The 55873-nt window shown below is 61.4% G+C and carries 56 protein-coding genes and 3 pseudogenes; 27 read left to right on the forward strand and 32 right to left on the reverse strand.

Features of this window, described 5'->3' with window-relative positions; genetic code table 11:
* Positions 1–436: 436 nt before the first annotated feature.
* Complete coding sequence (locus tag J3474_RS07365) at positions 437–1423, reverse strand: SIS domain-containing protein (protein WP_207093616.1); 987 nt, start codon at positions 1421–1423, stop codon at positions 437–439.
* Positions 1424–1853: 430 nt separating this feature from the next.
* On the opposite strand from J3474_RS07365, the gene J3474_RS22970 reads away from it, so the two are divergent.
* The 19 genes from J3474_RS22970 to J3474_RS07460 all read left to right on the forward strand — a co-directional run bounded on the left by J3474_RS22970 (position 1854) and on the right by J3474_RS07460 (position 16339).
* Complete coding sequence (locus J3474_RS22970) at positions 1854–2138, forward strand: hypothetical protein (RefSeq protein WP_308632764.1); 285 nt, start codon at positions 1854–1856, stop codon at positions 2136–2138.
* 120 nt (positions 2139–2258) lie between these two features.
* Positions 2259–2876 carry a sterol desaturase family protein gene (locus J3474_RS07375; RefSeq protein ID WP_207093617.1) on the forward strand — a complete coding sequence of 206 codons (618 nt, stop codon included), beginning with the start codon at positions 2259–2261 and terminating at the stop codon, positions 2874–2876.
* Positions 2877–3044: 168 nt separating this feature from the next.
* Positions 3045–3302, forward strand: a complete 258-nt coding sequence (locus J3474_RS07380) for a recombinase family protein (protein WP_256437831.1) — start codon at positions 3045–3047, stop codon at positions 3300–3302.
* On the forward strand, positions 3239–3514 hold the full coding sequence (locus J3474_RS07385; RefSeq protein WP_207093747.1) for a hypothetical protein: 276 nt from the start codon (positions 3239–3241) through the stop codon (positions 3512–3514). Before J3474_RS07380 ends, J3474_RS07385 begins: the two co-directional genes overlap by 64 nt.
* Positions 3511–3684: a hypothetical protein gene (locus tag J3474_RS07390; protein WP_207093618.1), complete on the forward strand. Its 174-nt coding sequence runs from the start codon at positions 3511–3513 to the stop codon at positions 3682–3684. Before J3474_RS07385 ends, J3474_RS07390 begins: the two co-directional genes overlap by 4 nt.
* A 213-nt stretch (positions 3685–3897) precedes the next feature.
* Positions 3898–4860 (forward strand): P-type conjugative transfer ATPase TrbB, encoded by a 963-nt coding sequence (gene trbB, locus J3474_RS07395; protein WP_207093619.1) that lies wholly within the window; start codon positions 3898–3900, stop codon positions 4858–4860.
* 20 nt (positions 4861–4880) lie between these two features.
* Positions 4881–5213, forward strand: a complete 333-nt coding sequence (locus tag J3474_RS07400) for a TrbC/VirB2 family protein (RefSeq protein ID WP_207093620.1) — start codon at positions 4881–4883, stop codon at positions 5211–5213.
* Positions 5213–5485: a VirB3 family type IV secretion system protein gene (locus tag J3474_RS07405; protein WP_013831312.1), complete on the forward strand. Its 273-nt coding sequence runs from the start codon at positions 5213–5215 to the stop codon at positions 5483–5485. The genes J3474_RS07400 and J3474_RS07405 overlap by 1 nt, the downstream gene beginning before the upstream one ends.
* Entirely contained in the window at positions 5482–7908 is a 2427-nt protein-coding gene (gene trbE / locus J3474_RS07410) for a conjugal transfer protein TrbE (protein WP_207093621.1), read from the forward strand. The genes J3474_RS07405 and trbE overlap by 4 nt, the downstream gene beginning before the upstream one ends.
* Positions 7909–7914: 6 nt before the next feature.
* Positions 7915–8637, forward strand: coding sequence for a P-type conjugative transfer protein TrbJ (gene trbJ, locus J3474_RS07415; protein ID WP_207093622.1), 723 nt, complete (start codon positions 7915–7917; stop codon positions 8635–8637).
* Position 8638: 1 nt separating this feature from the next.
* A complete protein-coding gene (gene trbK-alt / locus J3474_RS23000; RefSeq protein WP_207093623.1) occupies positions 8639–8896 on the forward strand; it encodes a putative entry exclusion protein TrbK-alt in 258 nt (85 codons plus the stop codon).
* Positions 8893–10176, forward strand: a complete 1284-nt coding sequence (trbL, locus tag J3474_RS07425; RefSeq protein WP_207093624.1) for a P-type conjugative transfer protein TrbL — start codon at positions 8893–8895, stop codon at positions 10174–10176. Before trbK-alt ends, trbL begins: the two co-directional genes overlap by 4 nt.
* Positions 10177–10179: 3 nt before the next feature.
* Positions 10180–10863: a conjugal transfer protein TrbF gene (gene trbF, locus J3474_RS07430; RefSeq protein ID WP_207093625.1), complete on the forward strand. Its 684-nt coding sequence runs from the start codon at positions 10180–10182 to the stop codon at positions 10861–10863.
* Positions 10860–11876 carry a P-type conjugative transfer protein TrbG gene (gene trbG / locus J3474_RS07435; protein WP_207093626.1) on the forward strand — a complete coding sequence of 339 codons (1017 nt, stop codon included), beginning with the start codon at positions 10860–10862 and terminating at the stop codon, positions 11874–11876. The genes trbF and trbG overlap by 4 nt, the downstream gene beginning before the upstream one ends.
* Complete coding sequence (locus tag J3474_RS07440) at positions 11873–13213, forward strand: TrbI/VirB10 family protein (protein ID WP_207093627.1); 1341 nt, start codon at positions 11873–11875, stop codon at positions 13211–13213. The genes trbG and J3474_RS07440 overlap by 4 nt, the downstream gene beginning before the upstream one ends.
* Positions 13210–13437 carry a DUF2274 domain-containing protein gene (locus tag J3474_RS07445; RefSeq protein WP_207093628.1) on the forward strand — a complete coding sequence of 76 codons (228 nt, stop codon included), beginning with the start codon at positions 13210–13212 and terminating at the stop codon, positions 13435–13437. The genes J3474_RS07440 and J3474_RS07445 overlap by 4 nt, the downstream gene beginning before the upstream one ends.
* 294 nt (positions 13438–13731) lie before the next feature.
* Positions 13732–13869, forward strand: coding sequence for a benenodin family lasso peptide (locus J3474_RS07450; RefSeq protein ID WP_207093629.1), 138 nt, complete (start codon positions 13732–13734; stop codon positions 13867–13869).
* A 50-nt stretch (positions 13870–13919) separates the two neighbouring features.
* Positions 13920–14588 carry a lasso peptide biosynthesis B2 protein gene (locus J3474_RS07455; RefSeq protein ID WP_207093630.1) on the forward strand — a complete coding sequence of 223 codons (669 nt, stop codon included), beginning with the start codon at positions 13920–13922 and terminating at the stop codon, positions 14586–14588.
* Positions 14585–16339 carry an asparagine synthase-related protein gene (locus tag J3474_RS07460; RefSeq protein WP_207093631.1) on the forward strand — a complete coding sequence of 585 codons (1755 nt, stop codon included), beginning with the start codon at positions 14585–14587 and terminating at the stop codon, positions 16337–16339. The genes J3474_RS07455 and J3474_RS07460 overlap by 4 nt, the downstream gene beginning before the upstream one ends.
* Positions 16340–16393: 54 nt before the next feature.
* Here the strand turns inward: J3474_RS07460 and J3474_RS07465 are convergent, their stop codons facing one another.
* The 23 genes from J3474_RS07465 to J3474_RS07575 all read right to left on the reverse strand — a co-directional run bounded on the left by J3474_RS07465 (position 16394) and on the right by J3474_RS07575 (position 38012).
* Entirely contained in the window at positions 16394–18544 is a 2151-nt protein-coding gene (locus tag J3474_RS07465; protein WP_207093632.1) for an Atxe2 family lasso peptide isopeptidase, read from the reverse strand.
* Entirely contained in the window at positions 18544–21129 is a 2586-nt protein-coding gene (locus J3474_RS07470; protein WP_207093633.1) for a TonB-dependent receptor domain-containing protein, read from the reverse strand. Before J3474_RS07470 ends, J3474_RS07465 begins: the two co-directional genes overlap by 1 nt.
* A 115-nt stretch (positions 21130–21244) precedes the next feature.
* The gene (locus J3474_RS07475; protein WP_207093634.1) at positions 21245–22255 is read right to left on the reverse strand and encodes a FecR domain-containing protein; all 1011 of its coding nucleotides are present in this window, start codon (positions 22253–22255) and stop codon (positions 21245–21247) included.
* Complete coding sequence (locus tag J3474_RS07480; RefSeq protein WP_242528262.1) at positions 22252–22821, reverse strand: RNA polymerase sigma factor; 570 nt, start codon at positions 22819–22821, stop codon at positions 22252–22254. The genes J3474_RS07475 and J3474_RS07480 overlap by 4 nt, the downstream gene beginning before the upstream one ends.
* A 247-nt stretch (positions 22822–23068) precedes the next feature.
* Positions 23069–24001, reverse strand: a complete 933-nt coding sequence (locus tag J3474_RS07485; protein WP_207093635.1) for a nucleotidyltransferase and HEPN domain-containing protein — start codon at positions 23999–24001, stop codon at positions 23069–23071.
* 284 nt (positions 24002–24285) lie between these two features.
* A complete protein-coding gene (locus J3474_RS07490; protein ID WP_207093636.1) occupies positions 24286–24885 on the reverse strand; it encodes a GntR family transcriptional regulator in 600 nt (199 codons plus the stop codon).
* Positions 24882–25739: a phytanoyl-CoA dioxygenase family protein gene (locus tag J3474_RS07495; protein ID WP_207093637.1), complete on the reverse strand. Its 858-nt coding sequence runs from the start codon at positions 25737–25739 to the stop codon at positions 24882–24884. The genes J3474_RS07490 and J3474_RS07495 overlap by 4 nt, the downstream gene beginning before the upstream one ends.
* On the reverse strand, positions 25729–26094 hold the full coding sequence (locus tag J3474_RS07500) for a hypothetical protein (protein ID WP_207093638.1): 366 nt from the start codon (positions 26092–26094) through the stop codon (positions 25729–25731). Before J3474_RS07500 ends, J3474_RS07495 begins: the two co-directional genes overlap by 11 nt.
* 94 nt (positions 26095–26188) lie before the next feature.
* The gene (locus J3474_RS07505) at positions 26189–26962 is read right to left on the reverse strand and encodes a LuxR family transcriptional regulator (RefSeq protein ID WP_207093639.1); all 774 of its coding nucleotides are present in this window, start codon (positions 26960–26962) and stop codon (positions 26189–26191) included.
* Between the two features lie 254 nt (positions 26963–27216).
* Positions 27217–27630 (reverse strand): CopG family transcriptional regulator, encoded by a 414-nt coding sequence (locus tag J3474_RS07510; RefSeq protein WP_207093640.1) that lies wholly within the window; start codon positions 27628–27630, stop codon positions 27217–27219.
* A complete protein-coding gene (locus J3474_RS07515) occupies positions 27627–29720 on the reverse strand; it encodes a conjugal transfer protein TraG (RefSeq protein WP_207093641.1) in 2094 nt (697 codons plus the stop codon). Before J3474_RS07515 ends, J3474_RS07510 begins: the two co-directional genes overlap by 4 nt.
* A 28-nt stretch (positions 29721–29748) precedes the next feature.
* Entirely contained in the window at positions 29749–31494 is a 1746-nt protein-coding gene (locus J3474_RS07520; RefSeq protein ID WP_207093642.1) for a DUF3363 domain-containing protein, read from the reverse strand.
* Between the two features lie 232 nt (positions 31495–31726).
* On the reverse strand, positions 31727–32452 hold the full coding sequence (locus tag J3474_RS07525) for a lytic transglycosylase domain-containing protein (RefSeq protein ID WP_305798459.1): 726 nt from the start codon (positions 32450–32452) through the stop codon (positions 31727–31729).
* 4 nt (positions 32453–32456) lie between these two features.
* Positions 32457–32789: a DUF736 domain-containing protein gene (locus J3474_RS07530; protein WP_207093643.1), complete on the reverse strand. Its 333-nt coding sequence runs from the start codon at positions 32787–32789 to the stop codon at positions 32457–32459.
* Complete coding sequence (gene traF / locus J3474_RS07535; protein WP_207093644.1) at positions 32780–33379, reverse strand: conjugative transfer signal peptidase TraF; 600 nt, start codon at positions 33377–33379, stop codon at positions 32780–32782. The genes J3474_RS07530 and traF overlap by 10 nt, the downstream gene beginning before the upstream one ends.
* Entirely contained in the window at positions 33376–33897 is a 522-nt protein-coding gene (locus tag J3474_RS07540; protein WP_207093645.1) for a DUF2840 domain-containing protein, read from the reverse strand. Before J3474_RS07540 ends, traF begins: the two co-directional genes overlap by 4 nt.
* Positions 33898–34117: 220 nt before the next feature.
* Positions 34118–34963, reverse strand: coding sequence for a replication initiator protein A (locus J3474_RS07545; protein ID WP_207093739.1), 846 nt, complete (start codon positions 34961–34963; stop codon positions 34118–34120).
* Between the two features lie 41 nt (positions 34964–35004).
* Positions 35005–35262 (reverse strand): AlpA family transcriptional regulator, encoded by a 258-nt coding sequence (locus tag J3474_RS07550; protein ID WP_207093646.1) that lies wholly within the window; start codon positions 35260–35262, stop codon positions 35005–35007.
* A 91-nt stretch (positions 35263–35353) separates the two neighbouring features.
* A complete protein-coding gene (locus J3474_RS07555; protein WP_376706518.1) occupies positions 35354–35971 on the reverse strand; it encodes a DUF2285 domain-containing protein in 618 nt (205 codons plus the stop codon).
* Positions 35958–36167: a transcriptional regulator domain-containing protein gene (locus tag J3474_RS07560; RefSeq protein ID WP_242528241.1), complete on the reverse strand. Its 210-nt coding sequence runs from the start codon at positions 36165–36167 to the stop codon at positions 35958–35960. Before J3474_RS07560 ends, J3474_RS07555 begins: the two co-directional genes overlap by 14 nt.
* A gap of 192 nt (positions 36168–36359) precedes the next feature.
* Positions 36360–36686 (reverse strand): DUF736 domain-containing protein, encoded by a 327-nt coding sequence (locus tag J3474_RS07565; RefSeq protein WP_207093649.1) that lies wholly within the window; start codon positions 36684–36686, stop codon positions 36360–36362.
* A 577-nt stretch (positions 36687–37263) separates the two neighbouring features.
* Positions 37264–37707: a hypothetical protein gene (locus J3474_RS07570; RefSeq protein ID WP_207093650.1), complete on the reverse strand. Its 444-nt coding sequence runs from the start codon at positions 37705–37707 to the stop codon at positions 37264–37266.
* 140 nt (positions 37708–37847) lie between these two features.
* Positions 37848–38012, reverse strand: a complete 165-nt coding sequence (locus tag J3474_RS07575) for a hypothetical protein (protein WP_013831279.1) — start codon at positions 38010–38012, stop codon at positions 37848–37850.
* Positions 38013–38877: 865 nt separating this feature from the next.
* Here J3474_RS07575 and J3474_RS07580 point away from each other — a divergent pair.
* A complete protein-coding gene (locus tag J3474_RS07580) occupies positions 38878–39615 on the forward strand; it encodes a CDP-alcohol phosphatidyltransferase family protein (RefSeq protein WP_376706519.1) in 738 nt (245 codons plus the stop codon).
* Positions 39616–39731: 116 nt separating this feature from the next.
* On the opposite strand, the gene J3474_RS07585 is transcribed toward J3474_RS07580, so the two are convergent.
* Together J3474_RS07585 and J3474_RS07590 are read right to left on the reverse strand one after the other, a co-directional pair.
* Positions 39732–40121: a type II toxin-antitoxin system death-on-curing family toxin gene (locus J3474_RS07585; protein ID WP_207093652.1), complete on the reverse strand. Its 390-nt coding sequence runs from the start codon at positions 40119–40121 to the stop codon at positions 39732–39734.
* A 1-nt stretch (position 40122) separates the two neighbouring features.
* Positions 40123–40350 (reverse strand): AbrB/MazE/SpoVT family DNA-binding domain-containing protein, encoded by a 228-nt coding sequence (locus J3474_RS07590; protein WP_207093653.1) that lies wholly within the window; start codon positions 40348–40350, stop codon positions 40123–40125.
* A gap of 421 nt (positions 40351–40771) precedes the next feature.
* On the opposite strand from J3474_RS07590, the pseudogene J3474_RS22605 reads away from it, so the two are divergent.
* From J3474_RS22605 to J3474_RS07610, 3 genes and pseudogenes are all read left to right on the forward strand, one after another.
* A pseudogene (locus J3474_RS22605) lies at positions 40772–41629 on the forward strand (Abi family protein).
* A gap of 297 nt (positions 41630–41926) precedes the next feature.
* Complete coding sequence (locus J3474_RS07605) at positions 41927–42208, forward strand: type II toxin-antitoxin system RelE/ParE family toxin (protein WP_207093656.1); 282 nt, start codon at positions 41927–41929, stop codon at positions 42206–42208.
* A gap of 11 nt (positions 42209–42219) precedes the next feature.
* On the forward strand, positions 42220–42507 hold the full coding sequence (locus J3474_RS07610) for a HigA family addiction module antitoxin (RefSeq protein ID WP_039286522.1): 288 nt from the start codon (positions 42220–42222) through the stop codon (positions 42505–42507).
* Positions 42508–42998: 491 nt separating this feature from the next.
* On the opposite strand, the gene J3474_RS07615 is transcribed toward J3474_RS07610, so the two are convergent.
* The 4 genes and pseudogenes from J3474_RS07615 to J3474_RS07630 form a co-directional block, all read right to left on the reverse strand.
* A complete protein-coding gene (locus J3474_RS07615; RefSeq protein ID WP_207093657.1) occupies positions 42999–43922 on the reverse strand; it encodes a DUF2493 domain-containing protein in 924 nt (307 codons plus the stop codon).
* 317 nt (positions 43923–44239) lie between these two features.
* Positions 44240–45292 carry a toprim domain-containing protein gene (locus J3474_RS07620; RefSeq protein ID WP_207093658.1) on the reverse strand — a complete coding sequence of 351 codons (1053 nt, stop codon included), beginning with the start codon at positions 45290–45292 and terminating at the stop codon, positions 44240–44242.
* A 101-nt stretch (positions 45293–45393) separates the two neighbouring features.
* Positions 45394–47493: a ParB/RepB/Spo0J family partition protein gene (locus J3474_RS07625; protein ID WP_242528242.1), complete on the reverse strand. Its 2100-nt coding sequence runs from the start codon at positions 47491–47493 to the stop codon at positions 45394–45396.
* Between the two features lie 175 nt (positions 47494–47668).
* Positions 47669–48397: pseudogene (locus J3474_RS07630) on the reverse strand (DUF932 domain-containing protein); the annotation flags it as partial.
* Positions 48398–48489: 92 nt separating this feature from the next.
* On the opposite strand from J3474_RS07630, the gene J3474_RS07635 reads away from it, so the two are divergent.
* The 4 genes from J3474_RS07635 to J3474_RS07650 are packed head-to-tail and all read left to right on the forward strand — an operon-like array spanning position 48490 to position 54222.
* A complete protein-coding gene (locus tag J3474_RS07635; protein ID WP_207093661.1) occupies positions 48490–49989 on the forward strand; it encodes a site-specific integrase in 1500 nt (499 codons plus the stop codon).
* A complete protein-coding gene (locus J3474_RS07640; RefSeq protein WP_242528243.1) occupies positions 49986–51758 on the forward strand; it encodes a hypothetical protein in 1773 nt (590 codons plus the stop codon). The genes J3474_RS07635 and J3474_RS07640 overlap by 4 nt, the downstream gene beginning before the upstream one ends.
* The gene (locus tag J3474_RS07645) at positions 51755–53890 is read left to right on the forward strand and encodes a hypothetical protein (RefSeq protein WP_207093662.1); all 2136 of its coding nucleotides are present in this window, start codon (positions 51755–51757) and stop codon (positions 53888–53890) included. The genes J3474_RS07640 and J3474_RS07645 overlap by 4 nt, the downstream gene beginning before the upstream one ends.
* A complete protein-coding gene (locus J3474_RS07650) occupies positions 53869–54222 on the forward strand; it encodes an HTH domain-containing protein (RefSeq protein WP_242528244.1) in 354 nt (117 codons plus the stop codon). The genes J3474_RS07645 and J3474_RS07650 overlap by 22 nt, the downstream gene beginning before the upstream one ends.
* Here the strand turns inward: J3474_RS07650 and J3474_RS07655 are convergent.
* Positions 54157–55125, reverse strand: a complete 969-nt coding sequence (locus tag J3474_RS07655; RefSeq protein WP_207093663.1) for an ArdC family protein — start codon at positions 55123–55125, stop codon at positions 54157–54159. The genes J3474_RS07650 and J3474_RS07655 overlap by 66 nt on opposite strands.
* A 101-nt stretch (positions 55126–55226) precedes the next feature.
* Positions 55227–55730, reverse strand: a pseudogene (locus J3474_RS07660) (hypothetical protein); the annotation flags it as partial.
* Positions 55731–55873: the final 143 nt, after the last annotated feature.

A 55873-nucleotide genomic window follows, 5' to 3' on the forward strand; every position in this document is an offset into this window, starting at 1 on the left:
TCAATGCACCTTGGTATAAGCTTTGTGGTAATCCACGCTGATGTGATAATCGTAAGACATGGGTGCATCTCCATTGCCGAGGAGGTTCGGCAATCCTTCATAGGCTCGTGACGCCACGAGGGGATGCACTCTTGTCTCAAGGGTGATTATCTCACCGCTCCATTCCGTCATTGAAGTAAGGCACTTTCATACCGGCTCCTGTATGGATCGCTCCAGACCCACCTTGGCAAATCAAGGCCGTCGGGGGGCGGTCACATCATCAAAGTCCCTTGCCGGTATTGATCAGATGGTGCAGGCGAGACCTGCAGGTACACTGCGCCGCCTCCACTGCTCATGCCTTAGCTCGTAAATCAGGGTGTCGCTTGATAGCTGATCGGCAGCGCCCGGATCGGCGCTATCGGCCAAGGAATGATAATCGCGCGGCGTCGGCCCGGCTTCAGGCAATGCCGACACCCACGATGTCATGCATGTGAACGACCCCGACGAGCTTGCCGGCCTCGACAACGAACAGCACCGAGACCGAATTGTCGTTCATGATGCGCAGCGCTTCGGGCAGCAGAACATTACCGGGGACGGCGACCGGATCGGTGGACATGTGATTGCCGATGGTATCCGCCAGATTGTTGACGACGATGCAGCGGCGCAGGTCGCCATCGGTAAAGACGCCGATCAGCATGTCGTTCTCGTCGACCACTGCCGTGCAGCCGTAGCGCTTGCGGCTCATTTCCAGTGTTGCGTTGACCAGCGTCGCATTGCGATGAACGCGCGGGATGGCATCGCCGATGCCCATGATTTCCGTCACGGTGGCAAGCTGTGCGCCAAGACGCCCACCGGGATGGAAGACGCGGAAATCCGAAGGCGTGAAACCGCGCGCCTCGATCAGGGCCACGGCCAGGGCGTCGCCCAGGACAAGCTGCAGCGTGGTCGATGACGTGGGCGCCAGTTCGTTCGGGCAGGCTTCGCGCACGACAGGCAGCTGCAGGCAGATATCGGCGGCGCGGCCCGCGGTGCTGTCGGGGTGCGCGGTCGCGACGATCAGTTCCACGCCGTAGTGCCGGCAATAGTGGAAGATGTCGTTCAGTTCCTTGGTCTCGCCAGACCAGGTGATGGCCAGCACAACGTCGTCGCGGCCGATGACGCCGAGGTCGCCGTGGCTGGCTTCACCGGGGTGAAGGAACAGGGCGGAGGTTCCCGTGGAGCGCATGGTCGCGGCGATCTTGCGCGCGATGTGGCCGCTCTTGCCCATGCCTGTAACGACGATGCGGCCGCGGGTATTGGCAAAGACATTGATCGCCTTTTCAACGGCATCGCTTAGGACTTGGCTTTGCAGCGCAGCACGCAAGGTCGCGAGCGCCTGCATCTCGATATCCAGAGTCTTGAGCGCAGATGCAGTATGGCGCGTCTGCAAAGTTTCGATTTTCATAGGCCCCCAAAAAACGCAACTATTACATGTAGATAACAAATTATGATCAATGCAAAGTCAATTTATTTGGCGCCCCTGTTGAAGAGGGATTTATATTTGAAGCCGCTGAGGATTGCCAGCGATTTTAAGTCAAGCCAAGGGTCGTCTACACAGCTAATGTCGCGATGCAGCATATACGTGAAAATTGCTGCGTTCCAGATGTTGCAGCAATTTAAGGTATAACGACATGATCCTGTGCAGACCGGAGATTGAGATGAGCCGCCCTATGTTCACGATAGCCGTGCCTTGCGTCATCGAAAGCGAATCGTTGGCTCTTTGCCTCGCCGAACAACTCGGCGAGTTTGCGCGCAGACTAGACCTCCTGCTCATTTTCAAGAGCTGATTCGACAAGGCTAATCGAAGCTCAGGCTGGTCCATTCGTGGAGTTGGCATGCACGAGCGTCTGCGCATCCTCGAGAAAGTGCGCAGCGAAACCAGCGTTCCCGTACTGACCGACGTGCATGAGCCGGCGCAGGACGTGCCAGTCGCCGAAGTGGTCGCCGTGCTGCAGACCTCTGCGTTTTTGGTGCGTCAGACCGATTTCATCGCCGCCGTTGCCGGGTCGGGCGAGCCGGCCAACATCAAGAAAGCCGAATTCATAGCCTTGAGGCCATTTCGGCAGTATGCCGGGGAATGCCACGGTCATATCTCTTGTTCGGCAAGCATAGGAATTTAAGGGTTCTTTTCCGAGTTATGCCAGCCTCATTTTTCACGTTGCAGATTAATCAAGAATTATGCCGCATTGCAGCATATTGTGTTGACAACGTAGAGCCACTGCTGTCGAGAAAGTCTTCTGATGCGTGATCCTCGAACCAGTCCCCAGCGCGTTCAGCTGTTCGAGAACCGGCAGCTCGAGAAGCTCACTCTCATCTCGCCGCGCGGGTTCGTCCTGGTCTGGAGCATCGCGCTCCCCTTCATTGCATGGACGGGTTGGGGCGCGGCAGGCGCAGCCTACGGGGCGTTCCTCTTTGCGCTCGGCCTGCTGGTCTGGTCACTGTTCGAGTATGCGATGCACCGGTTCCTGTTCCACTGGGATTCCGATGCCGCGCCGATCAAATGGCTGGTCTTTGCCGTCCACGGCAATCACCACACCACTCCGAACGATCCGCTGCGCAACCTGATGCCGCCGCTCGTCAGCCTGCCCATCAGCGCTGCCGTGTGGGCAACCTGCGTGGCCCTGATCGGCATGGCGGGCACCTGGCTCTTCCTGGGCTTCATCATCGGCTACGTCGGATACGACGTGGTCCACTACGCCTGCCACCAATGGCCCATGCGCGGCCGCATCGGCAAGGCGATCAAGCGCCACCATATGCGTCACCACCACGTTGACGAAGAAGGAAACTACGCGATCACAGCGATCTTCTGGGACCGCATGTTCGGAAGTAGCGTGCGCGAGATAAAGAAGGCCCAGTAAGTTCCCTGCTTCCCGGATTTGCCGGTATGGCTTGCTAGGGTCCGCTTTTGCCGAAGCGCGGACGGCACTAGCACGTCGCTTGAGCGCCGGGCGAGGACAAACACGATTTCCCGATAGTTCGACGCCATGAAATTGGGCTACGTGCGCACAAGCACAAGGTAAGCAAGCCTGACTGCCCAACTCCAGGCCAATCGTGCGGCCGCCGCCGCAAGGATCTCGGAGGGGCACGGAATATCGGATTCCGCCGTCCTCAAGCCCGCCTACTCAGAAATGTGCAAGCACGCCCGCCCCGGCGACGATTTCATTGTTTGGCGCCTCGGCCGCCTGTCCCGCTCGCACATCACTCTTATTGAGCTTGGAGGATGCAGTTCAGCTTGGGGAGTTTCCCGGAAAGCTTTGCGGCAGTCAGTGGTCACCGTCTTCTGAATGTTTCCATTTCTCCGATTGAACGGCGCGTTGCCGTCCGCCGGTGCCCTCGCGGCACGCTCTTTATCGAGACGGACATTCATCTTCGTGCTCAGTGTGCGTTGCGCCGATCGTTTGGTCAGCTCCGCAAGGATACCGCGACCAAGCTGGTGGTATGGCGCGCTGAGAAGGTCCCGGAAGGCCTCGCCATACTCACCCTGCCCGAGCATTGACGCCGACGGTTGCCTGCATCGAAACCGATGGAACGCGCCGTCCAGCAGGAGGTGAAACGGCGCACGGTAAAGGTCTTTCCAGCGGAGGCGCGCAGCTGCGGCTCGTTAGCGCCATTCGCGCCGAGATCGACGAACAATGGACCTCCTACATCAAGGCCCATTTCAAGTGAGAATGCCATAATGTCCGGCCTGCTCACAAATGAAATTCCAGATAATAGATTGCTCAGTGGATCAGAATCCTGGGCTGACCTACGCCATTGGCTGTTTCTGTTCGCTAGAGTACGCCGGCCGCTTATCCTTGTTGAACTTACTGAATTTCTGCGCCTTTTAGTCATCCCGATCGAAGATCAGGCCCTTTGCCTGACACCTGGATGGGAATTGCTATGGCTGGACAGCAAATCCGAAAAGGAGCTGGATCGCGCAGTGCGCGCATGCTGCGCACGGCGATGGGCGATGCGATTGCGGGATGGCTCGGCGATCCCGCAATCATCGAAATCATGCTCAATCCGGACGGCCGCCTCTGGGTCGAGCGTTTGGGCAAAGGCGTCAGCGATAGCGGCCTGTCACTAGCTCCTTCCGATGGCGAGCGGATCATTCGCCTTGTTGCCCATCATGTCGGCGTGGATGTGCACGACCGACGCCCCCGGGTTTCCGCCGAACTTCCCGAAACCGGCGAACGTTTCGAAGGCTTGCTGCCGCCCGTAGTCATCGCGCCGATCTTTGCTATCCGCAAACCCGCCGTCATCGTCTTCACGCTCGGCGACTATTGCGATGCAGCCATCATGACCCGGGACCAGGCCGAGACGATGAGGCGAGCCGTCGCCGATCGGTGCAACATCCTGGTCGCTGGCGGAACGGGCACTGGCAAGACCACGCTTGCCAACGCCCTGCTCACAGAAGTGGCAAATGCAGCAGACCGCGTGGTCCTGATCGAGGACACGCGCGAGCTTCAATGCACTGCGCCAAACATGGTCTCCCTGCGCACCAAGGATGGGGTTGCTTCGCTAGCAGATCTCGTGCGTTCCAGTCTGCGCCTGCGGCCCGATCGCATCCCGATCGGGGAAGTGCGCGGCCCCGAGGCGCTCGACCTTCTCAAAGCATGGGGCACAGGCCATCCCGGCGGCATCGGCACAATCCATGCGGGAAGCGCTATTGGTGCGCTGCGGCGCATGGAGCAGCTGATCCAGGAAGCTGTCGTCACAGTACCGCGCGCGCTGATCGCAGAGACAATCGACCTGATTGCTGTGCTGGTCCGCGATGGCCACGGCCGGCGCTTGGCCGAACTCGCACGGGTCGATGGGCTTGATCCCGCAACTGGCGACTATCGCCTCACCCTTTATCCCTAACAGACTGATGGAGACCTTCCATGACCCATGCATCCAAGCGCGGTACCCGGCACACCGCACTTCTTGCAACCACCGGACTTGTCACGTTCACCCTGTCCACGCCCGCTTTCGCATCCGGCTCATCAATGCCGTGGGAAGCGCCCCTTGAGTCCATCCTCCAAAGCATTGAAGGCCCGGTCGCCAAGATCGTCGCGGTGATCATCATCATCGTCACCGGTCTCAGCCTCGCTTTCGGCGATACTTCGGGCGGATTTCGCAGGTTGATCCAGATTATTTTCGGTCTTTCGATCGCGTTTGCGGCGAGTTCCTTCTTCCTCTCCTTCTTCAGCTTCGGCGGCGGAGCCCTCGTATAATGGCCGAACCTGCCGAGCCGATCCCGGGCTACTTCGCCCCGGTTCACAGAGCACTCACCGAGCCGATCCTGCTAGGCGGCGCGCCGCGCTCGCTTGCCATCGTCAATGGAACCCTCGCTGGCGCTATTGGGCTTGGCCTGCGCCTGTGGATCGCGGGCCTGGCGCTTTGGGTCATCGGCCATGCCCTGTCGGTCTGGGCAGCGCGGCACGATCCCCAGTTCGCCGAAGTCGCCCGCCGGCACCTTCGCTATCCGGCATGGATGCGGCCATGATGAATCTAGCCGAATATCGCAGGCGCTGTGATTGCCTAGCCGATTTCCTGCCCTGGGCTGCATTGGTGGCGCCGGGCGTGGTGCTCAACAAGGACGGTTCGTTTCAGCGCACGCTGCGCTTTCGCGGCCCAGATCTCGACAGTTCGACACCGGCCGAACTCGTCGCCGTCACGGCGCGGCTCAACAATGTGCTGCGCCGCCTCGGAACAGGTTGGGCGATTTTCGTCGAGGCACAGCGCATTCCGGCACTGGCCTATCCCGACTGTGACTTCCCCGATCCTGTTTCCGCGCTGGTCGACCAGGAGCGTTGCGAACAATTCCGAGAAGATGGGCGACACTTCGAGAGCTGCTATTATTTGACCCTGCTTTGGATGCCGCCCGCCGAAGATGCGGCTCGCGCGGAAAGCTGGCTCTACGAAGGACGGACAAGCAAGGGCGTTGATCCCGGCGAACTGCTCAAGGGCTATACCGACCGCACGAACCGGTTGGTTCAGTTGATCGAAGGCTTTGTGTCACAAGTCGCCTGGCTCGACGACGAAGGCACCCTCACCTACCTCCATTCCACGATTTCCACCAAACGCCAGTGCGTGCGCGTCCCGGAAACTCCGATGCATCTGGACGCCTTGCTCGCCGACGAGCCGCTCACTGGCGGCCTCGAGCCCAAGCTAGGCGATCATCACTTGCGGACATTGACGGTGACGGGATTTCCGAGCGTCACCTTTCCGGGCCTGCTCGATGAACTCGATGCGCAAGGGTTCGAATACCGCTGGTCAACGCGGGCGATCATGCTCGACAAGGCCGATGCGACCAAGGCTATCACGAAGATCCGCCGGCAGTGGTTTGCCAAACGCAAGTCGGTTGCAGCCATCCTCAAGGAGGTGATGACCAACGAGGCATCAGTCCTCCTCGACAACGATGCATCGAACAAGGCGGCCGACGCCGATCTCGCGCTCCAGGAACTGGGTGCCGACCATGCCGGCATGGCTTATGTCACGGCCACGGTTACGGTCTGGGACCATGACCCGGCAGTAGCGGCAGAAAAACTTCGCCTTGCCGAGAAGGTCATCCAGTCCCGCGACTTCACTGTCATTACCGAGACCGTGAACGCCCTCGAAGCCTGGTTCGGAAGTGTTCCGGGTCATGTCTACGCCAATGTCCGAACACCTCCCATTTCCACTCTCAACCTCGCCCACCTGATCCCCCTGTCAGCGATTTGGGCGGGGCCGGAACGGGACGAACATTTCAATGCGCCTCCCTTGCTTTACGGCAAAGCCGAAGGTTCCACCCCGTTCCGGTTTTCCCTTCATGCAGGCGATGTCGGTCATACGCTGATCGTCGGGCCAACGGGCGCGGGCAAGTCAGTGCTTCTCGCCCTCATGGCGCTGCAGTTTCGCCGATATGCGAACAGCCAGATTTTCGCCTTCGACTTTGGCGGATCGATCCGCGCTGCAGCCCTCGCCATGGGCGGTGACTGGCAGGATCTGGGCGGCACCTCGCAGCACGATGGCACGCAAGGCGTGGACCTGCAGCCCCTGGCGCGGATCGACGATGCACAGGAACGGGCGTGGGCGGCCGACTGGCTCGCTGCGATCCTGACTGGCGAGAGCGTGCAGATCGATCCGCATGCCCGCGAGCATATCTGGAGCGCGCTCACCTCACTGGCCTGCGCGCCCCGAGAAGAGCGGACAATGACCGGCCTTGCAGTGCTCCTGCAATCGCAGGCGCTCAAGGCGGCTCTGGCGCCCTGGTGCCTTGGCGGTGCGCGCGGCCATTTGCTCGATGCCGAGAGCGAAGACCTTGGACAAGCCAGTATGCAGGCGTTCGAGACCGAAGGCCTTGTCGGATCCGGGGCGGCAGCCGCGGTCCTCTCCTATCTGTTTCATCGGATCGAAGGCCGGCTCGATGGACGCCCGACCCTCATCGTGATCGATGAAGGCTGGCTGGTTCTGGACAGTCCGGCCTTTGCCGCGCAGCTCAAGCAATGGCTCAAGACCTTGCGCAAGAAGAACGCGAGCGTCGTTTTTGCAACGCAGAGCCTTGCCGACATTGAAGGTTCCGGCATCGCCAGTTCGATTATCGAGAGCTGCCCGACGCGGATTTTCCTTCCCAACGACCGGGCCTGCGAGCCGCAGATAACCAGAATCTACGAGCGTTTCGGGCTCAATGCCCGGCAGATCGAGATCCTGAGCCGGGCCACACCCAAGCGCGACTATTATTGCCAGTCGCAAGGCGGCAATCGCCTGTTTGAACTCGGCCTTGGCGAGATCGCTCTCGCCTTCACAGCCGCCTCCTCGAAATCGGACCAGCTGCGCATCACGCAAATCGTCGAGGCGCATGGTCGCGATGCTTTCGCGCATCAATGGCTGCGTCATCGCGGTCTTGGCTGGGCTGCAGACCTCCTCCCCCCCAAACCAACTGGATGATCCATCATGACCCAAACCCGCCTGCGCCACGCCGTGATGGCCGGAACTTTCGTATCCATGATAACGGCAAGCTGCGTGACTGCCCCGCTAGCCCATGCGCTGTTCGGGTTCGGGGACGTCGTCTACGATCCCACCAATTACGCGCAAAACGTGCTGACGGCCGTGCGCTCGCTTGAGCAGATCAACAACCAGATCCGCCAGATCCAGAACCAGGCAACATCGCTGCTCAACGAAGCGAGAAACCTGGAAAGCCTGCCAACCTCGACACTTTCAACTTTGCAGGCCCAGGTGCAGCAAACCCAGAGCCTGCTTGCCCGGGCCCAGCGCGTTGCCTTCAATGTCGAGACTATCCAGCAGGCCTTTGCCGATCGCTACAAGGGCGATGCGCTAAGCGGCAGTGACACCCAAATGGTCGCCAATGCCGATGCGCGCTGGAACGACAGCGTTGCTGCATTCGAAGATGCGCTGACCGTTCAGGCTGGGATCGTTGGTAACATCGATGGCGCGCGTTCTTCGATCAATACGCTGGTAACCGCAAGCCAGTCGGCGGCAGGCGCGCTGCAGGCGGCCCAGGCGGGCAACCAGCTACTCGCGTTGCAGTCACAGCAGCTTGCCGACCTGTCCGCCGCCGTTGTGGCGCAAGGAAGAGCCCAGACCCTGGAAGCAGCCAACGATGCGGCAACCGAGGCAGAAGGGCGTCAGCGTTTCCGTCGGTTTCGCGGGCAATGACATGAGCCGGATAGGCAAGCTCGCATTGCTGGCCGCTCTTGGCGGTTTGGTGGCGGCGATCGCGATCCTGGGAGCGCGATCGCCCACCGTTGACCGGTACAAAACGGTGGCATCCGATCTTCCCATTTCACAGCTGCCCAAGCAAGCCCCGGCTCGCTGTCGAACGATTACCCAGCCCGATGCCGCATGCTCCGCTGCCTGGGAAGAACGGCGAAACCGCTTCTTTGGAAGCGAGGAAAGAATAGGCCGGCGGCCATGAACGATGCAGGCGTCATCGACAGCTTTCTCGCTGTCTTCACCACCTACATCGACAGCGGATTTGGCCTGCTCGGCGGCGAAGTCGGCTTCCTGTCATCTACCCTCATTGCGATCGATGTGACCCTCGCAGCCCTGTTCTGGGCATGGGGCGGTGATGAGGATGTGCTGCAGCGCCTTATCAAAAAGACGCTTTATATCGGCATGTTCGCCTGGATCGTCGGCAACTTCTCGCATCTCGCAGACATCCTGTTCAAGAGCTTCGCTGCGCTCGGGCTCAAGGCCAGTGGCGGCGGGATGAGCTTAGCTGATTTCATGAAACCCGGCTCCGTTGCCGGCACCGGTCTCGACGCTGCCCAGCCCCTGCTCGATGCGACTGCCGACCTGCTGGGACCGATCGGCCTGTTCACCAACTTCGTGCAGATTGTGATCCTGCTGCTCGCCTGGGTGATCGTCGTCATCGCCTTCTTCATTCTTGCGATCCAGGTGTTCATCACCATCGTCGAGTTCAAGCTGGTTACGCTTGCCGGCTTCGTGCTGGTTCCCTTTGCCTTTTTCGGGCGGACCGCGTTCATGGCCGAACGCGTTCTGGGCCATGTCATTTCCTCAGGGATCAAGCTGATGACGCTGGCCGTCATAACCGGGATCGGTACGACGCTGTTCAACCAGTTCACCAATGCCGGGCTTGGGCCCGAACCAACGGTCGAGCAGGTGATGGCGATAGCCCTTGCCGCGCTGACCCTGCTTGGCCTCGGGATATTTGCGCCCGGAATTGCCAACGGCATCGTTTCGGGTGGACCGCAACTGGGGGCGGGTGCTGCTGCAGGAACCGCCCTTGCCGCAGGCGGCGCCTTGGTGGGCGGCGCGGCAGGAGCAAGGCTTGCCGCCGGCGCAGCTGCAGGGGCTGCTTCAGGCACGGCCATGGGCGGTGCACGCGCGGCAGGCGCCACCTCGGCGGCCTATGCCGGTGGGGCCGCCGGCCGCAGCGGGGCCGGTTCTGTGTCTGGCGGTCTCGCCAATGTCGCAAGGACTGCCGGGCATGCAGCCACGTCGCCGCTGCGCCGCGCTTCGCAGAGTCTGAAGGAGGCCTACGCCAGTGGCCGCGACGGCGTGACCACGCCCGCAGCCAAAGCTTCGGACAACGCTGCAGGTCCGCCCCGCTGGGCCAGGTCGATGCGTCAGCGTCAAGCCATGTCTCAGAGCGCGGCAAGCGCTGCCCACGCCCTGAGATCCGGCGACAGCCATGGCGGCGGTGCAGCCCCCGACATTTCAGAAAAGGACTGACGCATGTTTCGACGACCCTCGATCCGATACGCCAGGAGCCCTGAGGCTGTGACACCCTATCAGCGTGCCAGCCAGGTCTGGGACGATCGCATTGGCTCCGCGCGCGTCCAGGCCCGGAACTGGCGCCTTGCCTTTTTCGGCTGCCTTGCCCTTTCAGGAGGTTTGGCGACCGGCCTTGTCGTGCAGTCGCTGCGGGGCCGGGTTGTGCCGTGGGTCGTAGAAGTCGACAAGCTTGGAGAAGCAAGGGCCATCGCATCTGCTGAAGCAGGATACACGCCGTCCGACCCCCAGATCGCTTTCCAGCTTGCACGTTTTATCGAAGAAGTTCGTTCGATTCCGGCCGACCCGGTCGTGCTGCGCCAGAATTGGCTGCGCGCTTACGACTTTGCCAGCGAGAAGGGCGCGCTTGCGCTCAATGACTATGCCCGGACCAATGACCCATTCGCCCATGTCGGCAAGAAGCAGGTCGCTGTCGATGTGTCGAGCGTGATCCGCGCTTCGCCTGACAGTTTTCGTATCGCATGGACCGAGCGGCGATATGTCGATGGCGCACTGGCAGACACCACGCGCTGGTCGGCGATCGTCACGGTCGTGATGCGCGAGGCACGTAGTGTCGATGCGCTGCGCAAGAACCCGCTTGGCCTTTTCGTCAATGCTTTCAACTGGTCGAAGGAACTCAGCCAATGACCCGAACCTGTCCCCTGGGCCTTCTGGCTCTGCTGGCTCCGGCCCTTGTCATCAGCGGATGCAGTCACGTTCAGGCCAGACCTGCAGATCCGGCACCCGTCCTGCGACCTGCGTTCGAACAGGAAAGGCAAGTCCCGCAGGTCGCGATCGTAAGCGTACCAGCTCCGCTTCCGCTCCCAGGGCAATTAAAGCCCATCCCAAAAGCAGAACCAATTTCGCCGCGTGGGCGGCATCCTGCCGAACCGCACCGCCGCGTGGACAGCGCTAATGATGCTGCCCGCATGCAACCGGAAAAAAGCGGTTGGCTCAATGCCATCCAGCAATACCCCTATGCCGATGGTGCGCTCTACCAAGTCTACGCCGCTCCCGGCCAGGTCACCGATATCGCGCTGCAGGCAGGCGAGGAACTGTCCTCGCAAGGACCTGTTGCTGCCGGCGACACGGTGCGTTGGATCATCGGCGATACGATCAGTGGTATTGGCGCTGCCAAACAGGTCCACATCCTAGTGAAGCCGATACGGCCCGACATCGCCACGAACCTTGTCATCAATACGAACCGGCGCACATACCACATCGAGCTCAAGGCAACGCTGGCGACTTACATGGCAGCCGTTTCCTGGACCTATCCGCAGGACGAGTTGTTCGCCATGCGCAGGGCCCAGGCCCGGCGCATAGAGGCTGCGCCGATCGCATCAGGCATCGATCTTGCCGCGCTCGATTTCCATTACCGGATCGATGGCGACAGGCCCTCGTGGCGCCCCTTGCGCGTCTTCGACGATGGACGGCAGGCCTATATCGAGTTTCCGGCATCGATTTCGACCGACGAGATGCCGCCGCTTTTCGTGAGCGGAGCCGATGGTTCGAGCGAACTCGTCAATTACCGGGTTGAAGGCCGATACATGGTTGTCGACAGGCTCTTTTCCCTAGCCGAGCTCAGGCTCGGCACAAATAAGAGCCAACAGCGCGTCCGGATCGAGCGGCAACGCGCCAAAGCCACGCGCCGGCCCTCATGACCGACAGTGTCGACAAAGCGCCCAATGCCGGTGCGCCGGAAGCAAGTCCCCCTGCCCGACCCCAAACCGCTCAAAAAGCTCCAAGGCAGGACCAGCAAAAGGAGCAGCAGCAGGAAACTCCTACCGACACCAAGCCGCAAGATGCGCTGACATCACCCGAAGTTTTCCGGCTGCGGGCCGATCCACCCAAAGTGATGCGCCTGTCGCGCAAGACATTGGCGATTGCTGGCACGGTAGCCGGCTGCGTGATTGGCGGCGCGCTGATCTACGCGCTGCAACCGATCGACCGCGAACAGGCACCCAACCTTTATGACGGTGCAAGCCAAAATCGCGTCGAGGCGGTGACCTCGGCTCCTGCCGATTATGCCCAAGCGCCCAAGCTTGGCCCGCCTCTCCCCGGAGATCTGGGCCGCCCCATTCTGGCTGCGCGCGAGGCTGGAAAGGACGTTCCTGCCCCAGCCATGGGAGCAGAGGCAAAGCGCAATCCACGGGCCATTGCCGAGCAGCAAGCGCGTGAACGGGAAAGGCAAGAACACGATTCAGCGCGAACAAGCGCTCTGTTTGCCGGTAACCCCCGATCGGGTTCGACGCCGGCCCAATCAGCAATGATGCGCGATGTGAGCGCGTCCATGGGCGAGACAGCCAATTCAAAGCAGCCTTTACCCGCCCCGGCCGCTTCTGACGGACAGGACCGCAAGCGTGCCTTTCTGAAGGCCGACAAGGATCGCAGGTTCGTCAGAACCGAACGGGTCAGCCCGCCCTTCTCGGCATACGTCCTTCAGGCAGGCAGCGTGATTCCTGCCGCCCTGATCACTGCCATTCGCTCGGACTTGCCGGGCACGATCACCGCGCAAGTGACACAGAACGTCTACGACAGCGCAACGGGACGCCTGCTTCTCATTCCCCAGGGTTCGCGACTGATCGGTGAATACGACAGCTCGGTTTCGGCAGGACAGCGCCGGGTCCTTCTGGCCTGGGACCGACTGATCGTGCCAGGTGGCCGCTCGATAGCGCTCGATCGCCAGCCCGGAACTGATCCGGCAGGCGCTGCAGGGCTAGAGGACCGCACCAATCATCATTGGGGTAGCGTGTTCAGGGCCGCGCTCATCTCAACGCTGCTAGGCGTAGGAACAGAGCTGACAACAAACAGCGATGACGAACTGGCGCGGGCGCTTCGCTACGGCACACAGGGCACGATCAACCAGGCCGGACAGCAAATCGTCGGCCGAGAAATCAACATCGCGCCGACCCTCGCGATCCGCCCCGGTTTCCCCTTGCGTGTCCTCGTTACACACGACCTCGTCATTGAACCGGCCCCAGAAAGGGATTTACCATGACCAAACTGCGACTTGGACCGATCGAAGATGACAAACCGGTGAAGGTGACGATTGAGATGCCCGCTCATATTTTGCGTGATCTGGCAGAGTACGCCCGTCTTCATGCAGAAGAAAACAACCAGGGCGAGGCCATGCCCGCCGAGCGGCTGATCGCCCCGATGATCGAGCGTTTCATGGGAACCGATCGAGGTTTTGCCCGCAAGAGAAGATCGCGCGGGAATTAAAACATGTTAAGCGCGGTTATCAGCGCTTGCGATTTATTCTCAAGAAGGCAGCTTGGTCGGGCGTCAGCTCCCAGCAAGGCGCACGACCGGGTCTCGGTACGTATGTCCAGGCCTTGTGCTAAAGGTGCCGTTGTGCGTTTCCAGCACGGATTTTTCCACTGCCCGGTCACTTCATAACTTCGCCCAGTTCACCTCCCAAGCAATTATAATCGCATTATAAAATTCAATTTCGCCAATGGTCTGATCATTCTGCCTGTGCGGCAGATGGAGTCGCGATCTCAAATGGAGAAGATCATGGAAAAGACCATTGATACCCTCGAAGACGAAGTCGTCGATCTCGGCTCGGTGACTGAAGAAACCCGCGGCATCGTGGGTGCACTCGAAGACCAGCAGGGCGGCCAACGTGCTGCTCTTGGCCTCACCGACGACTGATGCGATGGGTGCGCGCGCTATGGCGCGCGCACCTTCTCGGTCTTTGCATCATGGTTATGCCACCCATGTCCTCTGTCCATTTCTGCCTCGTGGGCACCCGCGCTGTGTTTCTCGATATTCGGGCGAACCGGTATTTTGCATTGCCTGAAAAGCTGAACACCTCGTTTATCTCGGCCATCGGCGATTGCGTCATGGGTACTGTCACCCCCGACGAGCTCGCCGCACTCAAAACTGGCATGGATGATCTGTTAGCCTTAAAAGGCATCGTCAGTGTGCAGGAGTTCCAGCCTTTTCCCGCTGCGACATCCGATCACGCACCCGATAGCAATTCGGTTCCCATTCCGGCGCTGTCGCTGCTGCAGGTCGCAATCGCCTGCCTTTCAGCCAAGTTGCTGGTCAGGCTGTGTCCGCTTCACTGGCTTCTTGCGTACATCGGACACAACCACCCCCACAAGCTGCAACCACCGAGCACACAGATGCTCGATCACCTCGCCGGGGCGTTCCAGCGTGTACAGGTCCTCATGGGCAAGGATGGCAATTGCCTCCCACACACGCTCGCCTTCGTCTGGCTGAGCCGCAGGCTGGGATATACGCCACGCCTGGTCATCGGCGTCCGCATAAACCCGTTTGGGGCGCATTGCTGGTGCCAGGACGGGCCGGTGGTCCTCAACGACCATTATGAGAATGTGCGAACCTATCAACCGATCTTCGTCCTGTGAGCGGCCTGGAATTCCTGATCGCGGTATTTCGCGAGCCGGAACTGCTTGATCAGTGGGCTCGCCACATCGCAGAACGTACCGGATGGCAACGCATCACGATTGGCGGGCCCATCGCCATCTTCGTCAGTGATTCCTGTCCGTTCATAGCCGAGAGCACGGCACCCACTCACGCCGTGCTGGGCAGCATATTTGCCCGCCATGGTCCGCCCGAGCGCTGCAACGGACTCGATGCGAAGACCGCACAAGAATTGCGAACCGGTTCGCTTGCAAGGCTCTTGCATGAGTACTGGGGCGCTTATCTTGCCGTGCGCCAGCGCAGCGACGAACTGCTTTTCACGCGTGATCCCAGCGCCGCCATGCCTTGCCTCTATACGCAAACTTCCGGCGGGGTTCTCATGGCCTCGAGCATTGCGGCGATGAAACATGCCAGCATTCCCAGGCCCAGCGTCGCGATGAACAATGTCGCGGACTGTCTCTTCCGCGCAGATCTGCCCTCGCCGCAAACAGCACTGGAGGGGATTGAGGAACTCGCTCCTGGGACGAGCCTTGTCATTGATGCCAACGGTTGCAGGGTGGTGCCGGCCTGGTCCCCCTGGGACCATGTCATGATCAACAGTGCCGTGACGTTTGAAGACCATGTCGAACAACTACGCCGCGCCTTGCAGAATACGGCAGTTGCCTGGGCCAGCGCGGCAGGTCCGGTTCTCCTCGGCGTTTCCGGGGGTCTCGATTCCTCGATCCTCGCCACCTGCTTGCGCCGCTCAACGCCCCCAGCCCTGTGCGCCACGCTTGCAACAAAAGATGCCGAAGGCGACGAGCGACACTTTGCGCGCAAGATTTGTGATCATTTGGGCATGGAACTCGTCGAGGCCCACTACGACCTTGCCGATATCTGTCTTGACCGACCTGCACGCCCTCACATGCCGCGTCCTACCGGCCGCATCATTGCGCAAGGTTACAATGCCGCTATGTCGCGGATAGCCAGCGAACATGGCGTCACCGCATTTATGACCGGCAATGGCGGGGACAACGTTTTCGGCTTCTCGCAATCCGCCGGCGCCATTGCCGACAGGCTGCTGCATGAGGGTCTGTCATCGGCCGTTTGGCGCACGAGCAAGGACGTCTGCCAGCTGACAGGATGCAGCCTTCGCGAGGCCTGGCAGGCAACAATACGAATCCTGTGTCGCCCGCGGGGGTATCGCTGGCGTCCCAACCGGCGGTTCTTGAGCAGGGATGCTCTCGCCCAACTCGACGCGACGGCGCTTACCCATCCCTGGCTCGATGCGCCAGACGGAGCCCTCCCCGGCAAGGCCGCCCATATTGCCTCTCTGCTCAGAATTCAGCGACACCTCGACGGGAGCGGACAACTCGGCGATGTGGCCGTAATCAACCCGCTGATGTCGCAACCGGTCCTTGAGGCCTGCCTTGCGATCCCTTCCTGGATGTGGTGCCGAAACGGCCAGAATCGATCGGTCGCACGCGAAGCCTTCCGAGATCTGATGCCTCCATCGATCACCGATCGCGTCTCGAAAGGCGGGCCCGATGGCTTTGGGACGCAGATCCTGGAGCACTTCCGCGAGACCATGCGCGAACGTCTGCTTGATGGGGCTCTGGCAAGCCATGGCATTGTCGATCGACGCGCACTCGAGCAGCGGCTCAGCGATGCCAAGCCAAATTGGGGCGCTGACCAGGTGCGCATTCTCGAATTACTCGAAGCCGAAGCCTGGATCGGTCATTGGCAATCGCATTAATTGTAGAAGTTTGGACTTAATCTGACATGCGAATGACCGAACCATTCAATAATGTCATTCGGGAGCTCGCTGAGTTGCTTTGCCCTTGCCAGCCTTCTCCCGGCGCAAATCATCCCAGCGTTCCAACTCGTCATCGGGTGCATCGATCGGGCCGTCGCTTCCCAACCAGAACTCAAACCAGGCAAGGCTGCGCCTGTAGATCGCAAGGCGGTGTGCCGGCTGCCATTTGATGTGATACTCCCCTGGATAAACGTACATGTCCGCGGGCTGCTGATGATCGCGAAGCGCGGTGTAGCCAGTCAAGGTGCTCAGCAGTTCCCCATCGGAAATCTGGAACAGCATCGGCACATCGAGGCGCGCAGCATTCCTGGCGATCGAGACCGGATGCCAGACCGGATCGTCATCGCTGAGTACGCTGGGATAGGTATCGGCAAAAGTCGGCATGGCGCCCGGCCCCACGCTGATGGCAAGCGAGGAATCCCAGCAGCACGAACTGAAAGCCGCTGCCTTGAACAGGTCAGAGTTGATGAGGGCAAACTGGCCGGTCGAAGCCCCGTCGCTCAGTCCTGTAATGCCGATACGCGCTGGATCGACAATGCCGCGCTTCACGAGCATCCCAATTCCGGTCTCGAGAGCGGACTGCACGCTTCGCCTGTCGGCAAAATCCTTGTCATTGGCAGCTTGCGCCTCGGACAAGGTCTTTGCACCAACGGTCGTTCCGTAGTCGATCGGACGATCAAAGCTCAACACGGCAAAGCCATGCGCGGCAAAAAGCTGGATCGGGTAATCATCGCCCGTCCCGCCGCGCAGGAACCCGCGCGATTCGTACTGCACCACGACGAGCGGGTATCGCTGACCTTGCTTGTACCCGACGGGAAGGACCAGGTCGCCGAAGACTTCGAACCCGTTGGTATTGCGCCAGTGCAGCCGTTCGACCTTGCCCAGTTGCAGCCTGCGGAATTCAGGATTGGGGTCATAGAGCCGGGTCGACTTGCCCGAGGGTAGCGCGACCCTGGAGATGTAGCGCGGCCGATTGCTCGCCTCGCGCAGACAGATGAGACCCTCATCTACAGGAATGCAACTGGCGAGCAGGTCGTTGGTCAGAAACAGGCGTCGCGGCTCTCCCGCCCCCGGCTGCCATTCATAGATCGCCGTGGCTTCGCGGTCCCAACCCTCGCGCCGCATGAAGCGAAGACCACCTTCACTGCTCCACCAGAACTGCGATACGGACCGATCGCAAGTCGCAGAGGCGCAAGTCATCCTGCGCCCATCGCGCAGCATCGCCGTCAAGGTCAGGCGCGGCGGGAAGTGTTTGCCTTCAACCCTGAGCCAGGCATAATCGCCGCGCCGCGAGACTGCCTGTGCGACAGTTCCCGGCGGCGCGGCTGGGCCCGGTTCAAACAGCGCTCGCTGCTCGCTGCTCGCTTGCCGGCCCCGCGCATCCGGTCCGTCGGCCTGAACCCATGTGCGATAAGGCAGCGGTCCCGGGACAAAAGGACGGTTGCTTGCCATGGGCGCGAAGCGATCATCGTAATGAAACCCTTCCCGCCCTTCTCGCTCGATGGATTTGAGGCCGGCGCGTAGGCCCGGCTGCGTTTTGTAGATGATCGAATGTCCGTCCTCGCCGATGCGAAAGTCGAGAACATCGTCTTGGCTATGGGTAACGGGCCTGCTGCCCGATCCATCGCCGGCCGCGCGCCAGACCTGCGCGACCCCGTCCACCTGCTTGAGGAACAACACCGCTTTTCCGTCAGGCGTCCAGCGCGGGAGGCGGCTCACGGCGATCCCGGTCGGATAGCCTGCCTTCCCCCGAAACTCGCTCTTCAAGCGAATGAGCTCCCCGCCCTCGTCGATCATGATGGGCCTGGTATTGCCGGCCAGATCGAGAACGAAGATGCCAAGGCAGAAATCGTTCGTGTCCGGATTGCCGCGCCTTATCGAAAAGGCGAGTTTCGTGCCGTCCGGAGAAAGCGCGATCGATTGGTTCTCGGCAGGTACCATGCCGGCCCACGGCGGCACCTCGTAGCTCGCACCCATATCGCGCAGGCGCACCAGATCTTCTGCCCGAAGGCTTCGGACTTCAGCGTGACCGTCGCCGGGCAGGAGCGCCGCTGCGCAATGTCCCTGGCCCTGTGCGGCCCGGGCGACTGGGACCAGGCAGAGGCACACCGCCGCGCCTGCGATCATAAATGCCGTGCGCTTCATCACAGCACTTTCGAAACGGCGATAGTGATGACCCGGCCAATCGAGGAGTAATTGGTCGAATCGTACGGCGGATAGACTGGGATCGTGTTCTGGATCGTACCCGGCTTTTCGTTGAACAGGTTCTGGATCGACACTGTCAAATCCACCCCCTGCCCGATGCCACTTTGGGCCTGCGAGCGCAGGTGCCCGACGAGATCGAGCGTCGTGAACGATCTCACATGTTCGACTGGGCTGAAGCGATCGTCGGTAACGCCGCCGATATAGCTGCCGAAGACCGAGAGCGTGACATTGTCCTTGTGCCAGGTCGCGCCAAGCCTGCCGCGCCAGTGCGGCGGACCGAAGATCGTGCCCGCCAGTTCTTCCAACGGATACCCTGCACTCAGGCGCTGATCGCTTTTGAGGTAGCTGGCCGAGCCTTCGAGTTTGACGGTCTCATCCTCGCCCAGTTCGATCCGATAACGCGCTGCAAGGTCCAATCCGCGCAGATGCTGGCGCGCGGCATTCTGGAACGAGGCATCGACCAGAGCGCCGACCGCAGAGGGATCGAAAGGCTCGCCGGTCTGGTTGTTGAGGCCCTGCGGGAGATCCGCGATCGCTGCGAGCACTTGCGCAGTGGACGGATTGAGCGTGACGTAGTCGGCATAGACGGGGTTGGTATAGATGGCGAGGACGCTGGATACGGGCGAGACGACGCGGTCGCGGTAGCGAATGTCAAACCACGTTGCTTCAAGCTCGAAATCATCCAGCGCCTTGGGCGCAAGCTTGAAGCCCAGGTTCCAGGTCGTTGCCTTCTCCGGCTTTAGATTGATGTTCCCGCCGGCAACGAGCAGCACCGGCAGGTTCGTAGGAGAGCCGGGAAAGTAGGCTGCCGGATTGAGCGAACCCTGCCGGTACTGGTACTGTTGGTAGAGCGTTTGTGTCTTGAATGATTTGCCCCAGGCGCCCCGCAGGGTCAGCCCCTCAATCGGCTCGTAGACGACGCCGGCCTTCGGCGTCAGCAGATGCGCGGTTCCCGGATAGTCCTCGTATCGCGCCGCGAGACTGAGCTGCAACCGCTCAATCAGTGGCATGCGGTTGGCCTTGCCAACGAGCGGAAGCGAGAGTTCGCCGTAGCCGAACCAGACCTCGCGCCCGGACCTGATGTCCTTCGTGATGTTCGAAGTCCCGCTCGTTTCCTGACGCACAAAGACATCAAGACCCATGTGGCGATAGCCTGCGCCCAGAGCGAGGCGCGCCTCGCCGCCCGGCAAATCGAGCAAAGCCCCTTCGGCGGCCACTTCGCCGGTCGCGACGTCGTTGTCGTAGTTGAGCCACGTGCGCAGCGTCTCGGCCCCGCCTATGTAGCGATGGGACGTAATGTGATTGTTGCTGAAACCATAGACGCCCGTCACCGACACGGTCCACGAATGCCCCAGGTCCCAGTGCAAGCCCGCCGATACAGTCGCGGACTGGACCTTGGGCCTCGATTGGAGGCCATTGGTCGTCACATCCGCGGTCGTGGTGAACGGCTGTGACAGCTGCGTCACGCGGTTGTTGTACTGGGCATCGAATTCCAGGCCGAGGCGATCGGTGAGATCCTGGTGGCCGGCAGCGATCAGGCTGTACTGGCGCCGCCAGGGAACGAGCGTCGTGGAATCGTCGAGACTGCGCGTGTAGGAGCGGTCCCGGGCAGAGATTTCGGTCACATCGGAGAAGCTTCCTGCCACCATGATCCCGCCGCTCTCCCAGCGGCTGCCTGTCAGGGCATCGTACTGCTGCTGGAAATTACCGCCATCGCTCGATCCGCCCAAACGCGCCGAGACATAGGCGCCTTCGTAGTCGCGTCTCAGGATGACATTGGCAACGCCGCCCACCGCGTCCGAACCATAAAGCGCCGAAGATCCGTCGGTAACGATCTCGATGCGGTTGATCGCAGCCAAGGGGATCTGGGAGATATCGACGCCCTGCGACACCGTGTCGTATGCCATCCTGTGCCCATTTAGCAGGGTCAGGGTCGCGGCTGGGCCGAGGCCGCGCAGATTGAGCGCGGAGGAAGAGCTGGAATTCTCGTTGTCCACGCCTTGCGACCCGCCGCCTGCAACGGTCGGGTTCTGGCCTCCTGTATAATTTTCCGGGATGGACCGGATGAAATCACCCAGATCCGAGTGCCCCTGCTCCTCGATGTCCTCGCGGCTGGCCGTTCGAACGGGGGCGACCGGGATAGCTCCGCGAATATGGGTACCGGTCACGACAATCTGCTTGTCCGAGACCTCATCCGCCTCGGCACCGCGCCGCTGACCGGGCCCCATGATGAGCACCGCACCCTCGGAAATCTCGGCCTCGAGTCCGGTCCCTTCAAGCAGGATATCGAGCGCCTCGCGCACTGACCTCTTGCCGTTGAGCCCTGGCGCCCGAACACCGTTCACATCGCTGGATGTCGCGTAGAGTTCGAGCCTGGCGCGCCTTGCGACCGTTTGCAGAGCATCGCCCAGATCCTGAGCCGGCAGATTGAACTCATAAACCGGCGCTGCTTGGCCTTTGGTTTGTGCCCAGGCCGGGACCGGACTTGCGCCCACCATGCTACCGGCCAGAAGCGCGGCGATCATTCTCGATTTTGCCCTCATCGAAGTTCCCTCGTTGCTGGCGCGGCGCGCAGCACGCCGGGCTCATGGGAAAGTTCGACGCAGGAAAACGAGAGACCTTAGTGAAGGACCGAAAAAATTATTCGCGGCTCAGGTGAATGGCATCTGCCCGACGGGTCATGTCTAGGTGCAAGGACTCGGCAAGGCGCTGTGCAAACCCTTCGGTGTCCGTCAGATGGAAGCGACCGGTCACCGCAATCGCACCGATCCCGGCATCGTCGAGCACGATTTTCTGCTGCCCGTATCTATTGGCCTCACCGATCAGCACGCTCAAGGGCACGGAACGATATTCGAACCAGCCAGTCGGCCACTGGCGATCATCGGTACCTGGCGCAGCGGGGACCTTTGCGGCCCCGGCAAAATCGAACCTGTGGTAAGTGTAGCGCTGGCCCGCGAGGGCGTTCATCGGCTGACCTGCAAATGCGACAGATCCCGACTTGGGCTGGATTGTGCCACTGCCACGAATGAAGCTGACCAGGATATTGCGATTGCCAAAGGAGACATCAAACGCCCCTTCGCGCGCGTGGATCTCACCAGCGCCGGCAGAAACGGTCAGAGGCCGCGCATCACGGGCGACTGTAACTCGCACCCTGCCCTGCTCCAGATCGAGCCTACGCTGCGACGGGTCCATGGTGACAAGCAGCTTCGATTGCGCATCGAGCGTCACCGACGTGCCGTCGGCCAGAACAAAAGTGCGGATCTGACCATGGGACGTCGCAAGGGCCGATTGTTGGCCTGAATCATGGGGCAAGAGTTTGGCCCCATCAGCTGCCTGCCGGTTTCCCAAGGTCGCGAGCATGAGGGATGCTGCAGCGGCAAGAGCAAGTCCCAGGAATATCCAGCGTCCAACACGCGGCCGGGACGTCCTTGCCATACCATGTTGCTTGGAATCCTTGAGAATGGCGGATGCATCAAAGTGGCGCATCGCCCATTCATAGGCCTGGCGGTGATCAGGCGATTGCGCGCGCCATTGCTCGAACTTGCCTTTGAATGCCGCGGCATCGGGACCATGAAGATGCACCACCCACTCGATGGCCTCGTCCTTCAGTGCCTCTCCCCTGCCCGGAAAGGCATTGTCATTGTCGTTCATCGCGCGGCGTCCACCGCCCGCGCTATGTGCCCCAGCGCCTTCATCATGTGATATTCAACCGTCGCGATGCTGATTCCCAGTTGCTCATGGATATCTCGATAGCTCAGCTCGTCTACCCTGTGCATCAGGAAAACCCGTCGGGTCTTTTCCGGCAGGTCATCGACGGCGCGTTCGTAAGCGCTGAGCAGATCTCTTGCCTGCAACTGCGCTTCCTGTTCCGGCAAGGTGGCACCATGAAGTTCCTCATCAAGCTCAAGATGCACGCACCCTGCGGTTTTGCGCCGCCTCGAGCGATCGATCAGCAGGTTGCGCGCAATGCGCTGCAGGAATGCCGCGGGATTTCTGAGTGAGCTGGCCTGCGAACTGGCCGCTGCGCGCGTAAAGACCTCCTGCAACATATCGGGCGCAGCATCGCGTCCGGCATGTTTGTCGAGATAGCGCAGCAGATTGCTGCTCTCACGCCGAAACGCTGCGTCGAGCGGTGTCCGGATACGGACATTCTCGATGCTGTCGCGTGATGGCGCGGGACGGTCACGGACATGCGGGCCGATGATTTTGGGGGGCACGAATTGCAACCACGTACGGCAGGACCAATCGAACCGGAGTTGCCAGCCAGATCGGAGTCTCAGCGCTGTGCCGCCGTTGAGCCGCGTCTACGCGGCCTTGACCGTTACGGCCGCCTGTCCTGTCGGACGGGCGTACATGATGCCTGGCGGAACCAGTCCACGCAGCGATCGCCAGAATTTTCACTGCGCGCCAATAACATGACCGGTTGCAGCCATCCTGACAACAGGTGTCAGGATTATAATCGCTTTATGCTGCCTGTCCGTCGGCTTTGGCGTGAAGAGCCGCGAGTTGTTCGAGGCAAATCTCGTGAACCGTGCGTCCCAGTTCTTCCACGCGATCACCAAGCCATGTGAGTTCCTCTTCGCTGATACGAAAATGTTTGGAATACCTCGCCTTCACATAGGCTTCCTTTAGCTTTTCAAACATCGCCCGTTCCTTGCGTGTCTCGCGAGGCCAGGCATAGACTAACCTGAGATCCAGTCGCTCAGCCTGCGTTCGCAGGAAGCCGAGATTGTGGACGTGTGGCGCGTAGAAAGTACAGACAAGTAAAGCGCAATTATATAGACCTTCTACAGCCTGATGGTATTCAAAAGCCGCGTGTTTGAAAATGCCTTCATTTATCGCATACTTTGCTAACTTGACCCGACCATTTGCTGCGGGGAGCCACTCTTCGAAGTACTCCTGTGCCATCTTTAGTGCCTGCTGGGGCGTCTTCGGCTTGGGCGTATGCAGTTCAGTATCGTCACTCTGGTAGAGCGCGATACCGTCCTGCGCGACATCCATGAAGAAATAGCGGCCATGCGCAAGACCGTCGTTCACCTCTTGCAGCGAATGGACGATGAAATTGACGGGCGTCTTGAGCGTCCCGGTCAGGCCATATTCGCGGTTCAATCGGTCATCGAGCTTCGACCAGTATTTGGCGCGATCGGTCAGGCGCTTGTCACTGACGATAATGAGCAGATCGTAGTCCGACTTGTAGCCCTTGGCCGTGTGCGGTTCGTCAACCCAACCGCCGCGGGCATAGGAACCATAGAGGACGACCTTGAGGATGCGGCCCTTCTTCTTCCACTCGTGCGAGGCGAGCGCGAAATTGTCGTCGAACTCCTCAAAGAGGATCTGCACCACGCGCTCGATCTCGCGCTGCTTGTGGGCGGGAAGGTGGTCGAGGCTCGTCTTCATGGGAAGAGCATCATACCCTGTGCTGGTGCGCGAGCCAACGGTTCTGTCCAGAATACAATGTTTTAACCTCTTCATTTTGCTTCGCGGCTCCGGATCATGATCTGGAGCGTTGCCGCGCATTTATATCCCTCAAATCAGGCCGAGATCTTTGCGGAGCTGAAGGGGCGAAGAGCGACAATGCCTGACCAGCGAATTCTCATTTATACGATGTTGTTGGACGCAATGTCGCAGATCCCTGGCGCTGGCCTGCGATCTGCGATCTGCGATCATTCGCCCAATCACCATCAAGACGACAATTGCGCAACCAGTTCCCGCGCCGCGTCTTTGCGCCTGCGGTGGTAACGCCGCAGCATGTCCAGCAACCTGGCGCTTCGGCGAGCCGCGCTCACCTCGTTCCAGATGCGCGTGATCTCGTCAGCGCTTTCGCCGAGCACGGCGGCCTCATGCAACTGCGTTCCATGGAGCCGAGCTGCGATCGCGACCACCAACCTTTCCATTTCGGTGTTTCCGGACAATGCCGCGATCTGGACGAAGACGAATTGCGTTCGTGCGGCATGGTCGCCGTTCGGCAGTTCGACCGGCAATTCCGGATTGCCCGGCGCGCACAGTTCCACCGACTTCTCAAGGGCAAGCAAGTTGAGGTCCAGAAGATCGCACAATTTCGCTTCCGTCATTTGCGGCACGAGGAAGCCCATGCCTGGAACAAGATCGACAAGGCACTCACCTGCCAGGCGATTGAGGCTATCGCGCACCGGCGTAACGCTGACGCCGAGATCTTCGGCAAGCTTGGCAGTTTCCAGCCTCAGGCCCATCGGCCAGACGCCGGCGAGCAATCGCTGCCTGATCGCCTGGTAAGTGGGCTCCAGGACATTGGCAGGACTCATTGCTCGGCCCGGCGCGAACGCGCAATTTCGGCGGCCATGCTTGCCTGGTCAGGGCGCAAGGCATCAATGGCTGGCAAATGGGTGGGAACCTCATCATGCAGCAGGACCGACGGGCACTGGCCCTCATAATTGCCGAGATTGGGCCGATGCTGGACGTATCCGGCAAGCGCCGCGAGTTCGGGCGAGAAACTGCGCGCAACTTGAGGGGGATAGGCGAGCCAGGGATTTTCATAAGGCTTCAGCCAGCCAAGGCTGTAGCCGACGATGACGGCACGGCGCGGGTCCGCACTGCAATTTGCGCCGGCAGCGTGTGCCGTCGACCCCAGGAAACAGATGGCCGTTCCAGGCTTGCCCTGCGCAACGATTGGCTGACCAATGTCCTCACGTGCCATGCCTAGCGGTCCATGGCTGCCCGGATAGATCTGCGTACTGCCATTGTCCTTGGTGAACGGGTCGAGCGGCCAGATCACGTTGAGCAGATATTCATGCTCGTCTTTTGCGCCCGCCCACATGTCATGATCACGGTGCGGAACCTGGCAGACTTCGCCCGGATGGATCTCGATCGCCTGAGCGACATTGAGCTGGATGCGCTCACAGGCTGCGCCAAGGATAGTTTCGGCGAGCGCGAGAATACCTGGATGCAGGACCAATGGCTCCATGTGCCGCGAGCGTTTGAGCAAGCCGCCGAAGCGCTTGGTGCGGTGGCCATAGAAGTCGCCCTCGCAAAACGGCGTTGCCGCAAAAACCGGATCGAGGTCACCGGCAAGCTTGTCGATCGTGCCCGTATCGAGCGCATCGGGAATGATGCAATATCCGTTCTGGTGGATTTGACGGGTCCAGGTCTCAACGCTCATTGGCCGCCTCCTCTCCTGCGACGAGCTTGAGCGTGCGCGGCTGATAGATCCCTGCTGTGCGCAGTCCATCCAAAGTGCGCTCATCGATCCGGATGTGCAGGGCGATGAGCTTGCGCCCTTCGCACAGGGCAATTCGGCCAAGCGGGGAACAGTGCCAGCCAAAGCGCATGACTTGCTGGAACCAGGCCAGATCGGCAACGCCGGTATAGCCGGTGATGCCGGTTTCGAGCGCATGCTCGGCGAAGACCGGCAAATCCCATTTCAGAAGGTCGACGAAAACCTCCTTGCGCGCGGCGAACATGGCGCGAAAGGCTTTGCTTTCGAGCGCGCGCGGCGCTCGAACCCTGCTTGGCATTGCGGCTATCCTTATGCGGTGGATTAGTCCGCTGATCAGATCATAGCCGCGCCTGCGAACACATACCAAGAATTGGGGATCGTAATGCCGTTTTCTAGCCAGTCACGGCAATGCCAGGTCGGGTCCGAAACCACCGCCAAATGTCCCCCGGGCCGATCAGGCCTTCAGCGATGGCGCAGGCGAGCACCGACTGGCTGGCATCGACACCGTAGCGTTCACGGGCCAGCTTGAGGTGCTGGTGCACGGTTTCAACGCTGAGCCCCATGATGATCGCAATTTCGGCTGCTGTTTTGCCGCGCCCCCACCAGAGCAGGCATTCGCGTTGGCGATCAGTCAGTCCAGGACTGGAAGCTGACATATGTAGCCCAGCGATCTTGTGCGCACTTGCCAGTGCAACCCCGCCAAGAAGGTCGGCGACTTGCAGCATTTCCACAGGCAAGGCGGCATCGGGCCTGACAACGAATGTGCAAGATCCGGTGACACCGCCGGGCAAATGACGCGGCACAGTAAACCCGTCCCCTATCCCATACTCGCGGCTCAGGCCGAGGATCTTGTGATCGCCGCGCACCGCTCCGGTAAATTCGCGTGAAACACCCCAGGGAAAACTGGTGAACGACCTTTCGCAGGTACGCCGCACCGGATCTTGGGTTGCCAGACCTAGAGACTGGTACACCCTGGCCCATTCAGGCGGATAATCATGGACAAGAAAGGCGTCATTCTCGTTGCTGGCGCGGCAATCATCATAGTCCAGTGCGAAATAATCGAAACTCATGAGCCGCGTGGCATTTTCAAGGGCGGTGAACAGGGCGCTGCGCGAGGAAGCGCTGGAGACTTCTGACATGAGTTTTTCAGCAAGATCAATACGCATGAGTATCGCTCGACCGCAGGAGCGCTTCCAGCCCGCTATCCTGGCAGATCGCCTGTTTTGCCCTTCGTCCCGGTTTTCCTCCGGATTGAACAGCGTCCGACATATGGCCTTTCGGCACTGTACCTGAACGACTCATTCGATCGTTCGGGTTGGCTGGACAATTGCAATTTATGCTGCATTTGCGAAGTCAAAAATCTGTAACAATTCAGCCGATGAGCGATGGGAGCCAATCGTGCAGCGCCTGATTCCCCGCCTCATCGGTCGATGTCGCGCGACAGTTCGTCCTTGAGCCTGGGTCCTGCCTCCATCTTACGGCTGAGCGACTTGACGAAGGCATGCCAGCGTTTTCTGCCACTGGCCTGCGCTGCCTTCAGCGCTGCATCGGGCAGAGGCGGATTGCTGGTCAGCCAGAAGCGGATAAACAGGGCCAGGGTCTCGTTCGTCAGTTCGACGTGCCATTCGAGACGATCGAGCTGGCGCGAAATGCGGTCAAGCCGCTTGGTCAGGATGGCTTCGATACGCTCTTCGTGATCGGGAGATAGCATCGATGCCAGCGCCGCCTCGACGACGTCGGTGCGGGTGACCTGACGGGCACGGGCATGATCATCGAGCAGACGCGAAAGCCGGGCATCGAGACGAAAGGTATGTTTGACGTGGGGCTTTCTCATAGTTCGATTCCATCATCGGGATCGAGGGATGCCCTTCGCGCATTGGCCGTCACGGTCTGATCAATCGCTTGCCGGGTCCAGGCAGCATCGTTTTCCGGGATATCGTCGTCAAACTCGAACTCATTTTGGATCGCTGCGGGCTCAGGGGCGATCTCCTCGTGGTCCGGCAGGTCGGGTTCCCGGCGAATGCCGCTGTTCGCAGGATCGCCCGAATTTTCTGCCTTGGCCGCTTCGCCTTCCGGTGCTGGCTGCGAACCTTTGGGTTCCGGCTTTGGATCTTCGGAGCCATCTTTGACAGCCTCGGGTCTGTCCGATGAAGGATTGCGATCCTCGGATGGATCCTTGGGTGATGTCGGCGCTTTGACAGGCGCAGGGCCGGACCAATCGTCCAAAGGGATTTCGGCATCAACAAGAGCTTGCGGCTCGGGCGGCGATCCGACACGCTCGGTGAAACGCTTATCGGTAAAATAGCGCGCTTTGTGTGCCTGGATCGGTGGCAGACCTGCGATCATCACGATTTCTTCGTCGTCCGGCAATTGCATAACTTCGCCGGGCGTGAGCAACTGTCGGGCAGTTTCAGTGCGCGATACCATGAGATGGCCAAGCCAGGGCGAGAGACGGTGCCCGGCATAGTTCTTCATGGCCCTCATTTCGGTAGCGGTGCCCAGGGCATCGGAAATCCGCCTTGCAGTACGCTCATCGTTGGTCGCAAAGCTGACGCGCACATGGCAATTGTCGAGGATGGCGTTGTTCTGGCCGTAGGCCTTCTCGATCTGATTCAGCGACTGGGCAATGAGGAAAGCCTTGATCCCATATCCCGCCATAAAGGCGAGCGCACTTTCGAAGAAGTCTAGCCGGCCGAGTGCGGGAAACTCGTCGAGCATCAGCAGCAGGCGCTGACGGTTTCGGGCAGGATTGAGATCCTCGGTGAGGCGCCGCCCGATCTGGTTGAGGATCAGGCGCATGAGCGGCTTGGTGCGGCTGATGTCCCCTGGTGGAACGACGAGATAGAGCGAGACGGGCGCTTGGCCCATGAGATCCGCGATCCGCCAATGCGAGGATCCAGTCACCTTGGCGACAACCGGATCGCGATAGAGCCCGAGAAACGACATCGCGGTCGACAGCACACCGGACCGTTCGTTTTCGCTCTTGTTTAGCAATTCCTGTGCCGCCGCGGCGACAACCGGATGCACGCCGGCTTTCCCAAGGTGCGCCGTCGTCTTCATGATCCGCAGCGCAGTTTCAATGCCGCGGCGCGGATCAGAAAGAAAGGCGGCAACGCCAGCCAGGGTCTTGTCCTGCTCGGCGTAGAGGACATGCAAAATGGCTCCAACGAGAAGCGCATGGCTCGTCTTTTCCCAATGGTTGCGCTTTTCCAGGCTCCCTTCGGGGTCAACCAGGACGTCTGCAACGTTCTGGACGTCGCGCACTTCCCATTCGCCTTTACGCACTTCGAGCAACGGATTGTAGGGCGAGGACTTGGGGTTGGTAGGATCGAAAAGCAGGACCCTGCCATGGCGCGCGCGAAAGCCGGCGGTGAGCTGCCAGTTTTCACCCTTGATGTCGTGAACGATGCAACTGCCCGGCCAGGTCAGCAGTGTCGGGACGACAAGACCCACACCTTTGCCCGAGCGCGTCGGCGCAAAACACAAGACATGTTCGGGACCATCGTGACGCAGATACTCTGCGCCCAAACGACCAAGCACCACGCCGTCATCACCCAGGAGCCCCGCACGGTGAATGTCCTTCTCGCTTGCCCACCGCGCCGACCCGTAGGTCTCGGCACGGCGCCTTTCGCGCGCGCGCCAGATCGACATGCCGATTGCGACCACGATCGAGAGCAGACCGCCCGAGGCAGCGATGGTCGCCCCCTTGAGAAAGACATGCGGCGCGTAGGCATCGAAACTGAACCACCACCAAAAAAAGGCCGGAGGCAGGTAGACCGGATAGGATCCGATCACGAACCAGGGCCGGCCCAGTTCAGATTGATAGGCAAGCGCTGCGGCGGTCCATTGGGTCGCGCCCCACACCGTAAGGACCACGATAGCCGCGACAGCGGCAATCTGCCCCCACAGGATCCTGTCGTTCATCTTGCTGTTCTCCCAATTGCGTGGGCGATCACAGACCCAGTCCCCTGCCGCGTCCCAATGACCAGTCGACACCGCCGCCGGGTATGAGAGTGCCCGTGATCTGGGCACCCAGATGTCTTTCGAGGGCGGGGCGCCAGGGAACGAGCTGGAAGCTCATCCCCTCGTCGATCATGGCGAAACGACCCGAGGAAAGCGTCACGCGCTCGCGGTAGATGCCGCTCACATGTTCCCCGACACTTGCCGGCTTGTGCTCGAGCCCGGTCCGCGCGGCGATGACCCGGGCCGTATCGCTGAGTTCGCGTGCTCGCAGGGTATCGATGAGGTCGCTTGCGAAAAGGAGCCGCTGGCCTTGCCGCCGGGCAAGGCCCAGGGATTCAAGATGTGCCCCGCGCGCTTCCATCGCCGCGCGCACATCCAGCCCAAAGCCGTTGCCACTCACTGCCGGTTCACGCGAAAGCAGTTGCCGATCGAGCCAGGTAGCACCTGATGCCCCGACCTGCTTGTCGAGTGCGAGGTCGGAGCGCGTTGCGAGTGAGAGGCGCGTTCGTCCCTTGAGGTCGTCCCATGATCTGACCTCGACAATCGCGCCGTGGGGAGCATCGCCAGTCATGTCGATATCCTCGAAGCGCAGATGATGGGTATGTCCGTCTGCGCCGTCGATAACGGCGTAAGCGCTGCCGGTCAGTTCATCATGGAGTCCGCGTTCAACCAGCTTGCCGATAATCGGATCGCTCGGTGCCTTGTCATGGAGGGCCAGGGTCGAGAGATCGAACCGGCCACCATCGCGGGACATTGCCCTGTGCATCGTCTTGATGATGTCGGTGCGGATGGAAAGATCGCGCAAAGTCGCTTCAGCGCCCTGCTCGATTGACCAAAGTCCGCCACCTTCGTTGACCGCAAGCCCCATGTGTTCAAGCCGCGCGGCGCGGCCGACAAGCAGGCGCTGCCTTTCGCCGTCCAGTTGTCCGCCGGGGCGCAGATCGATCAGGCCGCCCGTATCGTGTGCCAAACCTTGTAACTGGCGATCGAGGCTGGTCCAGCTTTCGGCATCGACTTCGCGCTCGAGCGCGGTGCGGATTTCGCGTTCACTGCGCGGGCCCAGTTCCAGGGTCACCCGCTCTTCGGCGCGGGCGCGCAGACCGGAGCTTATGTAGCCCTTGTCGATGACGAGATCCTCGCCGGTGTCGGTCACGCCGCGCACCAGGACATGGATATGCGGATTGTCGGTATTCCAGTGATCGACTGCGACCCACTCAAGATCGGTCTCGAGATCGCGGGCCATGCCGCGCATCAACTCGCGCGTGAAAATGCGCAGGTCATCCATTTGCGCGGCGTCCTGGGGACTGACGATGAAGCGGAAGTGATGCCGGTCGTCTTCGCAGCGCTCGGCGAAAGCATCGCGGTCAGCTTCGTCACTGCCGGCATCGAACATCGAGGCGTCCCGGCCATCCCGGGTGACACCATCGCGTTCGAGATACGTGATATGGCGACTGAGCGGCGCAGCCCGGAATCGCGCGCCCTTGTGCCGGACAACGCGGGCCTTGACGACAACGCGGCGGGCATCGGAACGCAGCCGCACCCGGGCCAGCGCGCGGCGTCCTCGCGCGCGGTTCCCGGCGCCTTTGCGCGGCTTCCTTGCGAGCTGTGTAAAGCCGGCCCGTGCACTCGCACGGCGGACCTGCGCGGCAAGGCGCTTGGCCTTACCCGCCGAGCCGCTTCCCCTGTCCCGGCTCGGCCCTGGTCGCGGCCGAAAATGATGATCGTCGCTTGCCATCACACTGCGGCCATACGGCACGTGATTGAAAGACAATGGATTTCAACAAGGCCGTATGGCTGGATATGCCCTGTGCCATACGCGAAAAGCCGCAAAAACCAACCACATGAGGCCGCGTAGCTGGCCGGCCTTTTATCTCGCGATACGCCCCTGCCTTCTTCCGCAACGAGCCCGATCCCGACATGAAGCCCGCCACGCCTCGCCATGGGTCGCCAGAAAGCGCCATAAGACGTCATGGCCGATGTTCTCCGGAAAGAGGAATGAAGAGCGGGCTTGAAAGGGCAAATGCAGCGTCCGTTGTTGCGTTTTCAATGGAAACAGGCACTTCGGCTTGCGTCGCGAACAGCTTCGAAGTGCGCCAGGGAATCGGCGTTGCGGCAGGATGCAGTGCAGCCAGTGAAACGCCCTCCCCGCTGATCATGCGGGTGGTGTCGGCGACGTAGGCGACAGTCTCGCGGGGTAGCGGACGACGTCCTGCCAGGTAGGCGTCAACGCGTCCCGGACCGGCATTGTATGCGGCCAGTGCTGTGCCGAGATCACCGTACCGATTGAGCATCATGCGCAAGTAAGCGGCGCCGGCATGGATGCTGGCGCGCGCATCGAAGGGATCGGAACCAAGATCGAATCGCGCCGTCAGTTCGGCCCAGGTGCCGGGCATGATCTGCATCAGCCCCATGGCGCCCGCCGGAGAGATGGCGCGCGGATTACCCCGGCTCTCGGTGTGCATGACCGCACGGACCCAGCTTGTCGGAATGGCGAAGCGGCGCGAGGCTTCGGTAACGGCGGATGCGTTAGGCTGCATCGGGTCCACATCGGGAGCGGGTCTGCCATCGCCAGCTTCGCGGCTGTCCTGCGCCCGGACCAGTTGCGGTTCTGCGCACAACGATGCACCGGCAAGACAAGCTGCCGCCGACAGCCATGCTGCGTAGGCTCGCATGCCCGAGAACGACGTGTGCATGGGCTTAGCGGCTTTCGCGCGAGGCTGGCCGCGACCAGAGCAGGACATGATCGCCGGCGGCTTGCCCCGATCGCAGCAGGTTGGCGCGCAGGGGATGTGCAAATTGCGGATCGTCGAGCTGCAAGGCGATGTAGGCGCCTGCGCGCTCGCCGGTGCGATCCCAACCCGCGCCAATTTCGATGCCGGATTCAGAATTTCCGCAGAGCACACGCCACTGCGGTGCGTTTTCCGCGCCCGTGTCCGGCGCAGGAACCAGACAAACCGAAACATCGATCATGACCGATGTGATGCGGCCTTCAAAGCCGTCGGCGGTTTTGCGGAATCGACCTATCTGCATGGGGAGTGATCCTTTGTGGCGGTTGGAGAAGCGGTCGAATGGCCGAGCCCACGCCAGACGGGTGGCTCGTCGGGGGCGTCGCGGGTGAAGAGAGGCTGCGCGCGGCCTATGAGGCCGGCATCCGGGATCGGCCCGAAATAGCGGCTGTCGAAGCTGTCGAGCACGGCATTGATGACGAAGAGCTGATGCGCCGGAACAATATGGCAACCACGCCACACCGGCAGGGGCCGACCGCTTCGATCGCGCGGATGAGCAACGGCAACGCGCGCGCCGTCGATGCTGACATTTGCACCGTGTCGGCACACCGTCTGCCCAGGCAGCGCCGCGATGCGCTTCAACATGGGCATGCCGTTTGCCAGGTAGCGCCGCTTGGCCATCTGCTGTGCGAGATCACGAGGCGGCATGATCGCGACCAGGTCGCCGCGTGCGACCTGGTCGCCGATTTGCAGGCGATAGAGGCCGATGGGCGCGCTGGCGCTCGCGTTCCAGATGAGACGTGGACGCGGATCGAGCCACGCGACAGTCGCGAAGCTGCCCCCTAGTCCACCGGCAAGGACAAGAGTCAGAATGAAGTATCGGCGGCGTGTCATAGGCCGAGAGCCTTGCGCTTGAGCCAGGCTTCGTGCCGATCCTTCCCGTAAAGGCGAGGCTGCGCGCCGACCGCAATCCTTGCCGAGACATGACGCCAATGATCAGGCGATGCATCGCATGGATCGACGCCAGCGGCTTCCACCGCGTCGATTGCGCGCAGGACCTTCTCGACCTTTGGCCAACCGGTCACGCTAAGCAGAAGCTCGCCGCCGGGAAGCACGAAGGGCACCGTGGTAAAGGCCTCGCCGCGCGCGAGCGCCTGCACGATATCGATGCGCGAGTGAACCGTTCCATAGTCGTTGGCGGTCCAGCGCATGAGCGCAAAGACCGCGCCGGGCCGGAACGACTTCGTGCAGGTGTGGCGGCTCACGATCTGCTCACCGGCGACGCGCCCGAAGCGCAGCCATTGCTCGCAGCGCTTCTCGATCCAGGTCAATTGCACCTCGGTGAGCGCCTGTTTGGCAAACGCGCGGGCGAACGGCGTAAAGTCGATATCGCGTGTTCCAAGGCCTGTCATGCGCAACCTCCGAGGCATGCGCAGACCGCCGCGAAATCCACAGGCGTGCAGACGGTTAGAAAGAATCCGTAGGATTCTGTAATGTTAGGATAGTTAGAGGGGCCTCCATTTACCGCAGAATTCTGCGGCTTTTCGCACCCCAGCAGTTCCTGATAGGACGAGTCTCGGGTTCCCGATAGGACGAGTCCGACGGTTCCTGATAGGACGAGTCTCATGGCGCTTATCCACAGGCAGGGAGGTTGAGGCGCCGCACGGCTGCTTCGAAGGAATCGACCGGTGCGGGAACAAAGCTCAGACGCTCACGCCGGAACGCCTTGTCGATCGACAGGACGTAGCCGGGGAGCGATTGACGTTCGACGATGGCTCGCAGTTCGAACGCGAACCGCTTCATCGGCGAAAGGCTGCCGGATTTCAGGTAGAGGTGCTCGAAGTCGAAGCTCCACCCCTGGGATTGGCGACCGCCATGCTTGCGTACGACGCGATAAAGCCAGCGCTCCAGCCCTCCCGTCAGGCCAAAATAGGCCCGGTCGATCGACAGGACGAGCCCCCTCTCAAGCACACCGGCGTAGAACCAGTCCGGCAGGATCATTTGCAGACCGAGCGGCTTGCCGTTCAGATCGAGTTGCTCCTGCCATTCGTTGATCCAGGAGAATCGGTGACGCCGTCGCTGATGCTGCTGACGGATCGACGTCGCGACCGTAGTGGACTGCAGGCGATCGAACGCCGCCTTCAATCGGTCGTAATTGTCGCGACCGGTTCCGCGGCCGATATACGTCAGAATGGCATGTGGTGTTGCAGCCACGATGCGCGAAGTCGGTCGCCCGGCATTGCGCGCCTCGATCAATTGGCTCGCCGCCCAGATCAGAATGTCGGCGTCCCAGATCGTCGCCATGCCGTGTTCGGGCACGGCTTCAACGGAAATCCAGGTCTCGCCCATCCGGAAGTCTATCGGCTTTACCCGCCTGGACTTGGCCAGACTGAAGAACGGCCAGGTCATGAGATCCTGCGCATCACGCGGCGCGATGGTCGAAGGCCCCGGTCGGAACAGCTCGAGTTGCCTGCCCATGTCGGGAAGCGAACGCGGGTTGGTTGAAGCGCCCACGCGTGTCACCCTTCAGCCGGCCGGCGCCTGGCAGGGTGAACGGTACCGACGCCCGGGTCCGAGGTGGAGCGACGCGTGCCAAGGGCGACCCAGGCTTCGATATCGTCGAGAGCGTAGACCACCCGGCCGCCAAGCCGGCGGTAGACGGGACCAGTACCGTAGCAACGGTGCTTTTCGAGAGTGCGCGGCGACAGCCCGAGCAGCTTCGCAGCATCGGGTGTCCGAAGGTAACGCGGGCCGGAGTTGGCGGCAGTTTGGGTCATGAAAGTACTCCCGGGCGTGGCCGACCCGTTGCAGGGCGGTGTGGAACGGACTGGCGCACATTCGCGAAGTTCGTCTGGCTCGGGGGAGCGGCTATTTGGGGCCGGAGGTTTTTGTCGCACCGGCGAGCTTGCCCTTCAGCAAAAAGCGATAGCGCCCGTTCATGAAGGATCGCGCTTCCTCGATGAGGCGCTGGGTGCGGCGGCGTTCAGGCGATGCCTTCCATTCGGCGCCGCGACCAATTGCCAGGCGTGGGTAGACCAATTGGCGGGCAATCTCATGGGTGCTGGGCCGCGACTGCCTTTCCCCTTGCAGCATGTCGAGGATGCGAAGGAGCAGTGTCAGGCGCCGCGCCTGAAAGTGCGTTGGGCGAAATTGGCCCGGACACCGATCCGGTGAAACGCCCGACAAGCGTTGCTCCAATCGCTGTGTCGCACGGCTGCGCAGTTCTATTCCGTCATCACGCGGAACGACATAGGCTAGCGGCTTGCCGCGGTCAGTCTCGCGCAGCCACAGGCTGTGAGATCCGCCCTCATCGCCAAGAACAAGGTGCCGGCCATCCGACAACAAACGGTCATTGAGAACATGCGGCCAAAGATCGGGATCGAGTGGAGGAGCGTTCCCGGCCCCTGCAGGTGCAGCGTCCAGTATGACGGTCGAGGGGAGAAGGTCAGGACGCCAGAGGGCCGGCTCGCGATCAGCGCAAACCAGCGGTGGACAGGGAAAAGCTCAGGCCCCAAGGGTGGGCCATCTCCTCCATTACAATATGTGCGTCTGGAGCAGTCCGGGTCCGCATGACCTTGTGATACTCATGCACGTAGGCGGGATTGCGGCGAAGAAATTCCTGTGCGAAGCCAGCGAAGTCGAGATCGCGAAGACCAGTCCCCTGTCCGCCGTCTTGCGCCATGCTCGCTCCCGCGTGATCGAGCCTGCAGCTTCGCCTCCTGGCGTGCTCTGGTGTATTCCAAGATTCCGGCAGGACATTCCCATCTTTGGGCAAATTTCAGTCCGGTTGTGGGTTCGCCGTTTCCATCAAGTCTGTCTTTGCAAACAATGAATTGCCCCGCCCGGATCATCCGGGCGGGGCTGTCATCCGACCTCAGTCGCTGTTGCGGCGGCTCGGGCGAGACCAGATCAGGCTGTAGCTCTCACCGTCCTCATCGTCGAACAGGTTGGCGAAGATCGGAGCGGTGAAGCTGGGATCATCGAGCTTGAGGCCCAGGTATTCGCGACCTTCGTTCGAACGCTTGGTCCAGGCGGCACCGATTTCCGCGCGGCCGACGAAGACCCGGTGGCTGGGGGCGTTTTCGCCGTTGGCCTTGGCCTCCGGAATGATGCGCACGCCCTTGGCCTGGACGCTGAGGGTGATGATTTCGCCGGTGAACTCGTTGGTGCCGGTCGTCTTGAAGGTGCCGATGGTAGCCATGTCATAACTCCTGGATGTTTGTGCTTCGAGCCCGCACCATTGCGGCCTCGATGGCATGTGACGGGCCGGAGGCGATCGACGGCGCACCCGTCAGGGCCTGACAGCAAAGGCGCGGCTTTCTTGCCTCGCGAGGAATGGGCGCAAGCCCAGGGGATGAAAGTTGCAACGCCGCTGTTGCGCTTCAGGCGATCGAGGCGTCAGCCGGTCTTCGGCCAGATCAGCCATTGACGAGGCCGCTTGTGAGCGGTTCGGTGCTTCAGCCAATCCAGGAAGAACGTGGCCTTACGCATCCGATCATCAGACGTCGCCAACTTGGGTACCCGTACAGCCTACCTGACACCGGCCGTCGGGTTGCCCCTTCATTCCGGCCCGACATCCTTACGGTGATCTGCAGTCCTCCATTGTGGCATTCAGACCTGCGCCCAAAATTGCCCTCAGGGGTTCTACCGATACCCTTGATCGCGTGCTCCGGCCCTTCAATGCTGGAATTGTGCAGACGTCCCCGATTTTCTTGACCGGACGCCCACGCAGGCGCACCGGATCTGCCGATGATCGCACGGGCCCTGATCTGCGATAATTACGAGTCTGGATGTCCGTCCGAACCAATGACCCGGGCTGCGACCATATCCGTGAAGCGGACGAAGGCTGCGGCGCAGACCGCGGCCCCACCAATCAGCGAAATGGCGGTCTGCCAGAACGGCGGTGCCACGAAGTGCTGCACGATGCCATAGGTCGCGCAATATCCTGCAATCGCTGCAGGCATGACGAAAGCGGTCAAGACAATTAGCCGAAGCCAGGTCGAAGATAGAACGAGCAGAAGAAACTGCATGACGAACAGAGTTAAGCCTGCGGTCATGAGGCCAATCAAGATGGCACTAAGGGTGCCGGTACCAGAATCATGTGCCAGCATTCCGGCACTCACGCCCAGGGATACCGGCAAAGCATAAACGGCCAGGGTGAACATCAGCCAGCACAGGATGCTGATGACTGCAATCGATGCAAAGATGGTAAGGATGATCATGATGGTGCGCTCCGCAAGGACATTTCCAACGGTCGCGCCATCCACCACCACCTCGGCGCACTTGGGTAGCATAAGCGAAAGCATTGATTTTCGTGAGCTAAAATCGGGCCGACTGTCGCCCCGAAAGTCAGGACGCCTCGTCAGCAGTCGAAAGGATCGATTTCGGCAACGATGTCAGCGTCACCCTCAAACTCATTTGATGGAACCACGGCATGTGTGCCGTCTCCGGCGCGAAAGATGACGATCACAGTCATGAGGGAGCGTGAAAGACTGAATGCGAAGGCCTGGGCTTGATCGAGAGACATTGCTGCGGCTCCTGCTCTGAGGCGGAGGACCGTTCCTCCGCGCGACAGGCGCCCGATGCGTCCGGGCGGTGGCCGCAATCACCGCAGAGGCGCAGCCTCAAGGCCGCACGCCTCGCGTAGCGGACCCTTTACGGGTTGATGGCGTCAGGCCATCGGCAGGACCAAGGATCAGCGCAATGGAAGCGAGGGCGGTGCTCAGCCTTAGAAGGCGGTTTGCCACCGACGAGCCCGTATTTCAGATTGTCATACCAGGCCTGCAAGGTAACCCGTTAACGACGGCAAGTGGACATAGGCGCCGTTTCGAGTGTTCCGGCCATTTCCAAGGTCAGCCCGGGATTTGCGGGTCCTGCCCCTTCACAAAATGTAGTAACAAATAGCTTGCCTGCACATCAAGGTGAACTGGACGGTGTGCTCGTCGTGATTTTTGCTACACTTGGTGCTGAAGGTCTCTCGACCATCTCTGCTCGGCCCGTGAGCAAGAATGGATGGAGCCTGATGCCGTGACCGCACGGATGTATACCCAGGCCGACACGGATGCGGCCTCGGACAATCCGGAGCTGACCGCCGAGCAGATCGGCGCCGCGCGCCCGTTTGCCGAGGCATTTCCTGAATTGGCGAAGACCATCCGCAAGCGAGGGCCGGGCAAAAAGCCGCCCAAAGTCAACAGACCCTTCGCCTCGATCGCGTATATGGGTCGGCACCCACGATGCAGTTGCTGCTCTGCCGGACCAGGACTAAGGGCGGCTTAGAATTAACATTGCACGGCTGACCGTTTCAGCCACAAGATACCTGAACTGGTCTCGTCTCACCGGGGGACGCAATCGGGATAGACCAGCTTGTCTTGATCGAAACCCTACCCGGTCCGATGCCCGGACATAAGCAGGTTTCGGTGCCCAAATTCACAGGAGCGCCCGTGTCGAACCAGAAGAGTATCAATGCCAGTCCGATCGATCGCATTCAGGAGAATCTCCTCGCACGGGCCGAGCGCAGACTTCTCAATCGCCTTTGCGCATGCATGCCGAGTTGGGTGGTTCCCGATATTCTGACAGCGATTGGGATGCTCGGAGCATTGGTAATCTTCAGCGGATATATCCTGAGCAATCTTGGTGACGGCTGGTTATGGATCTCGATCGCCGGGTATTTCATCCACTGGTTCGGCGATTCCATGGACGGAAGCCTAGCCCGCTATCGGAAAATAGAGAGGCCGCGCTACGGCTATTTCCTCGACCACAGCTGCGACGGTCTTGCGACCACGCTGATCGTCGTGGGTATCGGGCTCAGTCGTTACGTCCAGTTGGAGGTCGCACTGGTGGCATTAGCGGGCTATCTCCTTCTTTCGATCCATGCCTTTCTGCTCGTCCGGGTGCTGGGCGAAATGAAGCTGTCCTATGCATATGCAGGGCCGACCGAACTGCGGGTGTTCCTGATCGTGCTCACCATGGCGATGATTGCCGCCGGATCGCGGCCGGTGCTGTTCGGAGCGCTGACCTGGTTTGACCTGGTCGTCGGCGGGATCGGTGCATTGTTGGTTGTCTTCTTCGTCATCCAGACGTTGAGAACTGCGAAGCGACTGGCAGTCGAAGAGCCGCGTCGGCGGCCTTAGGGCGAACCGTCCCCTCAAAGTTAGTCAGATCCTGCCTTGCGGCAGCAGACTATGAGTATCGGTCAGTCTGTTCGTGATGAGCGAGAATTGGCACTTGAACGGCCAGTAAGGGTCGGTCACACCCTTCTCTCCGCGAACCAAACCGCTACTTCGGCTTGTTCCAGTTTTCCTGCAGCCAATTGCAGGACCATCTCAATTGCGCCTTCGGGTGTGAATGCGATTTGGACATCGTTCAAGGCGAGGAAAAGGCGAGCGAGCACCCATGCCGTCCGCTTGTTGCCGTCGGCGAAGGGATGGTTGCGAGCGAGGCCAAAGGCATACGCCGCCGCCAGCGAACATGGATCGGTTTCACCGTATGCCCACTGATTGCGCGGTCGCGCCAAGGCGGATTCGAGCGCCGAAGCATCACGGAGGCCGATGGGGCCGCCGTGTTCGGCCAATTGACGGTCATGGATAGCCAGCGCTAATTCGGCCTCAATCCAGACCGGTTCGGGGGATACGGTCATGCTATTTGGCTAGGACGTTCAATATATCCCGATCCTCGCGCATGATCTGCTCGGCCAACGCCATTTTTGCCGCAAAATCAGGATTGGCGGCAGTGATCCGGATACCTTCCGGAGTCTCTGACACGTAAAGAGTGTCTCCCACGCCCACACGTAATTTTGCCAGAAGTTCCTTCGACAGGACGACCCCGGCGGAATTTCCGATTTTCGTGATTTTGAGGCTAGCGTTCATACGTTAGTTATAACAAGGTGCAGCCGAATTTCAAGAACGGTGTTCTTGTCAACCGGTTGGGGCACAAAGAATGGGCAAGCAGCCGGGCCGGACCTGAGAACGAACGATCGGCCTCTGAACGGCTAATTTGGGTCGGCCCCTGCCTGAGTTTGCCTGGATCGGCCGCAATCAATGAGGGGGCGCGGCAGTATCTGGGCGCTCGGACTTGACACGCATTGACCGACCGGGCGTCAGTCCCTAGATGGGGGTCAACAACACCCCCCAGGCCTCGAGCTTCGGCTTGCCCAATACCGGGGGGTTACTCTTTGGAGCCTCTCCGGGTAACCGGGGAGGCTCAATGCTTTATGACAAGCCAGCGACCACGATAGGCGATCAGATTCGGCTCATGACCGAACGGGGGATGAGCGGCGACGAGACGCTGATGCGCTGTTGGCTTGAAACCGTTGGATACTACCGCCTCAGCGCCTATTGGCTACCCTTCGAACTGCCCGCCGGTAATGGCCAGACACGGACCAAGAGCTTCCAGCCAGGCACCCGGTTCGAAACGATCGTGGACATCTATGTTTTCGATCGAAAGCTGCGACTGCTGGTTATGGAAGCAATCGAGCGGATCGAGATCGCCCTGCGGTCACGCTGGACCAATCGACTGACACGGGCGCATGGCTCGCATGCCCACCTCGATGGAGGAGCTTTCCAGTCGGGCTACGACCACATTAACTTGCTGTCGTCGCTTGCGAACCGCGCACGCGACAGCAATGAGGTGTTCGTCGAGCATTATCGGCAGAAGTATGCCTAGCCCTTCATGCCACCGCTGTGGGTGGTGACTGAACTTATGACGTTCGGGGAGCTCTCGCGCTGGTTTGCGCTGACAAAGGACGTCAAGGTAAAGTCCGCGGTGGCGAAGGACTTGGGCATACCCAGTCGCGAGGTGCTCGAGGGAACACTCCAGCTGCTGTCCTATATCCGCAACATCTGCGCACATCATGGACGCCTCTGGAACCGGCAAACAGTAAAGCGCCTGCCTAACATCAAGCGGTTCAGTGACGACTTGGTGGTTGTGGAAACCCGCACCGAACAAGGCATACAGGCGCAGCCCGCCAACTTCATCTACAATGCGTTGGTTGTCCTGGTGCACATGCTGCGACGCCAGAGCCCCGACACCTCATTCGCGCATCGCGTAGCGGACCTTGCGGCGTCTCGATTACCCGAGCAGCTGCGCTCGATGGGATTTCCAGCAGATTGGGCGAACCGGCCATGCTGGTCTTGTCAAATGAACTGAGGATTTACCCCGGGAAGGGCCGTTTCGTTCGCGTTAGCGTTAGCGGACCAAATGCTTCCGGGTATCGAAGATTGTCCGTCGAGTGTCCTACATGGGGCGAACCTCTCCGGAACGGCCGTTGAGTTTGCCTACCGCTGCGGACCGTTCACCATTGAAAGCGCCGTTCTCGCTCAGAAGCATCGACGCGGCCAACGCCGACGAGTAGTCGTTTCGTTGATTTCGGTGAACGAGGGCCCTGCCACAGAAGGGCCGGTAATCCCCTTGCATTATGTATCACTCGATGATACGTATCATCTCATGATACAGAGCGCCAAAGGAAAATTGGTTAATCAGGTGTTGGCGGGCAAACCGGGCAAGGGTTTCCCTAACGACATCTTCCGGGCTGCTGTGCGGAAGCTGGCAATGCTTGAGGCGGCGGTGAATCTGGACGACTTGCGGTCGCCTCCGGGCAACTGGCTGGAGCCCCTGTCCGATGACCGTGAGGGCCAGCATTCGATCAGGATCAACGACCAATGGCGTATCTGTTTCGTCTGGGCCGACAATGGCCCGGAAGATGTAGAGATCGTGGACTATCATTGAAGGGAGTTGTCATGACCATGTTGAAAACCCCGGTCCATCCCGGCGAAATCCTCAAGCATGAGTTCCTTGAGGAGATGGGCATTTCCGCAGGCAAGCTGGCGAAGCATATCCATGTCCCCCGCACCCGCATCGAGCGGCTATGCGAGGAGAGGACTTCGGTCACGCCGGACACGGCCAAGCGTCTGTCCAAGGCGCTTGGCACGACGCCGGAGTTCTGGCTCAACCTCCAGACGCATTATGATCTACTGGTGGACCAGGCCGCTGACATTGAGGAGATTAAGCCGCTGCTGGCGGCTTAATCTCCTCGCGCGGTCGCAGTGCTATCACCGCCGCACATAGCCTCTTTTGCGATTTGCCCACCTGAACGCGGCCAAGTCGTTTCCGGCCACAAATTTGATCAAGCGGGATCAAAAAGCGGTTGGTCGGCACCCAGGTAACGAAAATTGGTCGCTGAACGGCCGGCAAGGGTCGCGAGCTGAAACACTTGCGGCGCTGCAAGGCATGCACTTCAAGAATTGTGAAGAACCGGCACAAGATCGCGGGACGCGCTGATAATTCGCTGCACGGTGACGACCGCCCTGTCCTCGGTATATCCGATCAACACGCGGCGTTCGAATGTGAGTGTTCGCACACCTGGCGATCAAGTCGTCAGGAGGGGATCCGCGGCGAGGAAAATCAGCCAACGCGGCAATGCGTTCTTCAATTCTGGCAAGATAGGCGTCTGTAGTAGGCAGATCAGCTTCCGCACTCGCCCATTGATGAAGTGTGATCAGATCTTCAGCTTGAAACATCACCCTCTCCCGCACCGCCAAACCGGGATGCCGAGCTTCTTCGCCTTGTCTGCAAGGTTGTCCTGAATGCCTGTGCCCGGAAAGGCAAGAACGCCAACGGGTACGACTTCGAGCATCTGATCATTGCGCCTGAAGGGCGCTGCGCGTCCATGCTTGGCCCAGTCCGGTGCAAACCCGATCTGCGGAACGCCGCGGTCATCGGCCCAGCGCGATGCAATCTTTTCTGCGCCTTTCGGGGACTTGCCATGCATCAGAACCATGTCGGGATGCTTGGCGTGAACCTGGTCGAGCTTGGCCCAGATCAGCTTGTGGTCGTTGAACTCCAGGCCACCGGTAAAGGCAATCTTTGGACCTTCGGGCAACAGGACGTGGTTCTGCGCGCGCTTGCGGGCCGCGATAAAGTCGCGGCTGTCGATCATCGCCGAGGTGAGATTGCGGTGATTGACACGGGAACCACTGCGAGGAAGCCATACTTTGCCGGCGCGGCGCTCGTAATGCTCGGCCGCCTGATCGCGCATGAGTTCGAAGGCATCCTGCCGTTCCACCAGCGTCCGGCCCTGTGCGATCAGCCGCTCCAGTTCGACGGATCGCACCTCGCTACCGTCCTGTTCGCGCTGCGAACGGCGCTGCGCCTGTTCGTTATCGTCGAGTTCGCGGTTGGCGCGCTCGGCGGCGCGATGGAAGACGTTCGCAGTGGACCAGAGTAGGTCGCCGAGGTCGGGTTCCATGCGCGTGTCGTCGAGGGTAGCGATCAAGGCATCGAAGATGTCGGCGATCGCACCGGCCAGCATGTTGCCGTCGGGAAGCGGTCTGGGGTCCGGTTCGTCCTCGAAGGGGCGATAGCCGTACAATTGCAGTTCGGTCAGAACGTGATTGGTCGGGCTGGATGTATTGGTATGCTCAAGCTCGTTCGATTGCCTCATGGGATGCTCCATCGCCTCATGCCGCGACTCTCGCGGCCTTCGTGGCGACAAAAGCCGTCGGGCCGAGCGGGCTGGCACCCGGCGCGGCAGCGACGGGCCGAAGCGACAAGCGAAGGACCGAAGGCGGCGACTATTTTGGTTCGCGATGGCAAAGCGCTCCGATACGGAGCGCGCCGGAAAATAGTCGCCGCAAAGGTTGCCCGGCCGGGCGGCCTGACGGCTGATCGTCCTCTCGAAGGCCAGGGCGCGGCCTTGCTGAGAAGGAGACTGTCCTACAAGACGATGGCCGATAAAGCCTACCACGATCGTCCTTGTCCCTACGCACAGGGTGCCAGGAAGAGCGCCGCATCTTGAGCAACCATGGGAACACGCAGACGCTTGCGGATCGCGTCGATGCCGAGATGCCGCAAGTCGTCGTTGAAGTCGTCCAATGCGGGCGGCAGCGCGATAACCTCAATGCCGGCCTGTTCCCCCCTGTCCATGAGCGCCGCGAGCACGGCCTCGCCTGCCGGATCGACGTCTTGTGCGACATAAAGCCTGCGCAAGGATGCTGGAAATGCAATCGCGGCAAGGTGGGCGGCGGAGAGTGCGGCCAGCATGGGCATGGTTGGCAGAGCGCAGCGCAGCGACAGGACGGTCTCGATGCCCTCGCCAGCAGCCATGACCGGCCCCGCTTTACCAAAGCGCACAGCGTTTCCAAGCAGATCGCCGAGCGCCCGGCGCGAGGTTGCAACAGGTGCCTTGCCGAGTGTTTCCTCGTTGAAACCGTCAGGATCAAGCCAGGTGCGATGAACGCCGGTAATCTTGCCGTTCTGCTCGGTGACCGCCGCAAGCATGGCAGGCCAGTGCTCCGTCGGGCAAGCGTCATCAGTCCGGTAGTAACAGTGGGGATGGAAACGCAGGGCCTCGGCCTGGATTGGCGAAGCGATGCCACGGCCCTGCAAGTAGGATTGAGCAAGCGTGCCCTCGATCGGCACGCCCATGGCAAACAGGCGGCGGGCCGCATTTCGTTTTCCGAATGATGCATTGGATCCGGCTTGCCGGCGGGGCGAGGCTTGGGGTTCTGCAAGTGGCAATCGAAGAAAACGGCGCGCCTCATCCGTCACGTCCCTGAAATCGGCCAATCCGCATGTCTCGCGGATGACGTCGAGCAGATCGCCGTGCTCGCCCGTTGCCGCATCGGTCCATTTCCCGGCGACACCCTTGGCCGTGTCGCTGAGGCGCACGTACATCGAGCGCCCAGCGGTATTGCGCACATCGCCCACCTGCCAATAATTGCCCTGCCGTGTGCCGTGGGAAAGGTAATGCCGGCACACCAGTTCGGCCCGGTCGGCAAGGGCGCGCGCCAGGTCGTGTGCTGTCTCGATCATGATGGACCTCCATGCAAAAGGCCCGCCGTCGGCACTCAGGCGAAGCAGCGCTTCGCGGGCGATGCCGGTTCGGCGGGCCAGCTGCCAATTGCTGTGCGCGCCTATTCGGCTGCGGTCACCTCGGCGTCGGCATCATTGTCGGCGACCAGGGCAGATTCGCCGATATCCGTTTCGCCGCCGGGCACTTCCGATTCTTCGCCTGCGGCCTCGCCGTCGGTGGAATCGGCCGGCAAGAGCGTCATTGGCGCGCCGCCCGGAGTGCGAAGTGGCTCGGGTAGCCAGCCCGTATCGGCCAGCAGTTCTTCGGCCTGCGAGGCCATATCGCCTTTCTTGAGGTGCGCAATGCGATCGGCGGCATCGCGCCCCCTGCCTTCGGCGACTGCCTGCAGGATTCGCGCCTTTGTGACCCGGCCAAGGAACTGGTCGACGGTGGGCCGCCATCCGGCACGCACCATGTCGAGAGCCACGGTCGCGGCCAGTTGGTCGGCATGTGCGAGTGCGCGCGGTCGGCGGTTCCAGGCTTCGTGCACGGCATTGACCGACATGCTGACGACATGCGCGAAGAGCGCCCGGCGCCGGGCCTCGTCCCAATCGCCGAGTGCCTCCCACAGTTCCGCGGATTCCTTGGGGAGCAATGCGGCCCAATCGTCATGGCGGGTGCGGATTGCCTGCGCGCAGGCACTGTCATTGAGCCCCGGCGCCTGCGCCCCGAAACTCACGCTCTTGAGATCGAGGTCCAGGCAACTGTCCGTGCGGTAATGGTAGAAGACCTGGAGTGTCAGAGCGTGGAGCGCGGCGAGGAAGGCCATGTCGGGCTCATCGCCAAGAGCCTGACGCAGGGCCAGGGTACGATGCGCCGACAATTCAGTCATGAGCCGATCGGAGATCGGGGAAAGGTCTTCGTCCTCCTCCGCCTCGGACTGCGGCGATCCGGCTGGGCCAGTCAGACACTGCTCACCAGCATCGCCCATAACAGCGGCAATCGCATCGCTGGGTTCCGGTTCACCGAGGCATTCGAACGACTGTTCGTCCTCGTCGCGCACGTAGCCCCGCTCGATGCGCAGCACGCCGCCCGGCGCAATGCTGACGAAGGCCCCTGCCCGCGCCATGTCGTCGGGTTCGAAACGCATGGGCCGGGCTTCGAACGCTTCTAGGGCCGTCTCGAGTTCGCCGAAGCGTGCGTCGATATCATCGGGCAACTCGCCGGCGCTCGCATATTCCTCGGTCAGTCGGTCGTATTCGGCCTGCAATGCCTCGCGGGAAGTTTCCTCTTCTGCGGTCAGAGGCGAAGGTTCACCAAACAATTGGCGCAGACCATAGGTATGACCGTAGGGAAAGTCGGGTGCCGTCTCGACCCACTTCCAGCCTTCCGCAGCAACGGCATCCGCTTCCTCGTTCAGCCGCTCGGTCACAAGCATGTCGACGAGCGCGACGTCCTGCAGCCACCCGCCATCGTCACCCTGAAAAAGGTCGCGCATGATCGTGCCGCCGGCTTCAAGATAGGGATCGAGGCCGATGAACTGGACGCGCTTATCCGTTGCACGAACCGATTCCTCGGTCAGCAGGCGCCGGATGGTATGGGGGTCTTTGTCGTAGGTCCGATTTAGCCGTTCATAGGCCTGTTCCTGGCGCTCGTGGTCGCTCGTCACCGTAAAGGCCATGAGTTGATCAAGGCCCAGACCATCCTCGGCATAGACCTCGAGCAAGCGCGGCGACACCGAAGCCAGCTTCAACCGCTGCCGGACGACATTGACCGAAACGAAGAATGCCGCGGCGATTTCCTCTTCGGACTGGCCTTTCTCGCGAAGGGCCAGAAATGCCCGGAATTGGTCGAGAGGATGCAAGGGTGCGCGCTGCACGTTTTCAGCAAGCGAGTCTTCCTCGGCAAGTCCCTCTGCGCGCACGATACACGGAACCGGCGCAGTGCGGGCAAGGCGCTTCTGCTTTACCAGCAGTTCCAGCGCGCGGTAACGGCGCCCGCCGGCCGGAATCTCGAACATGCCGGTCTCGGCACCGGCCTCGTCGGTGACAGGGCGCACGCTCAGGCCCTGAAGCAGGCCGCGACGCACGATATCCTCGGCGAGTTCCTCGATAGAGACGCCGGCCTTGATGCGCCGGACGTTCGACTGGCTCAGCATCAGCTTGTTGAAGGGAATGTCGCTCGACGTCGACAGGGTGATCTTCTTTGCAGCAGTAGCCATGGAAATGTACTCCGCGACGAGCAGCCGGGAGCCTCTCTCTCGGCTTTCCAACCCGTCACGAACGAGGGCACCGCCCTCTGACTCTGAGAGGACGGCGCCAGGCAGCGACGGCTGGGAGCGAGGAACGGGCGCGGCCGGAGGCATCAGGATCGACGCCTCCGGTTGCCCTCCGAAGTCAGGACGCGCGATCGAAGAGCTTCTTGGCCCTGCCCTCGAGGTCGAGCCTTGCATCCTGGTTGGTCTTGCGACGCGCGAGGGCGGTGATGCCCTGGACGAAGTCGAATACGCTCGTGGGCGGATGCCCTTCCTCGGCAAGAACCGTGTCCACGATCCTGGTGGTGTCGCCGCGCGAGAAGCCCCGCTTACGCAGGAAATCGACGCGGTCCTCGTCGCTGCGCGCTACGATCCTTTCGCGAGCCGCCTTGATGCCGTTGATGAATGGCATAGGCGATGAATCGGCAAAGCGCGTCAGGGCCGGCGCCGCCTCATGGGCGAAACGGAACGCGGCATACTTGGAATGGCGGATCGAGACTTCCTGAAAGTCCTCGACGCCCCACAAATTGCGGTTCTGGCACACAGCCCGCAGATAGAAGCTCGCGATGCCGAGTGTCTTGGCGCCCACTTCGGAATTCCAGCAGTAGAAGCCGCGAAAGAACAGGTCCGGGGATCCGTCGGGCAGCTTGCCCGCCTCGATCGGGTTCAAATCGTCGACAAGAAACAGGAAGATGTCGCGGTCCGAGGCGTAAAGCGTGGTCGTATCGCGGGTCACATCGACATGGGGATTATAGATGCCGGTCGACCAGTCGAGCACGCCGGGCACCTTCCAGCGCGTATCGCCAGTGCCGTTGCCGGCGATGCGCTGCACGGCGGATACCAGTTCGTGGTCGAAAATGCGCCCGTTATCCCGACTCTTCGGGACCGTCTCACAGACGCAATGATGATGGGACAGGTTCATGATCGATCGCCTTCCTATTGGAGGTGCGATGTTTTGCCGGGGTGGGCTCGAGCCCACCCCGGCAAAACATCGGCGCCCGGAGACTTCCCATCCCCAAGCTCTTCTTCACCGATCTCTCCTCCCTCCCCTCCACCGTCGTGATCGATGGGCAGGTTCACGGGCTGACGCCTGACGAAATCTCGGCGGCCAGCAGTTGCGGACTTGTGGAGGGGATGCCGTTCATCCTGCACGACGATGGAAGCTATGATCATCAGCTCAATCGGTTCTTCCGTTCCTGTCCCACGCTGGGCGTGCGTTCGCTGAACAGCCTTCGGGCCTATGCGCGCGATATCGTGGTCTGGATGCGGTTCCTGGGCGAACGCCGAAATGGGAAATCCCTCTGGGAGGCAGATCGCGATGACGTCGCCGCCTTCCACCATGCTCGACGGCTATCGGAGCCGCCCTATCGCATCTCGGCCGCGTCGTGGAACCGCGCGGTAGCGGCCCTCGACAAGCTCTATCGCTGGGCACGCGATCAGAATCTGATCGCCAAGCTGCCGTTCACCTATCGCCAGAGTTGGATCCGGTCGGCGCCGGACAGACCGCTTCAGGCCGTAGCCGCCAACTGCGCGCGCGAGCCGGGGGCGCGCAAGGGTGACATGCGCTTCGTCGATCTGGAGCGCTATATGCTGTTCCGGGATGTCGGCCTTCGAGGCCGGCTGCCGGATGGACGTGAGGATCCGCACTGGCGCGGGCGCCATGGTGAGCGCAACGCTCTGTTCGCCGAGCTTCTGATCACGACGGGGCTGAGGTTGCAGGAAGCATCGAGCCTGCTGCTCGGCGACCTTCCGGGCCATAAACTTCTCGACCCGTCGATCCGATCGGTGCCGTATCGGCTTGCCTCGGCCACAGCGAAAGGCGGACGTGGCCGGGATATCCGCCTGCCCGTGCGACTGCTCGCCCAACTGCACGACTATGCGCGCATCGAAAGGGAAAATGCCGTCGGCAAGCGAGCAGGCCGCATCCTACCTTCGAACACACGGCCGATCCTCGCTATGCCGACTGGTCGCAGATCCCTTCGCGTTATCGACGGTGACCGTGATGCCGTCGTCAGTGTCGATCGCCTGTCTCCCGCCGAACGCGCCAGGCTCGTCGATGCAGATACCTTCGCACCCCTGAGCCTGTGGCTCACCGAAACCGGACGATCGATGACGATGCCGGCGTGGGAGGCTGTCTTCATGCGCGCGAGCGCCCGCTGTCAGGCGCTGGGACTGGAGATCGACGTGACCCCGCACATGCTGAGGCACGCCTTTGCTGTCCATATGCTTGCCCTGCTTCTGCGCGAGCAGGTCAGCTGGGTCGCCGGCGGGGGTGCCGGGCAAGCCGGCTCGGTCTATCGGCGCCTGATCGGCGATCCCCTGCTCAAGCTGCAGCGGCTGATGGGACATAGCCGGATCGAAAGCACCTATATCTATCTGGATCATCTCGACGAATGTCAGGCGATCGTCGATGCGGCGGTCGATCAGTGGGGGCTCGATCTCACACCGGATGAGGCGGCGTGAAGCGCGGGCACCATGCTCGCTTCCCGGAAGCTGTGCCAGCGCCGCCCGTGGGCGCAACGGTGCTGGATCCCCGGCGGTTCGCCGTTCGCTGCGATGACGGCAGCCAGGTGCTGGTGGACCTGCGAGACTGGAAACGCCCCAAGCTGGCGGCCGAAATGGCGGTGTTCCTCGAGGAATATATACGCCGGATGGGTCCAAGCCCCATTGCCCGGTCGGTTCGGCGGAAGGTCAAGCAACTGGGGCTGTTCTGGATGTTCCTCGATAGCGATGACCTGTCGGTGAGCCGGCTCGGCGACATCGATACGAAGCTGATCAACGATTACGAACTCTGGCTGGAGCGTAATGGCGGCGGGCGCTTCCGCCAGCGTCACCTTCTCGCAACGCTGATCGGTCTCCTGCGCCTCGCGCCGGAAATGCGCGGCGGCACGCTCTCGCAGGAGACGGTCGCACGCCTGACCTTCATCGGTCACGGCGAAGGCGGGGTCAGCCAGCCTAGAGATGCCTATAGCAGCGGCATCGCAAGCCGGCTCAGAGACGCCGCACGCGTACAGACCGAAGACGCGCGACGCCGGATAGCACTGGGCGATGCGCGACCCGCGCTGCCGGAGCGCATGGAGATCGGCAGTCGAGTCCACCAGCATTATACCGCCGTGATCGACGCGATCGTTCGCTTGGGTCAGGTCGGCACGCGTCGCAGGGACGTCGGACGCTTCGTCCAGCTCGCCCGGTATCGCGGGATCGACAACACGATGGAGGGTCTGCATGCAGGCTTCTATCTGACCCGGCTCGACTTCATCGCGTTCCTCGTGCTGCTGTCTCTTGAGACGGGCATGGAGATGGAATGCCTGCTGCGCCTCAAGGCGGACTGCCTGCGCAATCCCACCAAGGGCTATGTCGAGATCGAATACTACAAGCGTCGCGCGCGTGGATCGGAATGGAAACGCCTGCGTGTGCGAGATGGCGGAAGTGGGACGCCCGGCGGCCTGATCAGGCTAGCGGTCGCATTGACCGAACGGGCGCGAGGGCATCTCGGAACCGATCGGTTATGGGCGATCTGGACCATCACCGGGCTTCGCCTGCCCAGCGACGATGGTCCCCAAGGCGTCGAGGTCTTTGTCCGTCATCACCAGTTGCTCGATGATGACGGCGCGCCGCTGCACCTGTCGCTGGGGCGCCTTCGCAAGACCAACAAGGCCGAGTGGTATCGCAAGACCGGCGGGCAGCTCGAGCACTTCGCCGTTGGGCACTCGATACCGGTAGCGGCGCGGCACTATGCCGAAATCCCGGCCCTCCGCCCCATCCACGAACGGACCATCGCGGAGGCCATCGGTGATGCGCTGGAAATGGCGCTGAGGCCGACCATCCTGTTGCCCGACGTCGACGCACAGGAGCAGGGTGTCGCCTCAACGCATCGAAGATCGGCCTCCAGCAAGGATCTCTGGCTTGCCCGTTGCGGCAGCTTCTTCAAAAGCCCGTTCGGATCGGCCGGCGAGGCGTGCCCGACGCCCTTCTGGGGCTGCCTTGAATGCGAGAACGCGGTGATCACGGTTCGCAAGCTGCCTGCGCTCGTCGCCTTCCAATCCTTCATGCTCGCGCAGCGGGAAACACTGGACACCGACGAGTGGGCAAGCAAGTTCGGGCGAGCCTGGTGGCGCGTCACCACGCAGATCCTGCCAGCCTTCCCGCCGGCGCTGGTCGAGGCAGCCCGCACCGAGGCTGAAACGGCGGGTCCGGAACTGCTCTATCTGCCCGTGGAGGCACGAATATGAGCGGAAGCAAGCCTGTCCCCGCACCGGGCATCTCCGCGATACGCGCCCATGATGATGTCGTGCTGGCTTCGATGGCGCTCAAGGACGGCACCGACCGTGCCAGACTGTCGCGGTTCCACGACGATATCTGGGATCTTGATCCCGCAATCTTCCACGTCACCGCGCGCAACGCCTTCCGCACCATCGACTTCAGCGGGATCGCCTGCCCTCTCGAGCGTCTGACGGCCAAGGAATATATCTATGCTTGGTTGAACGAGTTGCTCCCCGATCGCGCAGGGCGACTGCGCCCGCTCTCCACCCGCACCGCGCTGGCGACGCTGCGCCGCTTTATGACGTTCGTTCGCGAGCGAAGCGGTCGGTTCGATGCCGCCTATATCAACCAGGAGACGCTCGATGCATATCTCCACGGACTCCAGGCACGAAACCTGCAACCGAGCAGGGTTGCGGAATGTCTGCGCCCCATCGTTCAACTTCGCCGTCTGGCGCCCTTCCTGACCCATGGCGGGCTGCGCTTTGTGCCTTGGCATGGGCGGGCGATCTATACTGTCGCGGGCTGCAATGGTCGGCCGTCGGAGAACCTGACGCCGCGCATACCCGAGCCGGTGATCGGGGCACTCATACGATGGTCGATCAAGTATATCGACGTCTTTGCAGCCGATATCTTCGCGGCCCGCGCGGAACTCGATGCGCTGGAGGCAGCCTATGCGGCGCGACCACGACCTCTGCGCGGCGGCAGCGTAGTGGAAAAAATGACGAGCTGGATCGAGGGCCGCAGAAAGGCAGGCCGGGGCATACCGATATGGAATGCACCGCGGCGCCTGGGAGGCATCTGTCATGCAATCCTCCGGTCTGGGCGCCATGGCGGCGAGGTGATCAACATGCGCCTGATCGCACTCCAAGCCGGGCTTCATCCGACCAATATGGTTCAAAATGAAGAGGCCTATGATCTTCTCACCGCAGCCGTGGGAGAGCTCGGCATCGAACGCGGCGGCATGGATACGCCGATCGCTCAGGATCCTGACAGCGGACGTGCATGGCGCGAGCAGTTCGACGCGTTCGACCTGGTGCGGGAGGAGCGTCATCTGCAGACCGCAGCTTACATCCTGTGCTCCTATCTGACCGGAATGCGGGACGGTGAGATCCAGGCAATGCGTCCAGGCTGCATCAAGCGGCGAAAGAGCGTCGACGGAATGATAGAACGCCTGGCGATAGAAAGCATGATCTACAAGGGACGCGGTGCCCGCGGTGAGGTTGAAGAATGGGTGACGATCGCACCGGTCGAACGAGCTGTTGAGGTTGCCGAGCGCCTTGCCGCGCGTCACCGGGCACCGCACCAGCATGACGGCCTGTGGGTCGTGCTTGACCGGGGCTCAGCCATCGAGCGCACGCTCCCTCATATCGTCAAACAGATCAATCGCTACCGCGAGCACCTCGACCGGCGATATGGCTCCCGCGAAGAACCTGTTGTTCCCCTCGTCGACGGCCGAAACTGGGTCTTTAACACGCGCCAGTTCCGGCGCACGCTGGCCTGGTATATAGCCAACAGGCCGTTCGGCGTGGTCGCTGGGAAGATCCAGTACAAGCACGCCTCGGTCGCCATGTTCGACGGCTATGCCGGGGTCTCGGCATCGGGGTTCCGGCAGGAGGTTGAGCAGGAACGCGCGCTCGGCCAGCTTGATGACATCGTCGCCCAATATGAGGGCCATCGAAGAGGCGAGAAGCTGGGTGGCCCGGTGGCTGTCCGCATCACCGCGGAAATGAGGCGGGTGGCAACCGCCGCCGACCTACCCGGTATAGTGGCCGACGAGAAGCGGGTAAAAGCGATGCTCGCCCATCTCGCACGAACGCTGCATGTGGGCGTGCTCAACGACTGCTTCTTCGATCGCGCGACCGCGCTGTGCTTGCGGAACGCCGACCAAGGTGCGGCGCCGCGGCTCTCGAACTGCGCGCCGGATCGCTGCCCGAACTCCTGCATCACGAGCCGCCATGTTCCGGCATGGCAATCCGCCATCGACGATGCCGATGCACTGCTGAGGAGCAAGCGCCTGTCGGCCGCCCAGCGCACGGCCATCCGAGAGGATCGGGACCGTATGAAGAAGGTGATCGCCCCGTGGGCAAGCCCGTCGCCATGAAACCGGTCAGCGCCGAAACCGAACGCCGGTTACGGGAGGCCCTGGCGCAGCTCGTGGCAGCCGATGAACGGCTGTCGGTCGCCAATCTGGCGCGGCAGGCGGGTGTGAGCCGCGCTACCGCGAACAGGGCGGTTGCGATCCGGTCCGAACTGCGGGAGGCCGAAGCCGGGCGCCAAGGGGCCGCTCCGGTGCCGGTCGACAACGGCGAGCAATCGCGAGCCGCGAGCGAGAATATCCTCGCTCAGCACACCCAGGTGCGGGCTTTGCTACGCGGCGAGGAGTGCAGCCGAAATGCCGACATCGGCAACGTCATCCCCATCCTGCGACGATGATACAACCTCTTGCGTCGGAGGCGTCGGCTGCTGGGCGTGCATCCAGTCCGCGGCCTGCTGCGCCTTGCTGGCTGCCGTGAAGATCGCGCTTGGATCGTTCTTCAGCACCTCGAGCCACGATGCGATATACGCCGCGTGATCGGGGCGTGGATGGTGGGCGATGCCGAGATCCGCGAGCACGAGACCGCTCAGAATCTCCACGCAGCACTCCTCCGCCGCATAGGCCGCGGAACCGAACCGGCCTGACAGATCGCGATCGAGACGGTGCTTGGCGCCCGAGGCGTGACCGTTCTCATGGAGCCAGACACCGTAAAACGAGGCGGCATCGCGGAAACACTCGAACGGGGGCATGCACACAGTGTCCGTCGAGGGACGATAATAGGCCTCCAAACCACCAAAGACGGTCGTGATGTCCAGGTTACGAATGAAGGCTTCAGCCTCGGCATGCCGTGCCGCGTCCGGGAGCATCGTGACGGGCGGCGCCTCATAGCCATCAACCTGAGCCACGTTGAACACGGAAAATGCGCGCGCGAACATCTTGCGATAGCCGTTCTCGTCCTCGTCACTGTCGCCGTCGGCAGCAGAGGACACCTGCTTCCAGAACACCACGGTCGTGGCGTGCTCGCCCTTGCGGACCTGCGCCCCCGCTTCGAGCCATTGGCGGTAGGTGCCCCACAGCCCATCGCTGTAGCCGCCCGCCATCGCCGCTACCCAGAGCGCCACGGTGTTTATGCCGCGATAGCGCTTGGCCGAACTGACGTTGGCCGGGCGCGCGACGCTGGTGCCATGGTGATGCCATGGAGCCCGCCAGTCGCCGGCGCCGTTCTCGATGGCCGCGATTATCTCTGCGGTGACGCGCGTGTAGACGTCAACGCGGTCGCCAATCTGCTTGCGATATGCCATGTTGATCTCCTGGAAAATGGCTGCGAGCGCACGCCGGCATCGCCCGCATCAGGGGCGTGCAAGGGGCTCAGCGATGGGATGGAAGGTCAGTGAACCGTCGGTGAGACAGGTTGACTGTTCAGATAACGACCGTAATCGGGCCCGGTCATGGCCCGCAGTTCGACACGACCATCCTCGGCCTCGAGCGTTTTCACCTGCTCGGCGCGATGTGCGGTCAGGCCATACTGGAGGTTGATACCGGCCAGCGGCGCGGGCAGCTGGCGCAGATAGGCGGCCGGTGCGCCAACCAGACTGGCGAGCTGACCGAACCTCCAGTGCGTGGGCGCAACCGGCCGGTCTGAGCCCGGCAGCATCAGCGATAGGCGCTCTGCATCATCGCGGCTCGCCTCCACCCGGATCTCGGCGCTCTCCAGCGTCCGGGTCCGACTGCGTTCGGCACGGCCGTGGACGGCCTCAAACAGCTGGGACAAGGAAAGGTAGCGTTCGTCATCGGGCCGGGAGAACCACTCCGAGGAGACACGACCGATCCGCTCGCCCCGGGCAAGGTCAACCTTGTAACCACTTGCCTGTTTGCGAGCGCCGTCCAGAACTTCCACCTGTGTCATGGGAAATCTCCATGACGGGCGCCGGGAGCCTCTCTCCCAGCTCAAAACCCGTCACGGCCAATCCCGTCCCTCCTCTAACTCTCTCAATCCGAACGGACGCGAGGCTCCTCGCCAGAGGAGCGCGACATCCCAAACTGATCGAA

Source organism: Novosphingobium sp. PY1 (genome assembly GCF_017312445.1).
GTDB lineage: Bacteria > Pseudomonadota > Alphaproteobacteria > Sphingomonadales > Sphingomonadaceae > Novosphingobium.

Excerpts from the sequence above, each read along its gene's own strand:
- J3474_RS07400 (WP_207093620.1), top strand. The coding sequence starts at position 4,881 with ATGACCCATGCATCCAAGCGCGGTACCCGGCACACCGCACTTCTTGCA.
- J3474_RS07565 (WP_207093649.1), bottom strand. The coding sequence starts at position 36,686 with ATGGCTACCATCGGCACCTTCAAGACGACCGGCACCAACGAGTTCACC.
- trbE (WP_207093621.1), top strand. The coding sequence starts at position 5,482 with ATGATGAATCTAGCCGAATATCGCAGGCGCTGTGATTGCCTAGCCGAT.
- J3474_RS07495 (WP_207093637.1), bottom strand. The coding sequence starts at position 25,739 with ATGAGCGTTGAGACCTGGACCCGTCAAATCCACCAGAACGGATATTGC.
- J3474_RS07365 (WP_207093616.1), bottom strand. The coding sequence starts at position 1,423 with ATGAAAATCGAAACTTTGCAGACGCGCCATACTGCATCTGCGCTCAAG.
- J3474_RS07445 (WP_207093628.1), top strand. The coding sequence starts at position 13,210 with ATGACCAAACTGCGACTTGGACCGATCGAAGATGACAAACCGGTGAAG.
- J3474_RS07485 (WP_207093635.1), bottom strand. The coding sequence starts at position 24,001 with ATGAAGACGAGCCTCGACCACCTTCCCGCCCACAAGCAGCGCGAGATC.
- J3474_RS07465 (WP_207093632.1), bottom strand. The coding sequence starts at position 18,544 with ATGAAGCGCACGGCATTTATGATCGCAGGCGCGGCGGTGTGCCTCTGC.
- J3474_RS07510 (WP_207093640.1), bottom strand. The coding sequence starts at position 27,630 with ATGAGAAAGCCCCACGTCAAACATACCTTTCGTCTCGATGCCCGGCTT.
- J3474_RS07580 (WP_376706519.1), top strand. The coding sequence starts at position 38,878 with ATGCCCGGACATAAGCAGGTTTCGGTGCCCAAATTCACAGGAGCGCCC.
- J3474_RS07500 (WP_207093638.1), bottom strand. The coding sequence starts at position 26,094 with ATGCCAAGCAGGGTTCGAGCGCCGCGCGCGCTCGAAAGCAAAGCCTTT.
- J3474_RS07525 (WP_305798459.1), bottom strand. The coding sequence starts at position 32,452 with ATGCACACGTCGTTCTCGGGCATGCGAGCCTACGCAGCATGGCTGTCG.
- J3474_RS07570 (WP_207093650.1), bottom strand. The coding sequence starts at position 37,707 with ATGATCATCCTTACCATCTTTGCATCGATTGCAGTCATCAGCATCCTG.
- J3474_RS07620 (WP_207093658.1), bottom strand. The coding sequence starts at position 45,292 with ATGATCGAGACAGCACACGACCTGGCGCGCGCCCTTGCCGACCGGGCC.
- trbK-alt (WP_207093623.1), top strand. The coding sequence starts at position 8,639 with ATGAGCCGGATAGGCAAGCTCGCATTGCTGGCCGCTCTTGGCGGTTTG.
- trbB (WP_207093619.1), top strand. The coding sequence starts at position 3,898 with ATGGCTGGACAGCAAATCCGAAAAGGAGCTGGATCGCGCAGTGCGCGC.
- J3474_RS07575 (WP_013831279.1), bottom strand. The coding sequence starts at position 38,012 with ATGTCTCTCGATCAAGCCCAGGCCTTCGCATTCAGTCTTTCACGCTCC.
- J3474_RS07605 (WP_207093656.1), top strand. The coding sequence starts at position 41,927 with ATGATACAGAGCGCCAAAGGAAAATTGGTTAATCAGGTGTTGGCGGGC.
- J3474_RS07655 (WP_207093663.1), bottom strand. The coding sequence starts at position 55,125 with ATGGCATATCGCAAGCAGATTGGCGACCGCGTTGACGTCTACACGCGC.
- J3474_RS07590 (WP_207093653.1), bottom strand. The coding sequence starts at position 40,350 with ATGAACGCTAGCCTCAAAATCACGAAAATCGGAAATTCCGCCGGGGTC.
- trbL (WP_207093624.1), top strand. The coding sequence starts at position 8,893 with ATGAACGATGCAGGCGTCATCGACAGCTTTCTCGCTGTCTTCACCACC.
- J3474_RS07405 (WP_013831312.1), top strand. The coding sequence starts at position 5,213 with ATGGCCGAACCTGCCGAGCCGATCCCGGGCTACTTCGCCCCGGTTCAC.
- J3474_RS07615 (WP_207093657.1), bottom strand. The coding sequence starts at position 43,922 with ATGAGGCAATCGAACGAGCTTGAGCATACCAATACATCCAGCCCGACC.
- trbJ (WP_207093622.1), top strand. The coding sequence starts at position 7,915 with ATGACCCAAACCCGCCTGCGCCACGCCGTGATGGCCGGAACTTTCGTA.
- J3474_RS07455 (WP_207093630.1), top strand. The coding sequence starts at position 13,920 with ATGGTTATGCCACCCATGTCCTCTGTCCATTTCTGCCTCGTGGGCACC.
- J3474_RS07645 (WP_207093662.1), top strand. The coding sequence starts at position 51,755 with ATGAGCGGAAGCAAGCCTGTCCCCGCACCGGGCATCTCCGCGATACGC.
- J3474_RS07505 (WP_207093639.1), bottom strand. The coding sequence starts at position 26,962 with ATGCGTATTGATCTTGCTGAAAAACTCATGTCAGAAGTCTCCAGCGCT.
- J3474_RS07375 (WP_207093617.1), top strand. The coding sequence starts at position 2,259 with ATGCGTGATCCTCGAACCAGTCCCCAGCGCGTTCAGCTGTTCGAGAAC.
- J3474_RS07470 (WP_207093633.1), bottom strand. The coding sequence starts at position 21,129 with ATGATCGCCGCGCTTCTGGCCGGTAGCATGGTGGGCGCAAGTCCGGTC.
- traF (WP_207093644.1), bottom strand. The coding sequence starts at position 33,379 with ATGACACGCCGCCGATACTTCATTCTGACTCTTGTCCTTGCCGGTGGA.
- J3474_RS07520 (WP_207093642.1), bottom strand. The coding sequence starts at position 31,494 with ATGGCAAGCGACGATCATCATTTTCGGCCGCGACCAGGGCCGAGCCGG.
- J3474_RS07560 (WP_242528241.1), bottom strand. The coding sequence starts at position 36,167 with ATGGCGCAAGACGGCGGACAGGGGACTGGTCTTCGCGATCTCGACTTC.
- J3474_RS07545 (WP_207093739.1), bottom strand. The coding sequence starts at position 34,963 with ATGGGCAGGCAACTCGAGCTGTTCCGACCGGGGCCTTCGACCATCGCG.
- J3474_RS07625 (WP_242528242.1), bottom strand. The coding sequence starts at position 47,493 with ATGGCTACTGCTGCAAAGAAGATCACCCTGTCGACGTCGAGCGACATT.
- J3474_RS07385 (WP_207093747.1), top strand. The coding sequence starts at position 3,239 with ATGCAGTTCAGCTTGGGGAGTTTCCCGGAAAGCTTTGCGGCAGTCAGT.
- trbG (WP_207093626.1), top strand. The coding sequence starts at position 10,860 with ATGACCCGAACCTGTCCCCTGGGCCTTCTGGCTCTGCTGGCTCCGGCC.
- J3474_RS22970 (WP_308632764.1), top strand. The coding sequence starts at position 1,854 with ATGCACGAGCGTCTGCGCATCCTCGAGAAAGTGCGCAGCGAAACCAGC.
- J3474_RS07440 (WP_207093627.1), top strand. The coding sequence starts at position 11,873 with ATGACCGACAGTGTCGACAAAGCGCCCAATGCCGGTGCGCCGGAAGCA.
- J3474_RS07585 (WP_207093652.1), bottom strand. The coding sequence starts at position 40,121 with ATGACCGTATCCCCCGAACCGGTCTGGATTGAGGCCGAATTAGCGCTG.
- J3474_RS07490 (WP_207093636.1), bottom strand. The coding sequence starts at position 24,885 with ATGAGTCCTGCCAATGTCCTGGAGCCCACTTACCAGGCGATCAGGCAG.
- trbF (WP_207093625.1), top strand. The coding sequence starts at position 10,180 with ATGTTTCGACGACCCTCGATCCGATACGCCAGGAGCCCTGAGGCTGTG.
- J3474_RS07540 (WP_207093645.1), bottom strand. The coding sequence starts at position 33,897 with ATGACAGGCCTTGGAACACGCGATATCGACTTTACGCCGTTCGCCCGC.
- J3474_RS07515 (WP_207093641.1), bottom strand. The coding sequence starts at position 29,720 with ATGAACGACAGGATCCTGTGGGGGCAGATTGCCGCTGTCGCGGCTATC.
- J3474_RS07530 (WP_207093643.1), bottom strand. The coding sequence starts at position 32,789 with ATGCAGATAGGTCGATTCCGCAAAACCGCCGACGGCTTTGAAGGCCGC.
- J3474_RS07475 (WP_207093634.1), bottom strand. The coding sequence starts at position 22,255 with ATGAACGACAATGACAATGCCTTTCCGGGCAGGGGAGAGGCACTGAAG.
- J3474_RS07610 (WP_039286522.1), top strand. The coding sequence starts at position 42,220 with ATGACCATGTTGAAAACCCCGGTCCATCCCGGCGAAATCCTCAAGCAT.
- J3474_RS07450 (WP_207093629.1), top strand. The coding sequence starts at position 13,732 with ATGGAAAAGACCATTGATACCCTCGAAGACGAAGTCGTCGATCTCGGC.
- J3474_RS07550 (WP_207093646.1), bottom strand. The coding sequence starts at position 35,262 with ATGACCCAAACTGCCGCCAACTCCGGCCCGCGTTACCTTCGGACACCC.